Genomic DNA, 57,208 nt, shown 5'->3' with positions numbered 1-57,208 from the left:
CTTCAAGATGACGGGGGCGGCGCCAGCCCCCGTGCCGGCCGCCGCCCCCGTCATCTTGAAGGAAGCGACGCCGGACGCGGCCCTGCAATTGCTGGCCCTGCTGCAACGCGAAGCGCGCTTGATCGACTTCACCCAGGAAAACCTGGGCAGCCATGCCGATGCCGACATCGGCGCGGCCGCCCGCGTCGTGCATGAAGGCTGCGCCAAGGTCATGCGCGAATACTTCACCATCGACGCCGTGCGCCAGGAAGCCGAGGGCAGCCGCATCGTGCTGCAGGAAGGTTTTGATTCCGCGCAAGTACGCCTGACGGGCAACGTCGTCGGCTCGGCGCCGTTCACGGGCACCCTGAGCCACCGCGGCTGGCGCGCCTCAAGCGTGCGCCTGCCGAAACTGAGCGAGCAACACGACGCCGCCATCCTGGCGCCAGCCGAGGTGGAACTGTGAGCGATCAAGCCAACAACACCCCGCGCTACGCCATCGGCATCGACCTGGGCACCACCCACAGCGCCCTGTCATATGTGAACCTGGTCGAGAGCGACGGCGAAAAGTCCAGCCACGGCGTGCTGAAAGTGCCGCAGCTGTCGGCACCGGGCACCGTCGAGGAATTGTCGCTGCTGCCGTCCTTCGTCTACCTGCCGCACGCCGACGAAGTGGCGGCGGGCGACCTGGCCCTGCCCTGGGTCACCGAGGAAGCCGAAGCGCCGTTCGTCGTGGGCGAAATGGCCCGCAGCCGCGGCGCCACCACGCCGATCCGTCTGGTGTCGAGCGCGAAAAGCTGGCTGTGCCACCCGGGCGTGGACCGCCGCGCGGCGATCCTGCCGAACGACGCGCCGGCCGAAGTGGCGCGCATCTCGCCGATCACGGCCGCCACGCGCTACCTGACGCACTTGCGCCAGGCCTGGGACAACGCCCACCCGCAAGCCCCGTTCGCCGCGCAGGAAATCACGGTGACGATACCCGCCTCGTTCGACCCGGCCGCGCGCGAGCTGACGATGGAAGCGGCGCAGGCGGCCGGCTACACCTCATTGACCCTGCTGGAAGAGCCGCAGGCGGCCCTGTACAGCTGGATCCAGACCAGCGAAGGACGCTGGCGCAAGGAAGTCAAGCCGGGCGACATCATCCTGGTCGTCGACGTGGGCGGCGGCACCAGCGACTTTTCGCTGATCGCCGTGCTGGAGCGCGACGGCGTGCTGGAACCGCACCGCGTGGCCGTCGGCGAACACATCCTGCTCGGCGGCGACAATATGGACCTGGCCCTGGCCCACCTGGTGGCGCGCAAGCTGGCCGCCAATGGCACCCAGCTGGACGCCTGGCAGATGCGCGCACTCACTTATGGCTGCCGCAGCGCCAAGGAAAGCCTGCTGGCCGACAGCGGCCTCGATGTGGCACCGATCGTCGTGCCCAGCCGCGGCTCGAAACTGATCGGCGGCTCCATCCGCACGGAACTGACGCGCGCGGAAGTGTCCACTTTCATCCTCGACGGCTTCTTCCCGCAGGTGGAAGCGTCGAGCCGCCCTGCCGTGCGTACGCGCGCCGGCCTGACGCAACTGGGCTTGCCATATGCGCAGGACGCAGCCATCACGCGCCACCTGGCCGCCTTCCTGGGCCGCCAAGTGGCGGCGACCAGCGAACTGGAAGGTTTCGCGGGCCGCCAGGCGGAAGGCGCCAGCTTTTTGCACCCGACGGCCGTGCTGTTCAACGGCGGCGTCTTCAAGTCCGACTTGCTGGTGCAGCGCATCATGGCCACCGTCAACGACTGGCTGTACATGGAAGGCGCGGAGCCGGCGCGCATGCTGGCCGGGGCCGACCTGGACCTGGCCGTGGCGCGTGGCGCGGCCTACTACAGCTACGTGCGGCGCGGCCATGGCGTGCGCATCCGCGGCGGCACGGCCAGCGCCTTTTATGTCGCCATCGAATCGGCCATGCCCGCCATCCCCGGCATGGAACCGCCGATCCAGGCCCTGTGCGTGGCGCCGTTCGGCATGGAAGAAGGCAGCGAACTGGAACTGCCGGGCCAGCAATTCGGCCTCGTCGTGGGCGAACCCGTGCATTTCCGCTTCTTCGCCTCGTCCACGCGCCGCAACGACCAGATCGGCGATTTGCTCGACTTCTGGGGTCCCGATGAATTGCAGGAGCTGAGCGAAATCCAGGCGACGCTGTCCGCCGAAGGCCGTCAGGCCGGCGACGTCGTGCAAGTCAAGCTGCACGCCAGAGTGACGGAAGCGGGCACCCTGGAGCTGCTGGCCGTTTCCCCTGACGGCGCCGAGCGCTGGAAGGTGGAGTTCGACGTGCGCGGCACGCCGCAGCAATAAGCGCCATGGGCAGCACTGCGGGCAAGCCGGCCTACCTGGTCGGCATCGACCTGGGCACCACCAACACGGTGGTGGCGTATGCGGCGGCTGGCGATGCGCAGGCAGGAATAAACCTGTTCGCCATCGAGCAGCTGGTCGCGCCCGGCGAAGTGGGCGCACGCCCCCTGCTGCCCTCCTTGCGCTACCACCCCGCCGCCGGCGAACTGGCGGCGGGCGACTTGCCGCTGCCGTGGCCGCAACAGGAGGTGGAGCATGCCGTGCTGGGCGCCTTCGCGCGCCAGCTCGGCGCCCAGGTGCCGGGCCGGCTGGTCACCAGCGCAAAGAGCTGGCTGTCGCATGCAAACGTGGACCGCCAGGCGCCGATTTTGCCATGGGGCGCCGATGCCGACGTGGCCAAGGTGTCGCCCGTGGCGGCCAGTGCCAGCTACCTCGCCTACGTGCGCGCCGCGTGGAATCACCGCTTCCCGCACGCTCCCCTCGAAGAGCAGGAACTGGTGCTGACCATCCCCGCCTCGTTCGACGAGGGTGCGCGCGCACTCACATTGGCAGCGGCGCGCATGGCGGGCCTGCCCGCGCTGCGCCTGGTGGAAGAGCCGCAAGCGGCCTTTTATGACTTCCTGCAGCGCCGGCGCGCCACCCTGCGCGAAGACTTGTCCAATACGCGCCGCATTCTGGTGTGCGACGTGGGCGGCGGCACCACCGATTTCAGCCTGATCGACGTGGCCTTCGATGACGACGGCACACCGCAGCTCACGCGCAGCAGCGTGGGCAACCACCTGATCCTCGGCGGCGACAATATGGACCTGGCGCTGGCCCACCTGGTGGAAAAGCGCATGGCGGCGGGTGTCGAAGGCGGCATGAAACTGTCTGCCGCACGCTTGTCACAACTGATGGAGCGCTGCCGCGCCGCCAAGGAGCTGCTGCTGTCGAACGACGCGCCCGACAGCGTCACCGTGACCCTGCTGGGCGCGGGTTCGCGTTTGATTGGAGGCAGCCGTTCCGCCGACGTCACGCGCGAGGAAGTGGCGGCCATGGTGGTCGACGGCTTCTTTCCGAAGGTGGAACTGGGCGACACGGCAAAAAAAGGCCGTGCCGGCATCGTCGAATTCGGCCTGCCGTATGCGCAGGACGCGGCCATCACGCGCCACCTGGCCAGCTTTTTGCAGCAGCACCAAGGGCCACTGCCCGATACCCTGCTGCTCAATGGCGGCGTGTTCCGCGCCGACGCGCTGGCGCGCCGCCTGGCCGAGACCCTGGCGCACTGGCGCGGTCAGCCCCTCACCATCCTGCATAACGATAATCCCGACGTGGCCGTGGCCCGTGGCGCCGTCGCCTACGCGCTGGCCCGGCGCGGCCAGGCGCCGCGCATTGGCGGCGGCTCGCCGCGCAGCTATTTCCTCGTGCTGGGCGAGGCGGGCAAGGACCATCGCGCCGTCTGCATTCTGCCTCGCGGCAGCGCCAGCGGCGAGGAAATCCGCCTGACGGAGCGCCTGTTCGCGCTGCGCCTGGGCCGGCCCGTGCGCTTCCACCTGGCCACATCCCTCTTTGAGTCGGGCACGCCGCCCAAGCTGGGCGAGATCGTCGACCTGAACGCCGGAGAATACTTGCGCCTGCCGCCGCTGGCCAGCGTGCTGCACGCCAGCGACGGCAATGACAAGCGCGAGATCACCGTGCAGCTGGCCACCGTGATGACGGAAGTGGGCACCCTGGAAGTGCACTGCGTGGCCGAAGCCGATGCCGGCCAGCGCTGGCTGCTGGAATTCCAGTTGCGTGGCGAGGAGGAAATGCAGGCCGACACGTCCAGCGTGCCGCCACGCGTGAAGGAAGCGGTCGAGAAGATCGAGCGCATCTTCGGCGGCAAGGCGCAAAAGGTCGAGACCAAGGAAGTGCGCCAGCTGCGCCAGCACCTGGAACGGGGACTGGGCGGGCGCGAAAGCTGGGATACGCCCCTGCTGCGCCAGCTGTTCGACGCCCTCCTGCTGCGCGCCCGTGGCCGGCGCCGCTCCGCCGAGCATGAACGGGGGTGGCTGAACCTGGCCGGCTACTGTTTGCGGCCCGGCTATGGCGATGCGCTCGACCCGTGGCGTATCGAGCAGCTGTGGGCCCTGTTCGACGCAGGCATCCAGCATCACAAGGACAACCAGGTGTGCGCCGAATGGTGGACCCTGTGGCGCCGCGTCGCCGGCGGCTTGAGCGCGGAGCAGCAGCTGCGCCTGCTCGACGACTTCGCCTTCAACCTGCAAGCCGATGCGGCCCAGCGCGGCAGCCGCCCCGTCACCCTGGTCAACGGCAGCGACGACGACATGCTGCGCCTGGGCGCATCGCTCGAGCGCATTCCCGGCGCCTACAAGGCGGAAGTGGGCGCCTGGCTGCTGAAACGCCTGCAAAAGGCGGGCAAGAAGGAAGAAACGGCGGACACGAACACGCTATGGGCGCTGGCCAGGGTCGGCGCGCGCCAGCCCTTCCACGGCAGCGCGCACGAAGTGGTCGACAGCGCCACCGTGGCAGACTGGCTGGCCGTGCTGCTGGCGCAGGACTGGAAAAAAGTGGAACCGGCGGCGTTTGCCGCCGCCCACCTGGCGCGCATGACGGGCGACCGCTCACGCGACATCGCCGACGACCTGCGGGCCACCATCCTCGCCCGCCTGAAAGCCGTGGGCGCGCCGCCCCTGTGGCAAACGATGGTCAGCGAAGTGACACAGCTGGATGAAACAGCTACCCGGCGCATGCTGGGCGAAGCGCTGCCGCCGGGCTTGAAGCTGATCGGCTGAAACCATGGGTCACGTAGGTCGGATTAGCGTAGCGTAATCCGACAATACCACTATCATCCAAAAATAGGGCAATGGCGCGGCAGTGCGCTTGCCGACAGAATGCCGCGTCCTTGAGCGGCAACGGCACGTCGGATTACGCCCGCTGGGCTAATCCGACCTGCTCGCTTTCCCTCCAGGCTCCTCCTCGCTGCGCGAGCCGCGATATCTCGGCAAGCCATCGTCGAGCTTCACCCACTCCAGCTGCGTGCCCGTATAGATATGGCTGTGCGGAGGCAGCTGTTCGGGATTGTCCAGGCTGCAGGTAGTCACGTCGACTTCATCGGGATAGGCACTGTCTTCAAAGGTCAGCTGCGTGCCGCAGCGGGGACAAAAGCTGCGCGTGCCATGGACGCTGGACGCATACGACATCGCTTGCCCCTGCAGCCAGCGGAAGTTTGTCCGTGGCACGCTGAACCAGGCGACAAACGGCGCGCCAGACGCGCGGCGGCACACGGAACAGTGGCAGGCGCTTTGATGAAAGCTGTCCGCGCCGGCGTCATAGCGGACCTCGCCGCACAAACATCCTCCCGTCAGCATGGCATCCTCCTGCAATATGAAAAAGGCGCCCAGTTTAGCGCCGCCGCGGCGCCACGGTTTGCGCTAGATCACGGCGACGATCAACAGCAGCAGCGCCAGCGGCGCCTGCACCAGCACGATGCCGGGATGCGTGCGGCGCAGCTGGCCCCACACGGACAGGCCCGGCACTTCCTCGTGCGGGTGGTGGGCTTCGTCGCGCAGCGACATCGCGTGCAGGAACATGCCGGCGATCAGGGGCCCGGGATTGACCCACCAGCCCTGCTCGAGCAAGCCGCGCGACAGGTAGATGGCCAGCGCGCCGATGGCGAACGGCGAAGCCCACACCAGCGCCAGCATCAGGCGGATGCCATAGAATTCCGCCAGGGTGCCCACGCGGTGCAGGCGGCTGAAATCGTGGTCTTCCATGCGCTTGTCGATGGCCAGCTCGGCGCGGCCGTACAGGGTCCACAGGCCGCCGAACAGGCAGCCCAGCAGCACGCCGATGACGATGTCGGCCGCGAACACCACGTATTTATTCACGTCGGCCGTGCCGATGCCCAGCGACGTGTGGGCGGCCGCGTGCAGGTGCAGGCCGGCCTGCTCGCCTTCGGCCGTCGTATAGCGGTCGCGCACGTCATAGGTGCTGCCGATATACACGACGTTCTTGCGTAGTGCATTCGCCGCCACGCCGGCCTGCCCATCGATCAGTTGTACGCGCGTGCGCGTAGGGTTCAGGAAGGCCGGCGCCACGGCGGCCGGGTGAAACGGCGCGGTGACGGCGTTCTGTTCCGCCGCCGCCTTGGCGTCGCCGTGGATGACAGGTTCGAACGCCCAGCGCGCCAATTCCTTTTCGCTGCCCGTGCGCCGCGCCAGCTGACACACGCGGCCGGCCAGTGCCAGTCCCTCCTTTTGCTCGGACAGGACGGCCGGCATGGGCTGCTTCTGCTCCTGCTCGTCGGCGCCATGCGCCAGCTCGAAGGCCACTGCCGCCAGCACGGGACTTTTCAGTTCGATACGCGTGACGGCGCCCATGCGCTCGCGGATACGCGGGCTGGCGAAGTGGATGCCGGCCGCGCAGCGCGCGCGTATCCACGCCAGGTTCGCATTCTGGTCCGATTGTTCGGGCAGGATCAGCACCAGTTTCCGGCCCTCGGCGGCCAGCCGGTCGAGCAGGCTGTCGAGCGGCCGCTCTCCATCCTTGTGCTGTTCATACACGGCCGGCGCCAGATCCAGGTCAATGGCCAGCACCTTGCTGCCGCGCGCTGCGGCGCTGGCGATCAATTGTTCCAGGCGTGAGCGTTCCAGCGGTTCGCGCTCCTCGAAGACCTGTTCGAATGCGGGCTGGTCGATTTCGATGATGCCGGGCCGGTAGGCGGCGCCCGGGTCCTTGCCCCGGTTCAGCAGTTGCCCCTGTTCCGCGCTGGCGCGCAGCATGGCCGCATCGAGCCATTCGAGCACGTGAAAACCTTCCAGCACCAGCATCAGCGCGGCGATCAGACTGGCGCCGATCACGTGATGCAGCAGGTGCGTGCCCGTCAGCTTGAAAGCCGAGCCCAGCTGGGCGACCGGCCACAGCAAGCGCCGCCACAACGGGGGGCGCGGTTGGTCCGGCTGGCTGCTTTCCACGGTGCGTTCCCCTTGCGTGCGCTGCATAAATTATCATTCAAGCAATAAATGATGACGAAAGGATAGTATATTGCAGTTGTGCCCGTTCAGCCGCACGGCTGGCAGCTTACTTCGGCTTGGCCAGCAGCAGCTTGCCCAGCGCTTCGAAGGCCGGCGTGGTGGTCGGGTCGTTGGCCGCATTGGCCGCCGTCGGCGTCGAGGCGAAACGCACAATCACCATTTCCGCCTTCGGATCGACATAGATGCGCTGGCCGTACACGCCGCGTGCCATGTAGGCGCCATGGTCGTTATGCGTGACCCACCACATGTCGCGGTAGCTCCAGCCCTTGAGCAGATCGTAGCCGCCCTTGGCGAACAGCTGCTTGTCGCCGCCGCGGCGGATATCGTCGACGGCCGCCTTCGGCAAAATCTGCTGGCCGTTGTAGCGGCCATCGTTGCGCAGCATTTCGCCGAAGCGCGCCAAATCGCGCAAGCCCGCATTCAGGCCGCCGCCGGCAAACGGCGTGCCCGTCGAATCGACCGTCATGTAGGCATCCTGCTCGGCGCCCAGCTTTTGCCAGACATGTTCGGACAGGTAGTCGTTGACGTTCTGCCCCGTGACACGGGCGATGATCCAGCCCAGCACGTCGGAGTTGACCGTGCGGTAGCCGAACGCCTCGCCATGCCGGCCCTCGTGCCGCACCGTCTGCAGGTACTCGAAATAGCTGCGCGGCCCCGTGTAATCCTTGGGCTTGGGCAGCGGGCTGCCGGCCGCCGCGTGCTGCCACACTTCCGCTTTCGGGTCCGCGTAATCTTCGCTGAATTGCAGGCCGGTGGTCATGTCGAGCACCTGGCGCACGGTGGCGTCGCCAAACGCGGACTTGGCCAGTTCCGGCACATACTCGGCCACTTTCTTTTCCGGATCGAGCTTGCCTTCGGCCACCAGCGCCGCGCCGATGGTGCCCATGACGGACTTCGTCACGGACATGGCGCCGTGCTGGCCGCTTTCCTTCAACACGCCAAGATAACGCTCATACACGATGCGGCCCCGGTGCAGCACCACGATGCCGTCCGTGTAGTTGGCGCCCAGCGACTGTTTCCAGGTCATCGTTTCCTGCGCCCCCAGCGGGGTAAAGCGCAGGCTGTCGATATCCTCGCGCAGCGCGCGTTGCAAGGGCACGGGCGCTTTCAAGCCGCGCGAGACGTCCACCGTCGGCATCAACTGGCGAAAGTGCGACATGCTCCAGCGCAGCTGCGGGAAATTGAAATAGCTGCCATCGTCGAAGCGGATGATCTTGTCGGCAGGCGGCGGCGCGCCCACCATCCACTGCAAGGCGGCCGGATCGCTGGCGGCGGCCGACAGCGGCGCGGCAGCCACCTTGGCCGTCTCGGCCGCATGGACGCCAGCGGACAGCGCCAGGCAGGCGGCGGCCAGGGCCAGGCGTTTGATGTGTGGCAGTGTCGTCATGCGTATTCTCCTGTCATGGCTGGCGCCCGCAGCGGCGCTCGCTTCATGCGATGGATGCTAACAGAGAAACTTTTTATCTTGTCCAGCAGCATCCTATTGTGCGGTGCCAGGCGTTGAGACGAACGTCTCACGGCAGCCCATGCTGCAGCGCAGGATGCGCCGCCCGGCGCTTCGTGCTAAAACCGGAGGAGACAAGCGAAAAACCACCTACACAGCAGATACCGAGACACCGGAGAGCGCCATGCCCTACGTCCGCCAGACCAGCCATATCGAGCGCGTGCGCGACCTGATCGCCGGCCGCGTCGTCAATCCTGGCGCCGATACGGCCAGGCTGGCGTCGTCGTACCGGCGCTCGCTGGACGATTACCGGCTCGATCCCGCGTCCACCACGGGGCCGCGCATCCTGACGGGCGCCGAACTGCGCGCCATCCAGCAGTCCGAGGAAAATTTTCTGCGCTCCACGGGCCAGTGCCTGCCGCGCCTGCACGCCATGGTGCGCGAAGCGGGCTACTGCGTCATCCTCGCCAACGCGCGCGGCGTGACGATCGACTACGCGGTCGACACGGACCAACGCAAGGAATTCAAGAAGGCGGGCCTGTACCCGGGCTCGTGCTGGTCGGAGGAGGAAGAAGGCACGTGCGGCATCGCCTCCGTGCTGCTCGACCAGGAAGCGATCACCGTGCACAAGACCGACCACTTCCGCGCCGCCTTCACGGGCCTGACCTGCAGCGCCGCACCGATCTTTTCGCCGCACGGCGACTTGATCGGCGTGCTCGATGCCTCGGCCTTGAATTCGCCCGATGCGCGCGACAGCCAGCGCCTGGTCAAACAGCTGGTGCGCCAGGGCGCGACCCTGATCGAAGACGGCTTTTTTCTCACCTCCTATGGCCATTGCTGCATCCTGCTGGCGCACCGCAACCGCCACTTCGTGGAAGTGCAGCCGGAAATGCTGCTCGCCATCGACGAGCATGGCGGCATCGTTGCCGCCAACCGCTGCGCGCGCGACGTCATCGGGGGCCTGGACGCCCTTCCCCGCCCCGTCGCCGAGGTGCTGGAAGTGCGCGCCGAACGGCTGTTCGATGCGCGTAGGGGACACAATCTGCTGTCACTGCGCCTGGCCGGCAGCAGCACCTGGCTGCACGCCCGCGTGCGCGCGCCGCTGCGCCAGGCCAGCGCGCGGGTACGCATCAAGAACGCGGCCCCCGTGACGCAGGACGCGCCGGCCTGCACGCCGCCGGAACTGGCCGAGCGCACGCGCATCGTCAACGCCATGAATGCCGCCAAGTGGCGCCCGTTGCAGGCGGCCGCCATGCTGGGCATCTCGCGCGCCACCCTGTACCGGCGCCTCAAGCAGCTGCACATCGTGCCGCCGCATCGCCAGTAAGGCATCCGGCAAGCTGAGATTTCCGTCTCATATTCCGCCATGCTGCGCTGCGGGATGCGGGTTCAAAACGCCAGTGTTACAACATCGTCAGCGGCAACACAGCCGCATCCCATCATAAAGTCAGCAGACTTGGAGGAGACACGATGCAAACCGAAATCAACCCGCACGACCTGGCCGTGGCCGGCATCCTGGAGCAGCTCGAAGGCTGTCTTCGCGCCAGCGACGGCACGGGCGCCGCACAGCTGTTCGAACAGGACGGCTACTGGCGCGACCTGGTGCTGTTTACCTGGAACCTGAAAACCCTGGAAGGCCGCGGGCAGATCGCCGCCATGCTGGCCGCCCAGCTGGGCGCCGTGCAGCCGGTTGCCATCCGCATCGCCGACGGCGAGCATGCGGTGGAAGCAGGCGGCGTGCTGCAAAGCTGGATCACGGTGGAAACGAACGTGGCGCGCGGCGTGGGCTTCATCCGCATCCGCGACGGCAAGATCTGGACCCTGCTCACCACCATGAGCGAATTGAAGGGTTTTGAGGAAGCCAAGGGCGGCCGGCGGCCCATGGGCGCCGAACACGGGGCGCGCACCAACCGCAGCAGCTGGCTGGAGCACCGCGAACAGGAAGCGGCCGAACTGGGCTACGCGCGCCAGCCCTACTGCGTCATCATCGGCGGCGGCCAGGGAGGCATCGCGCTGGGCGCGCGGCTGCGCCAGCTCAATGTCCCCACCATCATCATCGAGAAAAACGCCCGTCCCGGCGACAGCTGGCGCAAGCGCTACAAATCGCTGTGCCTGCACGACCCCGTCTGGTACGACCACATGCCGTACATCCCGTTTCCCGACAACTGGCCCGTCTTCACACCGAAGGACAAGGTCGGCGACTGGCTGGAGATGTACACCAAGGTGATGGAACTGAACTACTGGGGCTCGACGTCATGCGAATCGGCCAGCTTCAACGAAGCCAGCGGCGAGTGGACGGTGCAGGTGCTGCGCGACGGCCAGCCCGTCACCCTGAAGCCGAAGCAGCTGGTGCTGGCGACGGGCATGTCGGGCAAGGCGAACATGCCGAAGTTCAAGGGTATGGACGTGTTCCAGGGCGAGCAGCAGCACTCGTCGCAGCATCCGGGACCGGACGCATATGCCGGCAAGAAGGTGGTGGTCATCGGCGCGAACAATTCCGCGCACGATATCTGCGCCGCCCTGTGGGAAGCGGGCGTGGACGTGACCATGGTGCAGCGCTCGTCGACGCACATCGTCAAGTCCGATTCCTTGATGGACCTGGCGCTGGGCGACCTGTATTCGGAAAGGGCACTGGCGGCCGGCATGACGACGGCCAAGGCGGACCTGACGTTCGCCTCGATTCCGTACAAGATCCTGGCCGACTTCCAGAAGCCCGTCTTCAAGGCCATCCGCGAACGCGACGCGGACTTTTATGCGCGCCTGGAAGAACGCGGCTTCATGCTCGATTTCGGCGACGACGATTCGGGCCTGTTCATGAAATACCTGCGCCGCGGCTCCGGCTACTACATCGACGTGGGCGCCTCCGAACTGGTCGCCGAGGGCAAGATCAAGCTGAAAAGCGGCGTCGGCGTGCAGGAATTGAAAACCCATTCCATCGTGCTGTCCGACGGCACGGAGCTGCCCGCCGACCTCGTGGTGTACGCCACCGGCTACGGCTCCATGAACGGCTGGGCGGCCGACCTGATCTCGCCCGAGGTGGCGAATAAAGTGGGCAAGGTGTGGGGCCTCGGTTCGGCCACGACGAAGGACCCGGGCCCGTGGGAGGGCGAGCAGCGCAATATGTGGAAACCCACGCAGCAGCAATCGCTGTGGTTCCACGGCGGTAACCTGCACCAGTCGCGCCACTATTCCCAGTACCTGTCGCTGCAGCTGAAGGCGCGCATGGAAGGGTTGAACACACCCGTGTATGGGCAGCAGGAAGTGCATCACCTGGCGTGATTGTAGCCAGCAACCCGTGTAGGTCGGATTAGCACGGGAAGCGCGTAATCCGGCACCTTGTTGGCGGCTCATGTCGGATTACGCGCGGCCTTGCCACGCTAATCCGACCTACCGCCACTCAAAAAAAATGGCGGCGGACCGAAGTCCGCCGCCATTTTTTACGTCATGCAGCCAACGATTACTGCTTGATGGCTTCGATCGCAAACGTCAGGGTCACATCATCGCTGACGGCCGGCGCATATTTGCCGGCGTTGAATTCCGAGCGCTTGATCTTGGCCGTGGCGTTGGCGCCGCACGCGTCTTTTTTTTGCAGCATCGGGTGCGGTGCGCAGGTGAACGAGGTGACGGTCAGGGTGACTGGCTTGGTCACGCCTTTCAGGGTCAGGTTGCCTTCCACGGAGGCCAGCTTGTCGCCGTCGAAATTGAACTTGGTCGATTTGTACGTGGCGACGGGATACTTGGCCGTGTCGAGGAAGTCTTCGCCCTGGATGTGCGAGTTGAACAGGGTCGAACCCGTATCGACGGACTTGGTGTCGATCAGCACTTCGACGGCGCCCGTCCTGGCGGCGCGGTCCAGCGTGACCTTGCCGGTGGTGTTATTGAAACGGCTTTGCTGCGTCGAAAAGCCCATGTGGGTGTATTCGAAACGGGGGAAAGTATGGCTGCCATCGATGACATAGACTTCCGGAGCGGCAAAGGCGGACAGCGAGAAGCCGGCGGCGGCGATAAAAGCGAGCAGTTTTTTCATTGTAAATTCCTGTTTGGAGTGGAGGATGTCAAAACCGCAACCGGCGGCAGGCGGGAAGCGCTGCGGCTGATTGTCTGGCTTCAGTTGCAACAGATTATGCATGGCATGAAGATCGATGTAAAACGGAAAATATACCTAGTTAGCATCGAAAAAATCGATAATAACGGTAAGGATGTCCACGACAACGTCTTCTGTTGCCGATTATTGTCTGCATTGCCAAAAATATCCAGCGTTATCCGGCGCCTCAGACCAGGCCGCAAATGAGAATGATTCTTGTTATTGCCCTGCAGGATTGTTATCATTGCGGCCCCGGCAAGCCTGCAGGTTCGCCTTGATTCATCCATAATAGCGCAGCACATACGGCAGAAAAACATGACGGCCACCCGCCACGATACGCACACCTTGAACGCACAGCCCATCGTTTCCCCGCCCCGCAGCCAGGGCCTGACAGCCGGCGCCCTCGCCTGATGGGCGAGCCGCACGCCCAGGCTTCCCTGCGCGAAGCGCACGGCGCGCGCCTTCGCCGCTGGGCCTGGACCGCTGCCGGCGCCCTGATGGTGCTGCTGGGGATCATCGGCGCCATGCTGCCCGTCATGCCGACGACGATTTTCCTGATCCTCGCCCTGGCCTGCTTCAGCCGCGCCTCGCCGCGCCTCGAGCACTGGCTGCTGCACCATCCGCGCTTCGGCCCGCCGCTGCGCCAGTGGCGCGACCACCGCGCCGTCTCGCGGCGCGGCAAGGCCATGGCTTGCCTGGGCATGGCCATCGGCTTCGTCGCCATGTGCCTCGGCCATCCGCCGTGGTGGGTCATCGCCATGGTGGGCGCCATGGAGCTCGCCGTCCTCATCTACCTGTTGCGCCGTCCCGAAGGTCCTGCGGCCAGCGGAGCAGAATCTGCCCGTGAAGAGGACAATCGCAGGCAGTAAACGGCCCTGCCTGCGGCGAGAAAACGGCAACTGAGCCGAACCGCACATAAAATCACCGCGATGCCTGCACAGGGCGCGTCGAACTTTTCACCAAGATGTGGCTACGCCACGCCAGTCCACGCGATTAAATTCGGCAAGAACGCCGCTTTCCCGCTTTTTTCACTTGAAAACAGTCGCATAGACATTATTTGCATATTCAAAGCAAGATTCTGTCGTAGGAGTAATAACACGATCGGAGGTATACTACGCAACCGACGTAACAGGCTGGGCGATTTGGCCCCTGCAAGCAAGCCTGTGACGGTCCAATAAAAAAGGAAACACTGCATGACCACACCACACCGTACGCCGGTGATTCGCATCGATGGCGCGAACAAGACCTTCGCGCTGCCCAAGGGCGAACAATTCCACGCGGTCAAATCGGTCACGCTGGAAGTCTATCCCGGTGATATTTTCGGCCTGATCGGCAAGAGCGGCGCCGGCAAATCGACCCTGCTGCGCCTGATTAACCTGCTCGAGCGCCCCGACAGCGGCACCATTACCGTGGCCGGGCGCGAACTGACCCGCCTGGGCAAGAGCGAGCTGCGCGACGCGCGCCAGAATATCGGCATGATTTTCCAGCAATTCAATCTGCTGCAAAACGCCAGCGTCTTCGACAACGTCGCCTTCCCCCTGAAAATCCATGGCACGACCAAGGGCGAGCAGATCGCCGCCAGAGTCGAGGAATGCCTGGCGCTGGTCGGCCTGTCCGACAAGCTGCACAGCTATCCGGCGCAATTGTCCGGCGGGCAGAAGCAGCGCGTGGCCATCGCCCGCGCTCTGGCCAGCCACCCCGACGTGCTGCTGTGCGACGAGCCGACGTCCGCGCTGGACGCGGAAACGACGCGCGCCCTGCTCGACACCCTGCGCGACATCAATGCGCGCCTCGGCGTGACCATCGTCATCGTCAGCCACGAGCTGTCGGTGCTGGGCGCCATCTGCAACCGCGTGGCCGTCGTGGAAAACGGCGCCATCGCCGAACAATTCGACTTGAGCGACACGGCCACCCCGCGCAAGACGGCGCTGGGACGCGAGCTGGCGTATTACGGCACCGAGGCGTTTGAAGCCACCGCATGGAAGGATGCAACACATGTTTGAAGAATCGATCAATAACGTCGTCAACCTGCTGCCGGAAATCTGGGTGGCGCTGGGCCAGACCATGACCATGCTGGGCATCGGCTTGACCGCCGCCATCCTGATCGGCGGCCCGCTGGGCATTTTGCTGTTCCTCGTCTCGGAAGGCCAGTCGCTGGAAAACCGTCCGCTGTCGACGATCCTCGGCTGGCTGGTCAATACCGTGCGCAGCTTCCCCTTCATCATTTTGCTCGTCGCCCTGACGCCGTTTACGCGCATCATCGCGGGCACCTCGATCGGCCCGCTGGCGGCCAGCGTGCCGCTGTCGTTCGCCGCCATTCCCTACCTGGCGCGCCTGGTGGAACAGAACCTGCGCGAAGTGCCGCGCGGCGTGATCGAAGCGGCGCACGCCATGGGCGCGTCGGAAATGCAGATCATCTTCCGCGTGCTGCTGGTCGAAGCGCGCTCCGGCCTCGTGCTGGCGCTGACCGTGTTGTCGATCAGCTTCCTGTCGTATTCGGCCGTGGCCGGCGTGGTGGGCGGCGGCGGTATCGGCGACCTGGCCATCCGTTACGGCTACTACCGCTTCGAGACGGACATCATGGTCGCCACCGTGGCCATCCTGATCGTGCTGGTGCAAACCATCCAGTTCACCGGCACGCGCATCGCCAAGCGCCTCGACAAACGTTAATTCATATTCAGAAACAAGGACCTGCATGAACCACCTTCGCCGTAATTTGCTCCTGGCCGCCGCCAGCCTGGCCTTCGCCACCGCCGCCCACGCCAAGGACCCGAAAGAACTCGTCATCGGCACCAGCTCCGGCCCGTATTCCGACCAGCTGAAGCTGGGCATCAAGCCTATCCTGGAAAAACAGGGCTACAAGGTCAAGATCGTCGAATTCAACGACTACGTGCAGCCGAACTACGCGCTGGCCGAAGGCTCGCTGGACGCCAACGTGTTCCAGCACATCGTCTACCTGACCAAGTTCGCCACCGATAACAAGCTGCCATTGAGCTCCTTGATCACCGTGCCGACCATGCCGATCGGCCTGTACGGCGGCAAGCAAAAGACGCTGGCCGACGTGAAGAACGGCGCCACCATCACCATGCCGAACGACCCGACCAACCAGGCGCGCGCGCTGGTGATGCTGGCCAAGATGGGCTGGATCAAGCTCAAACCGAACGTCGATCCGCTGCGCGCGTCCGAACGCGACGTGCTGGAGAACCCGAAGAAGCTGAAACTGGTGCCGCTGGAAGCGGCGCAGCTGCCACGTTCGCTGGCAGACGCCGACTACGCCTTTGTGAACGGTAACTTCGCCCTGGCCGCCGGCATGAAGCTGACGTCGGCCCTCAGCGTGGAAAAGATCTCGGACAGCTATATCAACCTGGTCGCCATCCGCACGGCCGACAAGGCCAAGCCATGGGTGAAGGACCTGGAAGCGGCCTACCGCTCGCGCGCCTTCCTCGACGCGACGAACAAATACCTGGCCGGCTACGAAAAGACGGACTACCAGCTGGCGCTGGAAAAGACGCTGAAAAAATAAACAGCGTGCACCAAACGTAAAAAGGACGGCCAAGGCCGTCCTTTTTTATTGTCTGTCCGCGCCTTGCGGGCGCTGTCATGCCTTGCTTAGAAGCGGTAGCCGACGCCTACGCCGATCAGGATAGGATCGACTTTGACTTCGCTGATCTTGGCGCCGCCGGCCAGTACGTCGCTGCGGATCTGTACTTTCTTGATGTCGAAGTTCAGCGACCAGTTTTTGTCCAGTTTGTAATCGACACCGGCTTGCAGCGAGTAGCCCCAGCTGTCATGCTCCAGGCGGCCTGCGCCGTTCAGCAATTTCACGTCCGAGATATTCGTGTAGTTCACGCCGGCACCCACGTATGGGCTGAACTGTTTTTCAGGCATGAAGTGGTATTGCAGCGACAGGGTCGGCGGCAAATGCTTGAAAGTACCGATCTTCGTGCCGGACAAGGTAACGTCATGCTTTTGCGGATACGTCAGGATCAGCTCGGCAGCGATGTTAGGCGTGAAGAAATACGAAATATCGATTTCAGGAATCGTCTTGCTGCTGACGTGAATAAGGTCGGATGCGCCGACGCCACCAACAGGAGCAGATTTGTTGGCCGGATCGATGTGCACGGCGCGGGCACGGACCAGCCATGGGCTTTCCTGTGCCATTGCGTTGCCGGCGAAGGCGCCGATGGCGGCCAGGACGATTGCTGCTGCAGTTGCGGACTTTTTCATTCTAGTTCCCTCTTTTTGTCGTTAAGTAACGCTGCGAAGTCTAAGAGTGCAGTGCAACAAAAACTTTGATCCACATCAAATAGTGCTAGATGGCATCACTAGACGGATTTTTTCCTTTGCCCAGGTCAAGAAAATGCGGCAATGCAGCGTGAACGCTTGCATGCCGCCCATTTCAGCGGCCAGCCAGCCGCACAATGCCGGGACAAATTGCGCGCCGCGCAATGGTTACTTGCGCCGATGTCACTGGATTGCCGCCTGCCCCTGCAGCATACTATTTCCAGTGCACACATGAGAATGGTAATGATTATCATTTGCGATATAATGGCTTACCTCGCTCAGCGACTACAAAAAGGAATGGGAGACATGGATATATTGAGGGAACTGCGTGAATCGGGCTTGAAAGTGACCATCCCCCGCTTGCGGATTCTGCAGCTGTTCCAGGAAGGCACGATCAAGCACCTGAGTGCGGACGATGTCTACAAACTCTTGCTGGCTGAAAAGATCGACGTGGGCCTGGCCACCATCTACCGCGTGCTCATGCAGTTTGCCGAGGCCGGCATTCTGTTTCGCCGGCACTTCGAATCGGGCCACGCCGTGTTCGAACTCAATGAAGGCCAGCACCACGACCACCTGGTCTGCACGGGTTGCGGCAAGGTCGATGAATTTGTCGACGAAGGCATCGAACTGCGCCAGAACGAGATCGCCGCCGAACGGGGCTTCGTGCTGCACGAGCACGCGCTGTCGCTGTACGGCACCTGCGCCGAATGCACGGCGAAGAAAGTCCCGCCGCGCAAAGCCTCCTGAGGCAGCGCGGAAGGTAGCGCCTGGCAAGCCACCTGCGCTACACTGCATGCGCCACAGCTCAACAAGGGACAAGCATGTACATCGGAGAAATCGCCCGCCTGGCGGGCACCTCGCCCAAGGCCTTGCGCCACTATGAAGCGCTGGGCTTGCTGGGCGACGTGCGCCGTTCCGGCGCCTATCGCGTCTACACGCAGCAAGACCTGGCGCAGGTCAAACTGATACGCCAGGCGCAGGTCCTGGGCTTCCGCCTGGCCGAACTGCTGCCCGTCCTGGCCGGCGACGATACGGACTGGGCTGCCCTGTCACGGCACATCGACGCCAAGCGCGCGCAGGTGCGGCAGGATATCGCCCGCCTGCGCCAGCTCGACGCGCAGCTGGCCGACATCGATACGGAAATCCGCGACTGCCTGGCGCGCCAGCAACTGCAGGCAGCCTGACACTGCGCGCTTGACTCTGCCCCCAGGGGCAGGCTTTAGCATGCAAGCTCTTCTTTAACGGAAAGCCTGCAGCATGAGCAAAATTACACCGAAGCGCATTTTAATTCTCCTCGGCCACCCGTCCAGCGACAGTTTCTGCGCCGCCCTGGCCGAGGCCTACGCCGCCACGGCCCGCAGCGCAGGCCATACCGTGCGCGAACTGCGCCTGGGCCAGCTGGACTTCGACCAGAACCTGCATGAAGGCTACCGCCAGGTGCAGCCGCTGGAGCCAGACTTGCTGGCCGCGCAGGAAGCCATCAGCTGGGCCGAACACCTGGTGTTCGCCTACCCGATCTGGTGGGGCGGCGCGCCGGCCCTGCTGAAAGGCTTTGTCGACCGCATCTTCCTGCCCGGCTTTGCCTTCAAATACCGCCCGGGCAAGGCCTTTCCCGCCCAGCTGCTGAAGGGCCGCACGGCGCAGCTGCTGGTGGCGATGGACACGCCGCCCTGGTACTTCCGCTGGGTCTACCACATGCCCGGCATTCACCAGCTGCGCAAGACGACCCTGGAATTTTGCGGCGTCAAGCCCGTCAAGGTGGCCTGCTTCGGCCCCATGATCGACTCCACCGGCACGCAGCGCGCGCACTGGCTGGAGCAGGCACAGGCGCTGGCCAGGCGTCTGTAAGCCCGGCAACGGATTGCCATGCAGCCATCTTGCATACGGTTTTGACAAGCCGGTAATCAAGCCGTCATATTCAGCGGCTACCATGATGATATTGCCTGTTTGTCAGTCGCCTTGCTCTCGCGACAACAAAGGTCCGATCGTCATGTAAAGGTAGCCGCTGTGGAGTTCAACGCTTCTCGATTGCATCTTCCCCGTTATCGCACGTCCGTGGCGCTTGATCTGTGCGTTCCCACGGAATCGGTGCAGGCCGACGCCAGCAACTTCGCCGTGCTGGAATTGTTCACGGAACGGCGTGACATGATGAGCCTGCCCGTCACGGAACAGCAAAAGCCGATCGGCTTGATCAGCCGCAATATCTTCATGTCGCAGATGTCCAAGCCCTTTTATCACGAGGTGTACGGCAAGAAGAGCTGCATCGCCTTCATGGACAAGGAACCGCTGATCGTCGATGGCGCCATGAGCATCGAAGACCTCACCTTCCGCGCCGTGGAAGCGGGAGAGAAGGCGCTGGCCGACGGCTTCATCATCACCGAGGATGGCGCGCTGGCCGGCGTGGGCTTCGGCCTGCAGCTGATGAACGTGGTGGCCACCATGCAGGCGGAAAAGAACCGGCAGATCATGCACAGCATCGATTACGCCAGCGTGATCCAGCGCGCGCTGCTGCGCACCTCCGATGCGGAATTGCGCGCCACCCTGCCCGACGCGCACCTGGAATGGCAGCCGCGCGACGTCGTCGGCGGCGACTTCTACTTTTTCGAACGCCACGAAGGGGGCTGGTTCGCCGCCATCGCCGACTGCACGGGCCACGGCGTGCCCGGCGCCTTCATGACCCTGATCGCCTCGTCGGCCCTGAGCCAGTCCTTGCGCGAACGGGGGCCGCGCGATCCGGCCGCCCTGATCGGCGCCGTCAGCCGCGCCATCAAGACCCTGCTGGGCCAGGACGGCGCCGACAGCGGCGCGGCCACCGGCCACGCCGGCTCGAACGACGGCATGGATTGCGCCTTTTTATGCTACGACACGGCCAGCGCCAGCCTGCGTTTCGCGGGGGCGAAACTGGCGCTCTACGTGGTGGCGCCGGGAGAAGAAACCGTGCGCGCCATCGATGGCGCGCGCATGGGCGTGGGCTATGTCGACACGCCGGCCGGCTACTGCTGGCACAACGAGACGCTCGCCCTTCCCGTCGGCAGCCTGCTGTTTCTCACCACCGACGGCTTGCTCGACCAGATCGGCGGCGCGCGCGACATCGCCTACGGCAAGCGGCGCATGCGCGAGCAGTTGCTGGCGCGACGCGACGCACCGGCCGGCGACGTGGCGGCGGCCCTGCTGCAGGACAGCGCCGCCTGGCAGGGAAAACAGCCGCGCCGCGACGACCTGACTTTTTTCTGTTTCCGCCTGTAGTTTTGGCGCCATCGCGCCACCTTATCAACAAGAAACCGGGTCACCGGCTAGCCAGGAGCACGCACGTGCTGTACGAAGAATTCAACGAGTTTTGGGATGTGGCCCGCAAGCGCAACATCATCTTTTTTTACGTGGGCTATTTCTCGCAGCACGTGGTGAGCGCCATTTCCGAAACCATCAAGGCGCGCCTCGATACGGCCGGCGCGGCCGGGCCCACGCGGCGGCGCATCTTTTCCTCATTCATCGAGATGTCGCAAAACATCATGCATTATTCGGCCGACAGCCTGACGCCCGACGCGCAGCTGGACCAGCAGATGCGGCGCGGCTCGTTTTGCATCGGCACGCGCGGCGACAGCTTTTTTCTGCTGTGCGCCAACCCCGTCTCGACCGACAACGTGGCGCAGATCCGCGCCCGCCTGGAGCCGCTGCACACGATGACGATGGAAGAAATCCGCCTCGCCTACAAGAAGGCCCTGCGCGAGGAAGCGCCATCGGACAGCAAGGGCGCGGGCCTGGGTTTTCTCACCATGGCGCGCGACGCCAGCGAGCCGCTGGAATTCGAATTCGTCCAGGACCCACAGGAACCTGGCCACACCATCTTCTGCATCAAAGCCATCATTTGAAAGAGCCGACTCAGGAAAGCATATGCAATTACCGTCACCACTGTTCATCGCCGCGACCCCGAGTTCGCCCGAAATCGACTTCCGTTTCGAGCAGCACGCCCTGTCGATCAAGGGCGAGTCGTATCCGGAAAACGCGGCCGCCTTCTATGGCCCGCTGATCGCCGCCGTGCGCGTCTATCTGGAAGGCTGCCGCGAAGCTGCCATCACCGTCAACGTCTCGCTGGCCTACTTCAACAGCTCCAGCACGAAGATGCTGTTTACCCTGTTCGACACCCTGAACCAGGCGGCCGTGGACGGCAACCAGGTGCGCCTGAACTGGTATCACGACGAGGACGACGACACCATCCTGGAATTCGGCCAGGAGCTGCAGCAGGACTTTACGGCCCTCGACTTCCACGACCATCCCGTGCAGGGCAGCTAGGGCATGCGCGCCGCCATCTCCGAGTCCGGCCTGGAACCCGACCTGTTCACCGTGGAAGCGGCAGCGCTGGCCGCCGCGCGCCGCATGCACGCCGACGCCAACGCCTCGGGCGCGGAACAACGGCGCGTGCTCGGTGAACTGATCAATCACTACGAAAGGCTGATGCGCGAGACGCGCCGCCTGATCGGCCGCAGCGACCGCGCCGAGCGCGACATGCATCTGCTGAACCGCCAGCTGCAAACCCTGGCCGGCCAGCTCGAATACCGCGCCACGCACGACCCGCTGACGGGGGCCCTGAACCGCGGCGCCGTGATCGACCACGCTTCGCGCTGCCTGGCGCAGGGCGACATGGCGCTGATCGTGCTCGATATCGACCTGTTCAAGCAGGTCAACGACGACTTCGGCCACCCGGCCGGCGACGGCGTGATCCAGGCCGTGGTCGACTGTTTAAAAGGGTTGTTGGGACAGGAAACGGCCATCGGCCGGGTCGGCGGCGAAGAGTTTTCCGTGGTCTGGCCCACCTCCTCGCGCGACGAGGCGGCGCAAGTGGCGCAGCGCATCTGCGAGACGGTCGGCCGCCAGCGCCATGCGGCGCCCATCACGCGCGCCATCACCATCAGCGTGGGCCTGAGCTGGAACCGCGCCGGCACGCCGTTCGAAACGGCGTACAGCCATGCGGACCAGGCCCTGTACCAGGCCAAGCGCGAAGGACGCAACTGCGTGCGCCAGTGGCTGGAAAGTTAAGTCGATGCGCTGAATCAGCGCAGCTGTTCGCGCGCCATGCTGCCGTCGCGGCGCATGGCCGCTGCCGCGCGCTGCATGACCGCCACCTGCGCCTCGGGCACCTTGAGGTTGCAGGCCAGGTAAGTCTGCACGCGGTTGAAAGTCAGCAGGGGCACCACCTTGCCCTCCCACTCCTTGCCGACGAAAGGCTTGCTGCCCACCGCCAGGCCCACGGCCCAAAGGTCGATGCGCCCGAGCAGCAGCTTTTGCGGATTGATCCACTCCTGCGTGACAGGCGCCACGTTCATGCCGTGCTGGCGCAGGTAGTCATCGCGCGCGTCGCCCAGCACGGTGCCGATCACCAGGCCGCGCGCATCGGCCAGGGTGCGCAGCGCCAAATGCCGCTCGGCCAGGCCATACAGTATCCATTCCGCTTCGTTGAGGGGGCCGATCCAGCGAAACTGCGCTTCGCGCTCTTGCGTGCGCGTGGTGGAAAAGATGCAGGTATCAGGCTCGCGCAGCGCCTGCGCATACGCGCGTTTCCACGGCAGGAGTTCCATCGTATAGCCGATGCCGGCGCGCGCCATGATGTCGCGCACCTTCAGCGTTTCGCGTCCCACGACGACATTGCCTTCCATCATGCTCGACGGCGGCAAATGCTCGCCGACGATGCGCAGGCCCGCCGCCCCGGCCGCCGCCGGCAGCAACAGCGCCGCCAGCAGCCATGCCATGCTTGCTTGTTTCATGCTTGCCTTCTTCTACCACAGGGGATACGCAGCCCTGCACCTGCAGGATGGTACCATCGGCCCCCGCCGGCCATGGCCAAAGGTTGTCAGTTAAACCATTATTTTTCCGTAACGTGGCTCAGGGCCAACGCCGGGATCATCATGCGAGGGGAGGATGGCGAGAAAAACAAGTGGCGGAAAACAGTAGGAGTCGAACCTACGGGAGAACGTCTGACGCCCTCCACCGGGTTTGAAGCCCGGCCACATCACCGGATGAGTATGCTTTCCGCGGTGCCTGAGCTAGCTGTTGGGGCTACGGTGTGGGACCACAACGCCTGCGGGCGCAATAGATGCCCATTGCCAACACGGCGAGTATAACCGACGCGGTCGAAGAATTCCAAGACCTGGATCGCCCGCTTGCGGCCCAAGCCGCTGGCGTCGCGGAAAGTGGCCGCGCCCACAGCGCCGGAACCGGGCGCCAGACTTTCGTCCAGCTCCGCTTTTCCGGCCAGGGTGCGCACCAGTTGCGCCAGCTCGGCCAGCGCCGCCTGGTGATAGAACAGGTCATGCACGACCTGGCTGATCTGCCCTGCCTTGGCAAGCTTGCGCAACAGCCGGCGCGTTTCGTCCTCGGCCAGGCCGAAACCGCGCGCCAGGTCGCGCGTCCACGGCGGATCGGCACGCCCCTGCTCCAGCGCGGCCAGCAAGGGCTCGGCCATGGCCTGCTCCTGCGGCGTCAGTTCCACGCTGTGCGTCGGCAAGTGCAGGCTGGCGCCGCGCGCCAGGATGCCGCCCTGCGCCAGCAAGCCTTCGACCAGATGGCTCCACAAGGCGTCTTCCATCTCCGCGTCGACGATGCGCTTCAGCCGCCACAGTTCCGGCCCTGCCTCGTCGGGCGCGCGCGCGTGGAAGGCCGCCAGTGCGGTGAGCACCCGCTCTTGCAGCGCCAGCAACGCGGGCGGCGCCACCAGCAGTGCATCGCCGCCGCGCAGGGCGATGCGCCGCGTGTCGGGCGGCAGCGCCAGGGCATGCGCCGGCAGCAGGGACAGGCGCACCAGCAGCGACTCGCGCAGCCCCAGCGGGCTTTGCGCCAGCAGCGCCGCATAGTCGCCGTGCGCGACAAACACCGCCAGCGCATCGAGCCACGCCAGCCTGGCCGGGCTGCGGCGCTTGCGCGCCGGGCCGAACGGATCGAGCACCATGCCGCCGCCCACCGTCTGCGTCGCCTGCGCATTGCGCACGACGAAGCGGTCACCCGGCACGCCGTGCATGGGAGCCTCGAACACCAGTTGCACCCTGCCCGTCTGTCCCGGCGACAGGGTTTCGCCATCGAGCATGACGGCGCGCGCCAGCTGGTGCGCCGCACCCAGGTGCACGTGCAGCGGCGACCAGGCTTTCAGCTGCACGCCGGCATCGGGCAGCAGGGTCAGTTCCACGTCCAGGCGCTCGGAACACTGCGCCAGCTCGGGCGCGACGATCCAGTTGCCCCTTTCGATGCGCTCGCGGTCGATGCCGGCGAGGTTCAGCGCCAGACGCTGCCCCGCCATGCCCGTCTCGGCCGCGCGGTTCTGCGCATGGATGCTGCGCACGCGCGCAGGCGCGCCGCCGGGTGCCAGCTGCAGCATGTCGCCCACCTGCGCGCGTCCCGCCAGCGCCGTGCCGGTGACGATGGTGCCCTGCCCCGACAGGGTGAACACGCGGTCCACGCCCAGGCGGAACAGCCGGCGCTCGTCACGTTGCGGCAAGCTGCGCGCCACCTGCGTCAGGTGCGCCAGCAAGGCGGCCACGCCCGCATCGTTGTCGCGATGGGCGGCGGTGGGGAAGACCGGGCTGCCCGCCAGCGGCGTGCCGGCCAGCAGCGCCTCGATGTCCGCTTCCACCTGCGCCACGCGGGCGCTGTCGGCGCGGTCGATCTTGGTCAATGCCACGGCGCCGCGCGTCACACCCAGCAATTGCAGGATGGCCAGGTGCTCGTGCGTCTGCGGCATGACGCCGTCGTCGGCCGCCACCACGAGCAGGGCGAAGTCGATGCCCGTCACGCCGGACGCCATGGTGCGGATGAATTTTTCGTGGCCTGGCACGTCGATCACGCCCAGCACCGTGCCGTCGGCCAGCGGCAGATAGGCGTAACCGAGTTCAATCGAGATGCCGCGCGCCTGCTCTTCCTTGAGGCGGTCCGTGTGCACACCGGTCAATGCGCGCGTGAGTGTCGTCTTGCCATGGTCGATATGGCCTGCGGTGCCGACGATCATGCGGACAACTCGGCGAGCTGCGCGATGAAAGCCGTCTCGTGCGCCTCTTCCAGGCAGCGCAAATCGAGCCACAACGTGTCCTGGCCGATGCGGCCAATGACGGGGCGCGGCAAGGCGCGCAAACGCTGTTCCAGCACGCCCAGCGGATTGCTCAGGCGCGAACCGGGGGCGCTGCGGACGGCCAGGCCAAAGCTGGGCAACTGGTCGACGGGCAAGGCGCCGCTGCCGATCTGGCTTGTCATCGCTTCGGCCGTGACCACATAGGCGGCACCGAGTACGCTTTGCAGCAGCGGCAGCAGGGTTTGCGCCTGCGCGCACATGGCGCAAGCGGGACGCGTCAGCAGGCGCAAGGTGGTCAGGCGTTCGGCCAGCAAATCGGGTGCGCGGTACAGCTGCAGCACGGGGGCCAGGGCCGCCAGGGTGAGTTTGCCCACGCGCAGCGCGCGTTTCAGGGGATTGCGCTTGATCTTCGCGATCAGGTCGGCGCGCCCGACGATGACGCCGCATTGCGGGCCGCCCAGCAATTTGTCGCCGCTGAAGGTCACCAGGTCGGCGCCCGCCTCGATGGTTTCGCGCACCGTCGTTTCATGCGGCAGCCCGTATTGCGCCAGGTCGACGAGGGTACCGCTGCCCAGGTCCACGGCCGTCGGCACGCCGTGTTGTGCCGCCAGCGGCACCAGTTCGTCGAGCTCCACGCTTTTCGTGAAACCGGTGATCGCGTAATTGCTGCAATGAACCTTCATCAGCAGGCTTGTCTGCGCGTTGATCGCGTCCGCATAATCGGCCAGGTGCGTGCGGTTGGTGCTTCCCACTTCGCGCAGCACGGCGCCCGCGCGCGTCATCACGTCGGGAATGCGGAAGGCGCCGCCGATTTCCACCAGCTCGCCGCGCGAGACGACGACCTCTTTATTCTGCGCCAGGGTATTGAGCATCAGCAGCACGGCGGCCGCGTTGTTGTTGACGATGGTGGCCGCTTCGGCCCCCGTCAGTTCGCGCAGCAGTTCCTCGACCAGGTCGTCGCGGTCGCCGCGCTTGCCCGTTTCCAGGTCAAATTCCAGGTTCATCGGCCACTGCAGCGCTTCCACCACGGCTTGCACGGCGGCGTCGGGCAGCAAGGCGCGGCCCAGGTTCGTGTGCAGCACAGTGCCCGTCAGGTTGAACACGGCGCGCAGCCGCGGGTACGCTTGCGATTGCAGCCGTTCGTCCACTTGCGCGACGATGGCGGCGATCGACGCGCCCTCTTCGCCGAAGTTACCAAAACCCGCCCCGGCCAGCATGGCCGTGCGCAGTTCGGCCAGCACGGCGCGCGCGCAGGCCAGGGTCTGCACGCGGCCGTAATGCGCAATCAGGGCCAGGCAAGCCGCGTCGCCCAGGATGCGGTCCACCGATGGCAGGCGCACGGTCTGCCCCGTCGTCATGCTGGCTGGCCCTCGCCGCTTTCGCTCTTCCCCAGCCACAGCAGCGGATTGCCGCTGGCGCGCTGGTAGCCCGCTTCGCCCACCAGCAGGTCGAGCATCAGGCTGGCCAGGTCGTCGGCCAGCGGTTCGACGTTGTAATCGTGTTCCTGGTTGAAGACTTTTCGATAGGTATGGCAATCGTCGCAGGTTTCCGCGCGCGCCACCTTTTTCGGGTCATTCGCCTTGTTCGGCAATTTGTCGTCCTTCGCCGTCACGGGGTCGAACGGGGCGGCATCGGCCGCATCGAGGCCCTGGTAGGCGATCTTGCCATTCTGTTCGCAGGTCGAGCATTTCACGCGCACCATATGCCATTCGCTTTCGCAGATGCCGCAATGCAGGTAGCGGTAGCCCTGTGACTGGCCGCCGATGCGGATCACGCTGGCGACCGGGTGCGAACCGCAGACGGGGCACAAGGTGCCCGTTTCCAGGTCCGGCACGCGCGCGGCGCGCAGTTCGCTGGCCGATACCGACCACAGGATTTGCAGGGCGGCCGCGACGAATGGCGCGTGCATGGGATTGAGGTTGTCGCCGTTTTCATCGAGCACGGCATCGGCGCAGGCGTCCAGCGCTGTCGCGTCGAGCGCGCGCAGCTGGGCCAGCACCTGCGTCAGGCCGCCGGACAGGGCCGGCTGGCGTGCCGCCGTGGCGGCCAGTTCATCGAGCAGGCTGGCAAAGATGTCGCGCCAGACGGGCGGACGGGCGCCGCTGACGGGCAGCACGGGCATACGGTGGGCGATCGCGCGGCGCAGCGCATCGGGGTCGGCGGCAGGCACGGCGCCGGGTGCCAGTTTTCCCACCACGGCGGCCTGCGCATCGGCCAGCGCGGCCATCAGCACCAGGTAGCCCTGCATGCCCGCGTCGACGGGGATGCCCTTGATATTGCCCTGCGCCAGTTCGCGCAAGCGCTGTGCACGCGCCGTAAACAGGCTGACTGGCTGCGGCAGCAGCAGGCGCGGAATCGCGTTGTGGTCCAGGCCTTCGATTTCGCCTGGCTGAAGAATACGTTGTACCAATGGAGTTCCAATAAAAAAGGATACTGTAAAAGCATTTTAATCGATACGGTCTTCGCAAGCCGCAAAGTAAAAAGGTCAGTCCCTTCGGGATCGGGATGCGTTCCATTGGAACGCATCCCCCCGTCGGGTCTGACCCCAGCAGTTGCAGTTGGGTTTAATTACGAAGAGCCTTAGTCCTTCGTATTACGCATCACCGCCTCAAACCACTTCGGATGGTGCTTGCGCGCCCAGCCGTAGGTGACGGTGCCGCGCACCATGGCGCCGATCGAGCCCTTGACCCACAAGGCCGCATAGATGTGCACGATGATGGCGCAGATGATGCCAAACGCGCAACCGGCATGCAGCAAAGCGGCAAAGCGCACGATGTCGATCGGGAAGTAGAACGCGAAGTACGCGCGCCAGATCACGATGCCCGACAACAGCAAGCCCACCATGCAGAACAGCAGCACGAAGAACAGGATCTTCTGGCCAGCATTGTATTTGCCGATCTTCGGAAGCTTGTCTTCGCGGTTGTTGAGCACGTCGTCCATCTGTTTCAGCCACTGCTTGTCGCCGTCCTCGAACTTGTTGTGGTGCCAGAAGCGCACCACGAGGATGGCGAACGAGACGAACATCACCAGGCCGGCAAACGGATGCAAAATGCGCGTCCATTGCCCGCCGCCGAACAGGTTCGCCAGCCACGCCATCGAGGGATGGAACATGGCCAGGCCGGACAGGGCCAGCATGACGAAGGTGATGGCCGTGACCCAGTGATTCGTGCGCTCATTGGGGTTGTAGCGCTCGATCAAGGGATTGCCATCCTTGTCGCGCAGCTTGCCATCGTGAAGGTCACTATGCTTCATGCTGTTCCTCCCGGATGCGCTTGGCCTCTTCCAGCGCCTCGTGCTCTTCGTCCTTGCTCACTTCGTTCGGGCCGACACGCGTGTAATGGAAGAAGCCTGCCAGTGCCGTGGCGGCCATGCCGGCCACCGCCAGCGGCTTGGACCAGCCCTTCCAGAAGCCCACCATCGGGCTGATGCGCGGGCGTTCCGGCAAGTTCGAATACAGCTTCGGCTTGTCGGCATGGTGCAGCACGTACATCACGTGCGTGCCGCCCACGCCCAGCGGATCGTACAGGCCCGCATTCTCGAAACCGCGCGACTTCAGGTCGACGATGCGCTCTTCCGCATGCACCTTCATGTCTTCCTTGGTGCCGAAGACGATGGCGCCCGTCGGGCAGGTTTTCACGCAGGCCGGTTCCTGGCCCACGGCCACGCGGTCCGAGCACAAGGTGCACTTGTAGGCGCGGTCGTCCTTTTTCGAAATGCGGGGCACGTCGAAAGGACAGCCGGCCACGCAGTAGCCGCAGCCGATGCAGTTTTCCTGGTGGAAATCCACGATGCCGTTCGTGTATTGCACGATGGCGCCCGGCGCCGGACAGGCTTTCAAACAGCCCGGGTCCTCGCAGTGCATGCAGCCATCCTTGCGGATCAGCCACTCGAGGTTGCCGTCGTTGTTTTCGTGTTCGGCAAAACGCATCACCGTCCACGATTGCGGCGTCAGGTCCGTCGGATTGTCATAGGTGCCATGGTTTTCGCCGACTTCGTCACGCAAGTCGTTCCATTCCATGCACGCCGTCTGGCAAGCCTTGCAGCCGATGCATTTCGACACATCGATCAGCTTGGCCACGGTGCCCGTCACCGGGCTACGCCCTTGCGGCGGCGTTACCGTGGTCGCCGACAGGCGCCGGATATCTAAGGATTGCAGTGCCATTATTGAGCTCCCATCATGCTTTTTCCACCTTCACGAGGAAGGACTTGAATTCCGGCGTTTGCGAATTCGCATCCCCCACGCCCGGCGTCAGGGTATTGATCAGATACCCCGGCTTGGCCACGCCCGTAAAGCCCCAGTGCAGCGGCAGGCCCACGGTATGCACCGGCTTGCCTTCGATCATCAAAGCCTTGATGCGCTTGGTGACGACGGCCTTGGCGATGATGTGCCCGCGCTTGGAACTGACGCGCACTTCGCCGCCAGCCACGACGCCGATGCTCTTGGCCAGCTCTTCGCCGATTTCAACGAATTGCTGCGGCTGGATGATGGCGTTCAGGCGCGCATGCTTGGTCCAGTAATGGAAATGCTCGGTCAAACGGTAGCTGGTCGCCACATGCGGATATTCCTCATGCGTGCCGAACATTTTCCGGTCATCGGCGAACACGCGCGCGGCCGGATTGCTGGTCGCCTGCGGGTTTTTCGGATGCATGGGGTTGTAGCCCAGCGGATTTTCGAACGGCTCGTAATGCTCGGGGAACGGCCCTTCGGCCATGGCGCCGCGCGCAAAGAAGCGCGCCACGCCCTCGCCCAGCATGATGAACGGACCCATGCCGTTTTCCGGCGGTTCGTCGGCCTTGAAGTCGGGAATGTCGGCCCCGCTCCAGTTCGTGCCATTCCATTCGATCAACTTGCGGGTCGGATCGAAGGCCTTGCCCTTCAAGTCGCACGAGGCGCGGTTGTACAGCACGCGGCGGTTCGCCGGCCACGCCCAGGCCCAGCCCAGAGTCTGGCCGATGCCGGTCGGGTCGCTGTTGTCGCGCCGTCCCATCTGGTTGCCCGCCTGCGTCCAGCTGCCGGCGAAGATCCAGCAACCGCTGGTGGTCGTGCCATCGTCGCGCAATTGCGCAAACGAGGCCAGCTGCTCGCCCTTTTTCACCAGCAGCTTGGTCGGATCTTTCGGATCGTACAAGTCGGCCAGCGCCTTGCCGTTGAATTCGCGGGCGATTTCTTCCGGCTGCGGGTTATGCGGCTGCGCATAATTCCACGTCAGGTTGACGATAGGATCGGGGAACTTGCCGCCCTCTTTCTTGTACATGCTGCGCATGCGCAAGAACAGGCCCGACATGATCTCCAGGTCGCTGCGCGCCTGGCCCGGCGGTTCGGCTGCCTGCCAGTGCCACTGCAGCACGCGCGAGGAACTGACCAGCGAACCGCGTTCTTCGGCGAAGCAACTGGTCGGCAAGCGGAACACTTCCGTCATGATCTTGGTGGGATCGACTTCGTGGTATTGCCCGTGGGCCTTCCAGAATTCGCCCGTTTCCACGGCCAGCGGGTCCATGATGACGAGGAACTTCAGCTTCGACAGCGCTTCCGTGACCTTCTGCTTGTTCGGCGCGGATGCCAGCACATTGAAACCCTGGCAGATATAGCCCGTCATCTTGCCTTGGTGCATGTTCTCGATGGCTTGCATCAAGTCATACGGCTTGTCGAGTTTCGGCAGGTAGTCGAAGGCGTAGTTGTTCTCGGCCGTGGCGAAGTCGCCCCACCACGTCTTCATGAAGCTGACGTGGAATTTGCGGTAATTGCTCCAATAGCTGAGCTGGTTCGGCCGCAGCGGCTTGGTGGCGCGCGCGGCGATGTAGGCGTCGAAATCCTGCTCGCCCTCGTTCGGCAAAGTCATGTAGCCTGGCAACAGGTTCGACATCAGGCCCAGGTCGGTCAAGCCCTGGATGTTCGAGTGGCCGCGCAAGGCGTTCATGCCGCCGCCCGCGATGCCCATGTTGCCCAGCAACAGCTGCACCATGGCGCCCGTGCGGATGGTTTGCGCACCCGTCGAGTGGTGCGTCCAGCCCAGCGCGTACAGGATGGTACCGGCGCGCCCAGGCACGGCGGTCGAAGCCAATGCTTCCGCCACCTTGTGGAACTTGTCGGCCGACACGCCGCACGTCCGCTCGACCATCTCGGTCGTGTAACGCGCGTAGTGCTTCTTCATCATCTGGTAGACGCAGCGCGGGTGTTCCAGGGTCGGGTCGACCTTGGCGTAGCCGTCGTCGCCGATCTCGTAATCCCAGGTGGCCTTGTTGGTGTACTTGCCTTTTTCCTTGTCGAAACCCGAGAACAGGCCGTCCTCGAACGCATAGTCTTCGCGCACGATGAAAGGCATGTCCGTGTAGTTGCGCACGTACTCATGCTGGATCTTGTCGTTCGTCAGCAGATAATTGATGATCGCGCCGAGGAAGACGATGTCCGTGCCGGTACGCGTGGCGCAGTAGTAATCTGCCACGGATGCGGTACGGGTAAAACGCGGATCGACAACGATCAGCTTGGCCTTGTTATGTGCCTTCGCTTCCGTTACCCATTTGAATCCGCAAGGATGTGCTTCTGCTGCATTGCCGCCCATGACCAGGATCACGTCGGCATTCTTGATATCGACCCAATGATTCGTCATCGCGCCACGGCCAAACGTCGGGGCAAGACCTGCCACCGTCGGTCCGTGTCATACACGCGCCTGATTATCAAAGGTCAGCATCCCCATGCTGCGCACTGTCTTGTGGGTCAGATACCCGACCTCGTTGCTGCCGGCGGACGCGGCAAGCATGCCGGTGGAGAGCCAGCGGTTGACGGTCTTGCCGTCGGCATTCTTTTCGATCAGGTTGGCATCGCGGTCATCCTTCATCAGGCGCGCGATCTTGTCGAGCGCCACATCCCAGGAGATCGGTTGCCATTCCGTGCCGCCCGGTGCGCGGTATTCGGGCACTTTCAGGCGGTTCGGGCTGTGGATGAAGTCGACCAGGCTTGCGCCTTTCGGGCACAGCGTGCCGCGGTTCACCGGGTGATCGGCATCGCCTTCCACGTGGATGATGCTGGAGACGGCGTTTTTCGCGCCATCGCCCAGGCCATACAGCAGAACGCCGCAGCCAACGGAACAGTAAGGACAGGTATTGCGGGTCTCGGTCGTGCGAGCCAGCTTGTATTGCCGTACCTCTGCCAACGCCTGCCCCGGCGCGAAACCGAGCAAGGCGAGGCTGGAGCCAGCAATCGTGGCGCCAGTGACCCGAAGGAACTGGCGCCTGGATATCTGAACCATATCAGACCTCTATGATGTGAGTAAATAAAAAGTCATACGGCGTCATGACAGTGTCATATCCATAAGATATAAGCACCATGCCTGTGCCGTATGAGGCGTATTTTACCCCTCAAAGGCAATCAAGGCTCAGTCCGCCGGAAAAAATTGCACATAGTCAACATTATTTTATCGGTACCGAATAGTTCCTCTAAACAATACCAGCCTACCCATGCAGCGCCCGCCATGAAAAAAAACCCGCTCACGTGAGCGGGTTTTTTTATGGATGGGACCGAACTTGCAAGCTAATTTACAGGCTGTAGCGCAAGGTCAACGCCACGTTGCGCGGCGCGCCCGGCAAGCTCAGGTTCGGGCTGGAACCATGGCCTGACACGATGTAGCGCGTATCGCCGATATTGTTGATGTTCAGCTGCACTTCATAGCGGCCCGTGCGATAGGCAGCCATGGCGTCGGCCGTCACGTAGCCCGGCAGCACGACCGTGTTGCCCGGATTGGCGAAGCGGCTGCCGACGGCATTCGCACCGCCGCCCACCGTGAAGCCATGGCCCAGGTCTTTCGTCAGCCACAGATTAGCCGTGTTGCGCGCCGTCAAAGTGGCGCGCTTGCCCTTGATGGCCACCGAACTGGCCGTCGTCGTGCCCGGCGCATTCACGCTGCGGTCGACGGCGATGGAATCGGTGATGGTGGCGTCCAGGTAAGCATAACCGGCCATCATTTTCCAGCCGTCATGCAAGTCCGCGTTGAAGGTCAGTTCCAAACCATCCGTGCGCTGCGTGCCGACGGGCACGATGCGGTTCGTGATCGGGTCGCTGGTCTTGATGTTGTCGCGTTCCAGACGGAACAGCGACACGGTGGCGTTGGCACGACCGCCCCACAGGTCATACTTGGCGCCCACTTCCGTGTTGCGCGTGGTTTCCGGCGCCAGGTCGGCATTGTTGGCGGCCAGGGCGAAGTTCTCGCCGCTGGGCTGGAACGAGCGGCTCCACGACGCGTAGTACGATTGCGCCGCGCCCGGTTGCCAGACGAGGCCGGCGCGGGGGCTGTAGGCCGAATCCGTGCGCGACAGATTGGCCGTCGTCACGCCAAGCGCATTGGCCAGGCGCGACTGCTGCTTGTAGCGGTCATAGCGCAAGCCGGCCAGCGCCTTCCACTCGTCGCTGAAGCTGATGGCGTCCTGCACGTAGGCGGCGGCCGTGTCGTAGGTGCCGAAGGTATCGCTGCGCGCGCCCAGCTTGCTGCGGTTGACCACAGGCAGGACGGGATGGAAGATCGAGACATTCGTCGCCACCACGGTCGAGGCCCAGCTCGACGCATCCTTGTTTTGCTTGCCGAACTCGGCGCCGTACAGCACTTCGTGGCGCAGGCCACCCGTGACCAGCTTTTGCGTCAGTTCCGTCTGGTTGAACCAGCCGCTCTCGTCGCGGTTGAGCTTGGCATGACCGAGGCTCATCGTGCCTTTGACCTCGTTGACGTTGCCGGAAATATTCGTGTTGTTGCGGTCCAGATGGTAATCGTAATAGCGGAAGGCATTGCGCAGCGACAAGGTATCGCTGAACTTGTGCGTCAGGGTGGCGGCCGTGGAGACCACGCGCGACTGGCTGAAGTCCGCATCGCGGGCATTCGCGGCGCCATAATAAGTGCCCGCATCGACGGCGACGGGGCGGCCCTGGTAGGACGGGATGCCGAAGTCCGTCAGGCGGCGGTCTTCGAGGTAGTCGCCCTGCAGCAGCAGTTTCGTCGCGTTTGAGAGGCGGATGGCCACGGATGGCGCCAGCGCCGTGCGGTTGATGAATTGCTGGTCGCGGTAGCTGTCCGACAATTCGCGCGCGCCCGTGAAGCGCCAGTCCACCGTCTCGCCGACACGGCCCACGTCGACTTCGCCGCGGCGCCCTGCCGTATTGGTCAGGCTCAGGGCCACGTCCGTGATATCGATGCCGGGCTTCTTGGTGATGCGGTTCACCAGGCCGCCCGAAGAACCGCGGCCGTACAGCACGGCGGCCGGTCCCTTGATCACTTCCAGGCGCTCGACGTTCGACAGGTCGCGGAAATACAGCGCGTCATCGCGGAAGCCGTCGACGAACTGGTCGCCGATGGCCGTGAAGCCGCGGATGAACACCTGGTCGCGCTGGCCGTCGCCCGTGGACAGGCCCACGCCGGGGATGTTCTTCATGATGTCCTGGATCGACATGGCGTTCTGGTCGCGGATGACGGCGGCCGGCACCACGTTGATCGTTTGCGGCACGTCGCGCAGGGCCATTTCCGTCTTGGTGCCGCTGGCGGAGGTGGCGGCGACATAGCCGTCCTTGTCCTTGGATGCCGTCACTGTGACGGCAGGCAAGCTTTCCTGCGCCCAGGCCGCTAATGGCGTGGCGCCCAAGGTCAAGGCGCCCAGTACGGCGATGGTGATCGGTTTACATCCTGGCTTGCGACGTTGCTGCATACAATTCCCTGGTCGATGTTTTAATACGAATGATTATCATTAGTATTTTATCAGGCGAACATGCATAAAGTAAGCGTTTCTGTAAGTGATAGTACTTATGGACTAGGTACTTGATGTAAAAACACAACAGGAAATCAATATCAAAAAATAATTAAAATTGCCGTAAAAAACTATTTCTCTGTGTCAATGCTATACTTGCGGCTTGCTGGGCAACGGTCAGCCTGACCGGCATGCCCCCTGTTTCACCTCCAACGCCACGCTCAGCGCGGCGCGCCGCACAGCCATCACGCGGCACCCGAAGACCCCGATCCCCTGCGCCTCGCGGCGCCTGTCCGCCCCTGCTGGCGGCGGCGATCATGACTATTAAACTGTTAGGAATTACATGAAAAACCTGAACATCGGCAGCCGCCTTGGCGTCGGCTTTGCTGTCGTATTGCTGTTGCTTGCCGCCTTGACCATCACCGCCCTCGTGCGCATGCAAACGGCCAGCGACCTGACTTACCGCCTGATCAATACCAGCATCAAGAACCAGCGCATGGTGGCCGAATGGTCGAAGATCATTGAACTCAACAGCGTGCGCGGCGTCGCCTCGTTCGAAATCACCGATCCTGTCGTGCGCGCCAAGATCGAGGACGACTTGAAAGTCGATGCGGAGCGTTCCAGCAAGCTGCAAGACGACATCGTCGCGTCCTTGCTCAACCCTGCCGTGATCGAGCAATTCAAGGTCGTGCGCAAGGTGCGCACCGATTACGTGACGACGCGCGCGCGCGCCTTCAAGATGAAGGCCGACGGCGACATGGCAGGCGCCAAGGTCGTGTTCGACAAGGAAGTCGCGCCCATCACCGTGGCCTATCTGGCCGAAGTGAAGCGCTTCGCCAACATGCAGATCAAGGCGGCCGACGGCGTCGGCGCCAGCATCATCGAAGCCTACAGCAGCACGCGCATCTTCCTGATCACCATGGGCGTGCTGGCCGTGCTGATGGGCATCGGTTTTGCGTGGTGGATCACGCGCTCGATCACCGGCCCCATCCGCGACGCCGTAAAAGTGGCGGAAACCGTGGCAGCAGGCGACCTGAGCAGCACCATCACGGCGCAAGGCCGCGATGAAACGGCCCAGCTGATGCACGCGCTGAAAACCATGAACGACAGCCTCGTCGGTATCGTGGGCCAGGTGCGCAGCGGCACCGACACCATCGCCACGGCATCGGCGGAAATCGCCGCCGGCAACCAGGACCTGTCCTCGCGCACGGAACAGCAAGCCAGTTCGCTGGAAGAAACGGCGTCATCGATGGAAGAACTGACGTCGACCGTGAAACAGAATGCCGACAACGCGCGCCAGGCGAATAAGCTGGCCGGCGACGCGGCCGGCATCGCCAGCCGCGGCGGCGCCGTGGTGGCCGAAGTGGTCGCCACCATGGGCGAGATCAATACCTCGTCGAAGAAAATCGTCGACATCATCTCCGTCATCGACGGCATCGCCTTCCAGACCAACATCCTGGCCTTGAACGCGGCCGTGGAAGCGGCGCGCGCCGGCGAACAGGGACGCGGCTTCGCCGTCGTGGCAACCGAGGTGCGCAACCTGGCGCAGCGCTCGGCAGCGGCGGCGAAAGAGATCAAGGGCCTGATCGACGATTCCGTGCAAAAAGTCGACGTGGGCACGGACCTGGTCGACAAGGCCGGCAAGACGATGGAAGAAATCGTGCAAAGCATCGGCTTCGTCACGTCCATCATGAGCGAAATCAGCAACGCCAGCGAAGAGCAGAGCGCGGGCATCGAGCAAGTCAACCAGGCCATTTCCGAAATGGACCAGGTGACCCAGCAAAATGCGGCCCTGGTGGAAGAAGCGTCGGCCGCGGCCGAAGCCATGCAGGAACAGGCGAGCGAACTGGCGCAGGTGGTCAGCGTGTTCCGCCTCGATGCGAACGCGGCGGCGACCGACCGTTTCAGCGCCAAGGCGGCGCAGCGCAGCGCGCCGGCAACCCCGGCAGCGCCAGTCCGCAAGGCCTCCATCCCTGCCCTGCGCCTGCCCGCGACGCGCGCCAGCAGCAAGGCGAGCGCACCTGCCGAAGGCGAGTGGGAAGAGTTTTAAATCTGCTGCAGCAAGCCGCGCGCCATCAAGCCGCGCGCGCTTGCGCTGTGGCGATCAGTGCCGCCAGCTCGCGCGGCGCGGATTGCCCCAGAAATTCCAGGGCCAGCGCCTCCGGATCGATGGCGGCATCCATCGGCAAGCCATGCTCGAAACCGCCCACCATAGTGCGGCAGAAATGCGGCGATTCGGCCCGCGTTTCCACATACCAGCAACCCGCATGACCCTGCACGAAGTATTCGCCGATAAAGTAGCCGAGCATGGTTTTCACCCATTGCCAGCTCTCGTCGCGGATGACGATGGTGCGCATGGCCGCATCGATGTACGGCAGGTACTCGGCCGCATTGGTCAGCACTTCGTGCGCGGGCTGGATGCCCAGGCGCTCGACAAAATTCACCAGCGACGCGCCCAGCGCGTCATAGTAGGCATCAAAAGCCGTTTGGCTTTGCTGCAATAATTGTTCTTGTTCGTACGACAGCATTCACACTCCACAGACATTCAACAATTCCGACCATCCCGAGAAATCGGGCGGAGCAGACTTCCCCCTATTTTACGCCACGCTCACATCGACGCCCGCGCGCTGCAGCAAGGCCTGGTTGCGGGCGGACAGATGCGTCACCTGCAGGTGCTTGCCCGCCTTGTCGTAGCGCTCGTACAAGGCTTCGATGGCCGCGACGGCCGAGTGGTCGGCCATGTGCAGATGCCGGCAATCGAGGATGACGCGGACCGGATCGGCGGCCGGCCGGAACAGTTCCAGGAAATGCGTGGTCGAGGCGAAAAACAGGGTGCCGTGCGGCAGGTACACGCGCACGCCGGAGCTGCCATCATCGATGTCGGCGCGCATGTCGCGCGCATGTTGCCAGGCAAAATTCAAGGCGGCAATCACGATGCCGCACAGCACGGCCATCGCCAGGTCCGTGAACACGGTAATCACCGTCACGGCGACGATCACCAGCGCATCCTGCAACGGCACCTTGCCCAGCACGCGCAAGGAACCCCAGGCAAACGTCTGCTGCGCCACGACGAACATCACGCCGACCAGCGCAGCCAGCGGGATGCGCTCGATCAGCGGCGACAGGAACAGGATGAACAATAAAATCATCACGCCGGCCGTCACGCCCGACAGGCGCGAGCGGCCGCCCGAGCTCAGGTTGATCATCGTCTGCCCGATCATGGCGCAGCCGCCCATGCCGCCAAACAGCCCCGACACGACGTTCGAAGCGCCGAGCGCGATGCATTCGCGGTTCGGCTGGCCCCGCGTTTCAGTCATCTCATCGGTGAGATTAAAGGTGAGCAAGGTTTCCAGCAAGCCCACCATGGCCATCAGCGCCGCATACGGGAAGATGATGTGCAAGGTCGCCATATCCAGCGGCACGGCGGGCCAATGCAGGGCCGGCAAGCCACCGGCGATGTGCGCGAGGTCGCCCAGGGTGCGCGTGGGCAGGTGCAGGAAATGGCTGAGCACGCCCACGCCCAGGATGGCCACCAGCGCGGGCGGCACGGCTTTTGTCAGGCGCGGCAACACGTAGACGATGGCCATGGTAAGCAGCACCAGCGCGCCCATCACATACAAGGGCGTGCCTTGCAGCCAGGTTTCGCCCTGCGGCGTGGCCTGGCGAAAGTGTTCGAGCTGGGACATGGCGATGACGATGGCCAGGCCATTCACAAAGCCCAGCATCACGGGATGGGGCACCATGCGGATCAGCTTACCCAGGCGCAAGAGGCCGAACAGCGCCATGATGATGCCGCTCAGCACCACGGTCGCCAGCAGGTATTGCACGCCATGCTGGGCCACCAGCGCCACGATGACGACGGCCATGGAACCGGCCGCGCCCGAAATCATGCCGGGACGCCCGCCAAAGATGGCCGCCAATGCGCAGATGATGAAAGCGCCATACAGGCCCATCAGGGGATTCAACTGTGCCACCAGGGCAAAGGCGATGCATTCGGGCACCAGGGCGAACGAGGTGGTCAGGCCCGCCAGGATGTTTTTTTGTATGTTCGAGAACCACTCTTCCCGAAAACTTGCGTTGATCATTGATTCACGTCCAGGGTCGGAACAGGGAAATGCGCGTCCAATGGACAGCCATCGGGCGCAGCCATGCAGGCAGGCTTCGCGGGGAAGCCGCGACTAGGTTTAACGGAGAGGAAAATCGTCAGCGACTACATGGGGGTGGCGAAAAGGAAAAGATTCATCAGCGCACCATAGGGTGCGGCTGAGCCTGCAGACATTATACAAGATGCGGCCGGGCCGGATGGGCGGGACAGCGGCACCCAGACGCGGGCAGGAAAATAATGTTTCCAGCAGCTGTATTTGCAAAATAAAAATAATTTAAATGGAATATTTTTAAATAATACTGCTGTTTCAATTGGATAGTATCTATGCAATTTTCTCCATTATTCTACACAGCAGCGGTGGAGACTGCTTACCACATTAAAAAACGGGGCGTATCCGAAAAGCCAGACGAGTAGGAAAACCGAGGAGGAATCATGACCGACGCGCAATTATATGCCAGCAATATTACAATCAACATTCTCGTTGTAATAGACACCGATCTGATTATGGCTCAGCATCCGCGTCAGACCGCCCCTGATCAGAGCAAGCCCGTGGGCCTGGCGCATACCAGCCAGTACATGATTGCCACCGACCCGCGCGGCATCAATAGCGGACAAGGCTCTGCCGACCTGAGTTTCAGGGCCAACGTGGGCGACTATGTCTCGTTCACCGGCGCCTCCATCTATGACAACGCCGATTCGGCCGTCATTGTGTATGGCATCAATTACTGGAATGGCGACAAGGTCTTCAATACCTTTGTCTCCAATACCATTACCCGCAGAAATGCGGTCATGCCGAATTCGGATTCCTCGAATGGTTTGCCGGCAATACAGCAACCGCGCAATTTTTCTAATTTCACGGCGCAGGTATCCAAATCCGGCACGGAAAATTTCTATGTCTATATTGCCGTATATAGCCTGAATGACGATGGCCAGACGCAAAGCCTGTATGGTTATTTTTATTGGGATCCACAGATTACTGTCGGTTAGTCATTTCCCGGAAATCAAATAAACTGAAGCCCTGTATTTAATTGCAGCCGACGCCGTTCAGCCGCATAGGCAAAAAAAAGCCCACCGAAGTGGGCTTTTTTATCTGCGCGTCAATCACTGCGCTGCATCTGGAGGCGAGGACGGGAATCGAACCCGTCTAAACGGCTTTGCAGGCCGCTGCATAACCTCTTTGCTACCTCGCCAGAGGAACTGCTTGGATGCGCCTTGCGGCCCACCTTGAAAACTGGAGCGGGAGAAGAGTCTCGAACTCTCGACCTCAACCTTGGCAAGGTTGCGCTCTACCAACTGAGCTACTCCCGCATTGGAGCTTGTTTACCGCTTAATCACGCCGCATGACTGCGTTGCGGCGGATAAAAAAAGGAAGCCAGCTTAGCTTCCCTTTAGAATTCTGGAGCGGGAGAAGAGTCTCGAACTCTCGACCTCAACCTTGGCAAGGTTGCGCTCTACCAACTGAGCTACTCCCGCATTGGAGCTTCTATTTTCTGCTACTGCCATTCTTGCTGTACTGCTTCAGCTTTCGCTGGAGCGGGAGAAGAGTCTCGAACTCTCGACCTCAACCTTGGCAAGGTTGCGCTCTACCAACTGAGCTACTCCCGCATACGAACCGCTATTTTACTGCTTTTTGCTACCGTTTACCAGTGCTGCTTTACTGCTGATCCAGTGTTCACTGGAGCGGGAGAAGAGTCTCGAACTCTCGACCTCAACCTTGGCAAGGTTGCGCTCTACCAACTGAGCTACTCCCGCAGTGGACAACATTGTATCAGAAGCTCTAGTACATCGCCAGTACTACTTTTTACTGCATTTGCTGTTTTTACCTATGACACGATCCAGAAAACTGGAGCGGGAGAAGAGTCTCGAACTCTCGACCTCAACCTTGGCAAGGTTGCGCTCTACCAACTGAGCTACTCCCGCGTCATCAACAACAGGCCAGCATTATAGAGGGATTACAGGGGCTGTCAACGGGCAATATCTGGTGTTTTGCAAAATATTCCGCATAAAGCAGCCAATGCAGTCTTAAGGTCCTCCGAATAGCGTAGCGAGCAAGCGCAATATCGTGTCGAGTAGCGAAGCTGTACGAAGGTACAGCGAGCAACGGAGACGCGAGAGTGCGCTGCGCAGTAGCTAGGCGGAGCGGCCTTAATGCAGATTTCCGGCCTTTTCCTTGATCAGCGGCCATGCCAGGCGCAAGTAATAGAACATCGACCACACCGTCAGCACGCAGGCGATCCACAGCAGCTTCTCGCCCCACACATGGGTGTCGATCGCGCCGAAGATCACTTCGTGGTACAGCAGCAAGGGAATGGCCGTCATCTGCGCGGCCGTCTTGATCTTGCCGATCGAGCTGACGGCCACCGATTTCGACGCGCCGATCTGCGCCATCCATTCGCGCAAGGCGGAAATCGTGATTTCACGGCCGATGATGATGAAGGCCAGCACGGCATTGACCCGGTCCAGCTGCACCAGCACCAGCAAGGCGCCCGCCACCATCAGCTTGTCGGCGACCGGGTCGAGGAAGGCGCCGAAGGCCGACGTCTGGTTCCAGCGCCGCGCGAGGAAACCATCGAACCAGTCGGTCACGGCCGCAACGATGAAGACCAGGGTGGCAACCAGGTTCTGGTCGCCATGCAGCAGCATCGACGGCGGCAGGTAAAACACGCCGACGACGAGCGGGATCAGGGCCACGCGCAGCCAGGTCAAAAGGATGGGAATATTAAAAGGCATAAGAGAGCAATCGGCCGACGGGTAAATTGAACATGAAGAAAGCGTGAAGAAAGCGCCACTAGTCTACATGGCCCGGCAACATTAGCCTAGTCCGGTTGCCGCAGCGCCGGACCAGGCCCCATCCATTAATGCAGCTGCTTGTAGATCTCTTCCGCCAGTTGCGTGGAAATCCCCTCCACCGACATCAGATCCTCGACGCTGGCGTCGACCACGCCGCGCAAGCCGCCAAAGCGCGACAGCAGTTTCTGGCGGCGCTTGGCGCCGATTCCTTCGATTTCTTCCAGGCGCGACGTCTGGCGCGTCTTGGCCCGCTTGGCGCGCATACCGGTAATGGCAAAGCGGTGCGCCTCGTCGCGGATTTGCGCGATCAGCATCAGGGCCGCCGATTCCTTGCCCAGTTCCTGCGCCGCGCGGCCATCGACGAACAGCAAGGTTTCCAGGCCCACCTTGCGCCCTTCCCCCTTGGCCACGCCGACAATCAAGCTGATATCGAGTCCCAGCTCGGCGAACACCTGGCGCGCCATTTCGATCTGGCCCTTGCCGCCGTCGATCAGCACCACGTCAGGCATCACGCCGTCGCCATTGGCCACCTTCTCGTAGCGGCGCATCAAGACCTGGCGCATGGCCGCGTAATCGTCGCCGGGCGTGATATCGTTGATGTTGTAGCGCCGGTATTCGCCGTTCTGCATGGCGTGGTGGTGGAACACCACGCACGAGGCCTGCGTCGCTTCGCCCTGCGTGTGGCTGATGTCGAAACATTCCACGCGCAGGCTGTCCAGGTCTTCCGTTTCCAGGCGCAGCGCCTCGGCCAGCGCGCGCGTGCGCGACTGCTGCGAGCCCTGCTCGGACAACAGGCGCGCCAGCGAAATCCCGGCGCCCTTCTGCGCCATTTCCAGCCACTGGCGGCGCTGACCCTGCGGCTGGAAGATCAGGTTGATGCGGTGGCCGCACTGCTCCATCAACGCCACCATCAGGGCCGGCTGGTCGAACTCGATATTCAGGATCAAGGTGCCGGGAATGAATTTTTCCGTGTAGTGCTGGGCCAGGAAGGCGGCCAGCACTTCCACCTCGATCGGCTCTTCGGCAATCGCCGCCGCATCGCTGAGCTGGCTGGGGAAATAGGCGCGGTCGCCCAAGTGGCGCCCGCCCCGTACCATGGCCAGGTTGACGCAGGCGCGCCCGCCCTGCACCAGCACGGCGATGATGTCGACGTCGGCGTCGCCCGTCGTTTCCATGCTCTGCTGGTGCAGCACGCGCGACAGCGAGGCGATCTGGTTGCGCACCACCACGGCTTGCTCGAATTTCAGTTCGGCGGCAAACGCGTGCATCTTCTTTTCCAGGTCGGCCATCACTTCGCTCTGGCGCCCGCGCAGGAAGCGCGCCGCGTTTTCCACGTCGTTTTTATAATCTTCCTTGCTGATCAGGTCCACGCACGGCGCGCTGCAGCGGCCGATCTGGTGCAGCAGGCAGGGCCGCGTGCGGTTGGCGTACACGCTGTCCTCGCAGGTGCGGATCAAGAACACCTTTTGCAGGATCTGCATCGATTCCTTGACGGCCCAGGAACTGGGGAACGGCCCGAAATACTGGTTTTTCTTGTCCACCGCGCCCCGGTAATACACCATGCGCGGCGCATCGCCATTCGTGATTTTCAGATACGGATACGATTTATCATCGCGGAACAGGATGTTGTAGCGCGGCTGCAGCGCCTTGATCAGGTTGTTTTCCAGGATCAGGGCTTCCGCCTCGCTGTGCGTGACCGTCGTTTCCAGGCGCGCGATGCGCTCGACCATCATGGCGATGCGGGGGCTGGCCAGGTTTTTCTGGAAATAGCTGGACACGCGCTTTTTCAGGTCGCGCGCCTTGCCGACGTACAGCACCTTGTCGGCGGCGTCGAAATAGCGGTACACGCCGGGCAGGTTCGGCAGCTTGGCGACGGTGGCCAGCACCTGCGCGCGCGGGTCGGGCGGCGTTTCCGTGGAATTGAGGTCGGGTATTGCTTCGGTCATTGCTGGCTCTTAAATGGGGTCAGACCCGCCGGGGGAATACGTCCCAGTGGGACGCATTCCGATCGAAAAGACTGACCCCAGCAGTCGTCTGCATTACGGCGCTTGCTCCACAATCACAAACGCCACGGCATACTCTTCTTCATCGCTGATCGTCACTTGCGCGCTCAGGCGATTCTTTTCCATGAAGTCGGCCAGCACGCCGCTGCAGACGATCATCGGCTTGCCGCTGGGATGGTTCAGCATCTGCGCGGCGGGCCAGGTCATCGGCATGCGCAAGCCCAGGCCGATGGCCTTGGAAAACGCCTCTTTGGCCGCGAAGCGCGTGGCCAGGAAGCGCACGCCGCGCACGGCATTCTTGGCGCTGCGGGCACGGAATTTTTCCAGCTCCTGCGGCCCCAATATCTTTTTCGCGAAACGCTCGCCGTGGCGCGCCAGGGCCGCCTCGATGCGGGGAATCTTGCAGATATCGGTACCGATGCCGTAAATCATGCCGAGCTCCCTTGTCAGGCCCTGTGGCCCAGGCGCGTGGCCACCATGATGGCCTTCATTTCGCGCACGGCATTTTCCCAGCCGACAAACACGGCATGCGCGACGATGGCGTGGCCGATGTTCAGTTCGGCAATATCGGGAATGGCGGCGATCGCTTGCACGTTGGTGTAATGCAAGCCGTGGCCCGCGTTGACCTTCAAGCCGCGGCCCACGCCGAACAGCACGCCGGCCTTGATGCGTTCCAGTTCAGCCAGCTGCTCGGCGCCTTGCGTATCGGCGTAACGCCCCGTGTGCAGCTCGATCACGGGCGCACCCAGTTCGGCGGCGGCGGCGATCTGTTGCTCATCGGCATCGATGAACAGGCTCACGCGGATGCCCTCGCCTTGCAGCTGCTGCACGGCCGCCTGCACTTCCTTGAAATAGCGCACCACGTCCAGGCCCCCTTCCGTCGTCACTTCCGTGCGTTTTTCCGGCACCAGGCACACGTCGGCCGGGCGGATGCCGCAGGCGAAGTCGATCATTTCCTGCGTCACGGCCGCTTCCAGGTTCATACGCGTGAGCAACTGCGGCGCGATGGCGATCACGTCCGCATCCTTGATGTGGCGGCGGTCTTCGCGCAGGTGCAGGGTGATGGCGTCGGCGCCCGCCTGTTCGGCCAGCAATGCCGCGCGGATCGGGTCCGGATACGCGGTGCCGCGCGCATTACGCAAGGTGGCCACGTGGTCAATGTTGACGCCCAGGTCGATGACGGGGCCGGAAGGCTGCAAAAAGCTCATAGTGATGGTATCCGTAAAGTGCTGTAGCGCAACCGCTACAACTGCATTAAATCGATCAGTATCTGGCGCGTGTTCAAGGTGGCGCCCCCCAGTTGATGGGCCAGCAAAAAGCGCATCAGCAGCTTGCTTTGCGCCTGCGTGGCCACGTCAAGGTAATCTTCGCGCTCCATGTCGAGCAGGGTCTTGCCCGTGATCTTGGGCCAGGCGTCGGCGGCGCGCGCCGGGCGCGGTCCCCGTTCCGGGTCGACCACGTACACCTGCCCCGCTTCGACGGCCTGGCGCGTGCCCGTGCAGCGCGTCAGGTCGGCCGCCACGCCCGTTTCCTTGAGCAGCGCGCGCTCGAACTTGCGCAGCACGATGGGCGGCGGCTCATTGTGCGCCAGTTGATTCAAGGTGGCAACGTAGTGGTCGAACAGGACGGGATGCGGATCGTCGCGCGCCAGCAATTTCACCAGCAATTCGTTCAAATAGAAACCGCACAGCAGGGCCGTCTTTTCCAGCGGCAGCATGCCGCCCACCCATTCCGCGCCCGTCAGGATGCGCAGCTCGGACTTGCCCGTCCAGCCCGCCTGCAGGGGCTGGAACGTCTGCAGCACGCCGCGCAACTGCGAATGGGGCCGCTTGGCGCCCTTGGCGACGAGCGCGATGCGGCCGTATTCGCGTGTGAACACGTCGACGATAAGGCTGGTCTCTTTATGCGGATAGCTGTGCAGCACGAAGGCTGGCTGGCCCGTGATGCGGCCGTCGCGCGCGGGCGGACGGCTGCGCCGGGGTGCTGCGGAAGGTGCGGCCGGCGGCGCGATGGCCGCCGGCGCGGGGACAACGGGTGAGGCTGGCGCAGGATCGTGCAGCGCTGGCGTGGTGGTGCTCATGCGTGTGGTGTCGCCCCCGGGTTGCGGATTACTCGTAGCCGTAGGCGCGCAAGCCGGCCTCGTTGTCGGCCCAGCCCGACTTGACCTTGACCCAGATTTCCAGGTACACGGGGCCGCCGAACAGTTTTTCCATATCCAGGCGGGCCTGGGTGGAGACTTCCTTCAGGCGCGCGCCCTTGTTGCCGATGATCATGGATTTATGCGTATCGCGCTCGACCAGGATGGCGGCGAACACGCGGCGCAAATCGCCTTCCTGCTCGAATTTCTCGATCAGCACGGTGCTCGTGTACGGCAGTTCGTCGCCGACGAAGCGGAACAGTTTTTCGCGCACGATTTCCGAGGCGAGGAATTTCTCGCTGCGGTCCGTGATGTCGTCCGGGCCAAAGATGGGCTGGTTTTCCGGCAAGAAGCGCTTGATCTCGTTCTGCAGGCCTTCCAGCTGGAAGTGCAGCTTGGCGGACACAGGAACGATGGCGGCGAAGTCGCGCATGGCGGCGATCTTTTGCGCGAACGGCAGCAGCACGGCCTTGTCCTTGACCCTGTCCGATTTATTGATGACGAGGATGCACGGCACTTCCTTCGGCAGCAGGTCCATCACTTGCTGGTCGGCCGGGCCGAACGTGCCCGCCTCGATCACGTACAGGATGACGTCCGACGAAATCAGCGTGTTCGTGACGGTCTTGTTCAGCGTCTTGTTCAGCGCGTTCGAGTGGCGCGTCTGGAAGCCGGGCGTGTCGACGTAGATGAATTGCGCGTCCGGCACCGTCTGGATGCCCGTGATGCGGTGGCGCGTGGTTTGCGCCTTGCGCGAAGTGATGCTGACCTTCGCGCCGATCAGCACGTTCATCAGGGTCGATTTGCCCACGTTGGGGCGGCCCACGATGGCGATATAGCCACAGCGGAAGTTGTCGGGCATTTTGGTGGCTGTCATGCTAGTGTCGATTCTGTTTAGTGTGAGCGGCGATCGCCGGGGCAGCCGGGGCTGACGCGTCGTCGCTCTGGATGGTGGCAATGCCGGCCAGCTTGAGCTGGGCGGCGCGCGGTTTGGGCTTGCGGCTGGCGGCAGGCGACTTCAACAGCGCCTGCTCGGCCACGTCCAGCGCCAGTTTGGCGGCGGCTTGCTCACCGGCGCGGCGGCTTCCGCCACGGCCGTAAACCTGGATGTTCAATTTCGGCACCAGGCATTCGATCTCGAATTCCTGGCTGTGGGCGGCGCCATGGGTAGCCACCACGTTGTACTGTGGCAGCGAAATTTTCTTGCTCTGCAAAAACTCCTGCAGCAGGGTCTTGGCATCCTTGCCCAGCGTTTGCGGATCGACCGAGTCGAGGATGGGAATGTAGAAGGCGCGGATCACCGTGCTGGCGGCGTCAAAACCCGTGTCGAGGAAGATGGCGCCCAGCAAGGCTTCCAGCGTGTCGGCGAGGATCGACGGACGGCGAAAGCCGCCCGATTTGAGCTCGCCTTCGCCCAGGCGCAAAAATTGCGACAATTCCAGCTTTTGCGCGATTTCATACAGCGACTGCTGCTTGACCAGGTTGGCACGCAGGCGCGACAGGTCGCCCTCGTCGATAGTCTTGAAACGTTCGTACAGGATGGAAGCGACCACGCAGTTGAGGATGGAGTCGCCGAGGAATTCCAGCCGCTCGTTATGCAAACTGCTGTGGCTACGGTGCGTCAAGGCTTGCTGCAACAGGCCAGCATCCTGGAACGTATAGCCTAAACGGGTTTGCAATAGCTGAAGATTCATTGTTGTTTCTGTGTCATCTGAGTAATTCGGCTGGCCGCCGCGCGGGGAGTCGGCGCGGCAGCCATGGTTGGTCCATTACAGACCAGGCCGGCTTAGTGTATGCCGCCCACGCGTTTCGGATTGCTGAAGTTCATCCACACCAGGAAAGCCTTGCCGACGATGTTTTCGTTCGGCACGAAACCCCAGTAGCGGCTGTCCGCGCTATTGTCGCGGTTATCGCCCATCATGAAGTAGTTGCCTTGTGGCACCACACACGTGAAGCCGTCTTCGTTGTAGTTGCACGCCTCCTTGTGCGGGAAATCCTTCACTTCGCGCAAGTTCAACGTGGGAGCGGGCTCGTCGTTGAGGATGCGGTGGCTCACGCCCGTCAGGTTTTCTTCCAGCTGCTTGTGGTAGACCGTGCTTTCGTCATCGAGGTAGTCGTCCAGCGGGGTGTACGCCACTTCCTTGCCGTTGACCGTCAAGCGCTTGTTTTCATAGGTGATTTTATCACCGGGCACCCCGATCACGCGCTTGATATAGTCTTGCGACATATCTTTCGGATACTTGAACACCATCACGTCGCCGCGCTGCGGATCATTGACTTCAATGATGCGCTTGTTGACGATCGGCAAACGAATGCCATAGGTGAACTTGTTTACCAGGATCAAATCGCCGACCAGCAAGGTCGGCACCATCGAGCTCGACGGGATCTTGAACGGCTCGTACAGGAACGAACGCAGGCAGAACACGAGGGCGATGACGGGAAAGAAGCTGCCCGAATACTCGACCCAGGTCGGCTGGCGCAACAGATCTGCCTCGATGGCGGCGCGGCGGCTGCTGCTACTACCATCGGACTTGATACCTTCAGCCAACGACTTCGCTTGACGCTCATCGAACTCGGCCAAGGCACGGTCGGCCGCCTGGCGGCGCTGCTTGGACAGATAAAATACATCCAGGCACCAGACCAGGCCCGTCAACACCATCAGCACGAACAGGATTAAAGCGAAATTTCCTAAAATCACTTGCAGGTTCATTGATTAACCATCCACTTGTAAAATTGCCAGGAATGCCTCTTGCGGGATCTCCACGGAACCCACTTGCTTCATGCGTTTCTTACCCGCCTTTTGTTTTTCCAGCAATTTTTTCTTGCGGCTGATGTCGCCGCCGTAGCACTTGGCCAGGACGTTCTTGCGCAAGGCTTTTACGTTCTCGCGCGAAATGATGTTCGCGCCGATGGTCGCCTGGATGGCCACGTCGAACATCTGGCGCGGAATCAGTTCGCGCATCTTGGCAGCCACCTGACGGCCACGGTACTGGCTGTTCGAACGGTGAACGATGATGGCCAGCGCATCGACTTTTTCGCTGTTGATCAGCATGTCGACCTTGACCACGTCGGCCGCGCGGTATTCCTTGAACTCGTAATCCATCGAGGCATAGCCGCGCGAGGTCGATTTCAAGCGGTCGAAGAAGTCCAGCACGATCTCGGCCATCGGCATTTCATACACGAGCTTGACCTGGCGGCCGTGGTAGCTCATGTCCATCTGGATGCCGCGCTTGCCGATACACAGGGTGATCACGGAGCCCACGTATTCCTGCGGCATGTACAGATTGACGGTGACGATAGGCTCGCGCACTTCCTCGATGCGCGACGGATCGGGCATCTTCGACGGATTGTCAACGTTGATCATGGTGCCGTCGCGCTGGATCACTTCGTACACCACGGTTGGCGCCGTGGTGATCAGGTCCATGTCGAATTCGCGTTCGAGGCGCTCCTGCACGATTTCCATGTGCAGCAAGCCCAGGAAGCCGCAGCGGAAGCCGAAGCCCAGCGCCTGCGACACTTCCGGCTCGTACATCAGGGCCGCATCGTTCAGTTTCAGCTTTTCCAGCGAGTCGCGCAGCGCGTCGTACTGGTTCGCTTCCACGGGGAACAGGCCGGCGAACACTTGCGGCTGCACTTCCTTGAAGCCAGGCAATGGCGCGGCGGCAGGACGGTTGGCCAGAGTGACGGTATCGCCCACTTTCGCCGCTTTCAATTCCTTGATGCCGGCAATGATGAAGCCCACCTGGCCTGCCGACAACTGCGGCAAGGATTGCGAACGGGGCGAGAACACGCCGATGTCTTCCACCAGCTGCACCGAATCGGTGGCCATCAGGCGGATCTTGTCTTTCGGTTTCAGGGTACCGTTGATCACGCGCACCAGCATGACCACGCCCACATAGGCGTCATACCAGGAGTCGACGATCAGCGCCTGCAGCGGCGCATCGGGGTCGCCCTTCGGTGGCGGCACCTTGACGATCAGCTGCTCGAGCACGTCCAGCACGCCGAAGCCCGTCTTGGCCGAGCAATGCACGGCGTCGGCCGCGTCGATGCCGATCACGTCTTCGATCTCGGCAATCGCGCTCGGTGGATCCGCGTTCGGCAAATCGATCTTGTTCAGGACGGGCACCACTTCCACGCCCAGGTCCAGCGCCGTGTAGCAGTTGGCGACCGTTTGCGCTTCCACGCCTTGCGATGCGTCCACTACCAGCAGAGCGCCTTCGCACGCCGACAGCGAGCGCGACACTTCATAGCTGAAGTCGACGTGGCCGGGCGTATCGATCAGGTTCAGGTTGTAGATCTGGCCATCGCGCGCCTTGTAGTGCAGGGCCGCCGTTTGCGCCTTGATGGTAATGCCGCGCTCGCGCTCCAGATCCATCGAATCGAGCACCTGCGCCTCCATCTCGCGGTCGGACAAGCCGCCGCACAATTGAATGATGCGGTCAGCCAGGGTCGATTTACCGTGGTCAATATGGGCGATGATGGAGAAGTTGCGTATGTTGTTCATTAACTAATATAAGTGCGAAGTTGACGACACTGCTTTAACAGGAATCAGGGGGATCATGTCCGGGCCAAACAGGGCCAAAACCAGGCGCCCCACTCATGATGAAAAAAGCGCTCCGAGCAGGACATCTGCATGCCCAGGCGAGCGCTTTTGAAGCGACAGAAGCTGCTGCCTCGGACAGTAGCTTTTTCGACCTCCCCATTTTACCGGATTTCAGAGTAGAAAGCCCGTCTTATGAGGCCGGCACCGGGGCAAGCCGATCTTTTCGGCTGTTTTCAGCACCAGAATGGTGCAATGCAGTGTCAATATTGATAGTTAAACTACATCAGGCAGCGCCGCACGGCCGCCGCATCGAGAAAATAATGACAGAGCTCGGGCTGCGCCAGGTCGCCGAACAGCACCGGGACCAACTCGTCGAAACGGGCCAGCAGCGAGGCGTCGGGCGAGGCGTCGATGTCGATCACGTCCACGGTGAACGGTTTTTCAGGCGGCTGCAGCAGGAGCAAGGCGTCGAGCATGTCCTGGCAAAGGTGACAATAACTGCGGGAATAGAGCGTGAAGTGCATGGAAAAGAGAAAAAGGCATCCCGGCCACAGCCGGGATGCAGGTGAATCAGAACCTTACTTCGCCGACGGGCGCAGCGAAACGAATTGCGCTACGTCGCCGCGGCGCACCAGCACCGCCGACGTCTTTTTCGGATCGAGCTTGGCCACGAGGGCGTTGAACTGCTTGGCGTCTTTCACGGCAACGTTATTCAGCTGCAAGATCACGTCGCCAGGCTGCAGGCCGGCCAGAGCCGCCACGCCATCGGCCTCGTCAACCTGCACGCCGGCGTCGATCTTCAATTCCTGTTTCTTCGCGGCCGGCACGTCGCTGACCTTCAGCCCCAGTGCATTGACGGCTTGCGCTTCCGGCTCCCTGGCGCCCTTCTTCGCCGTTTTCTCGCTTTCCAGCTCGACGACGGTGACGGGAATGTCCTGCTGTGCTCCCTTGCGCCAGACGGTGAGCGTGGACTTGCCGTTGACGGGAGCGCCGCCCACCAGACGCGGCAGGTCTGACGAACGCTCGATCGGCGCGCCGTTGAATTTCAGGATGATGTCACCCGGCTTGATGCCCGCCTTGTCAGCCGGACCGCCCGGCTCCACCATCGACACTTGCGCGCCCTTGGCATTCGGCAAGCCCAGCGATCCCGCCACGTCCTTGCTCACTTCGCCGATCTGCACACCGATGCGGCCGCGCACGACCTTGCCCGTCTTTTTCAGCTGCTCGCCCACGCGCATGGCTTCATCGATGGGCACGGCAAACGAAATGCCGTTGTAGGCGCCGGACAGGGTGGCGATCTGCGAATTGATGCCGATCACTTCGCCGCGCATATTGATCAGGGGACCGCCCGAGTTGCCGGGATTGACGGCAACGTCGCTCTGGATCAACGGCAGGTAGTCGCCCGTGTCGCGCGACTTCGCGGAAATAATGCCGGCCGTCACCGTGTTTTCCAGGTTGAACGGCGAGCCGATGGCGATCACCCATTCGCCCACGCGGATCTTGTTCGAATCGCCGATAGTCAGGCGCGGCAGGTTGCCGCCCTCGATTTTCAGCAGGGCCACGTCGGTGCGCGCATCGACGCCGATCACCTTGGCCTTGAATTCGCGCTTGTCCGTCAGCGTGACGTAGACCTCGTCGGCGCCATCGACCACGTGGGCATTGCTCAGCACGTAGCCATCGGCCGAGATGATGAAGCCGGAACCGACACCGCGTTGCACTTCCTGTTCCTGCGGCACGGCGCGGCGGCCGCCACGCGGCGCCTGCTGGCGCGGCGTCGGCATGGCGCCGCCGAAGAAGCGGCGCAGGAATTCCTGCATTTCCTGCTCATCCTGACTGCCGGCGCCGGCGCCGCCCATTCTCAGGCGTTCGGTGGTGCGGATATTCACCACGGCCGGGCCCACGGCGTCGACCAGGTCCGAGAAATCAGGCAGTTTCACTGCCGGCACGGCGGCCTGCGCCTGTGGCGCCAGGCCCAGCATGGTGGGAGCCAGAAACACGCCAGCGGTACCGAACAATAAGGCGGAAAGCGTCTTTACTGAAAACGACTTGCTGGCGGCACACATGTTTTTTTTCATGGAAAGGATCTCTTCGAATATATAAACGGATCAAAACGCGAATCAGGCGATTGCCTGCGTGCACGATTGGCCGTCATGACGGCGTCCCCGGGGCAAACCCATCCGGTAGCGCGCATGGCAGCAACAATATATCGCAAAAGCAAGATATTGCCTGCACACAGTGTCAATCGTACCGAAGGCCAGTGTCAAGAGGGCGACAGGAACGTTAAGCCTGGCATAAGATGGCGAAACGTCCTAGCGCTGCGCCAGCGGCCCCGCCTCCAGCGGTTCGGCTGCGCCCGGCGGCACGATGGCGGCGGACAGAGGCAGCAGCGGTTCCGCATGGGCAGGCGCAGGCTCGGCGGCCAGGCGGCTGGCCAGACGTGCATCGAACTGGGCGCTCAGTGCATGGCCGCACTGCTCCGAGCGCAGCACGTCACCGATATGGCGATAGGCATTCCAGGCTTGCCGCCCCTCATCCGTGTCGAGGGCGGCAAAAGCCAGTTCGAGTTCGCTCGCCGCCAGCTCGCCATCGGCCAGGGCGGAAATAGTCTCGTGCAATCGTGTGTGCGTATCCATGATGGGTCCTGCCATTTCAAGAGGATCGGTGCGAAAACCGGGCGCAGCCATGCCAACCTCATACTCTTCAGATTACCAGCGCTTGTCAATTGGCATGTCCAGCAACGGTTTCAATTTTTCCGCAATCACTTCGCGCGCGCGAAAAATCCGGCTGCGCACGGTGCCGATGGGGCACGCCATGATCTCCGATATTTCTTCATAGCTCAGGCCCTCGATCTCGCGCAGCACGATGGCCGTGCGCAATTCGATGGGCAGCACATCCATGGCCGCATTGACGGTGGCCGCAATCTGCTTGCTCGCCAGCACCGATTCGGGTGTATTGTTGTCACGCAATTTATTGCCGTCATCGAAGGACTCGGCCTGCTCGGCGTCCGCATCGCTGGACGTGGCGGCGCGCCTGCCCTGCGTGACGAGATAATTCTTGGCCGTATTGATGCCGATGCGGTACAGCCAGGTATAAAAAGCGGCATCGCCGCGAAAATGGCGCAGCGCCCGGTATGCCTTGATAAAGGTTTCCTGCACCACATCTTCGGCCTCCGCCGGGTCGTGCACCAGGCGCGACACGAGGCGCATCAAGCGGCGCTGGTATTTCGATACCAGCACATCGAATGCCCGTTTGTCGCCAGCCTGCACCCGCTCGACCAGTAACTGATCATACTCGCGCTCTGTCCTCACGCCCGATGTCCCTGTAGTCATGCAGCGTGGGCGCCTGTATGGATATAGAGTTGGCCCGCTGCAAGAAGTTCAGTGTTCGCCCCACTTTTATTCGCCCCCACGCCGCGCCGCAATGGCCCGGCACGCCACGGCCAGCGGGCGGAAGGCGGGGCAGCCGCTGCCGCGCTGCACCAGCACCTGCGTGTGCCGCCCCGCGGCATCGGCAAGGCACAGCACCAGCAGCGACGGCCACAGGGTCGAGCCCGGCAACAGGCGCAGCCCTGACGGCTGTGACGGCCCCGGGCCGGGCGGCGCCGCCACCCCGCCGGCATCCGCCCCTGGCGCTCCTCCATGCTCCAGATATACCGCCAGCCGCAATTGGCCAACCGGCGAAATATCAAGCGTCTGCGGCTTTCTGCGCCTGCGCAGCAAAGCGAGCAACAACACGCCGCCAGCCGTGCTCAGCAACGCGCCGGGCCAGCCCAGCGCATAGCCGCCCACCAGTTGGCCAGGCACCGCCGCAGCGCGCCACGCACCGCTCAGGGGCCAGGCGGCAAGCAAGGCGCACAGTCCCAGCGCCGCTTGCAACAGACGCAAACAGACAGGCGTGCGAATGACAGCCGCTACTGCGATTGACATACTTCATGGGAAAAAAAAAGGCGCGCCGGCAACATGCCGGGCAAATTCAGGCGCCAACGAACGTTGGCGCCGAATCAGCGCTCACTACGATTTGACCGTAGCGAGCGCTTGAAAGTTCCTGCTTATTTCGCTTTACCGAAAATCAGTGTGCCATTCGTGCCGCCGAAGCCGAACGAATTCTTCACTGCATAATCGATCTTCATATCCCGCGCCGTGTTGGCACAGAAATCGAGATCGCAAGCCGGATCCTGGTTGAAGATGTTGATGGTCGGTGGCGACACCTGATGGTGCAATGCCAGGACCGTAAACACCGCTTCCAGACCGCCCGCGCCACCCAGCAAATGGCCCGTCATCGACTTGGTCGAGTTGACAACCAGATTCTTGGCGTGCTCGCCGAAGGTGCGTTTGATGCCCATCACTTCCGCCACGTCGCCTTGCGGGGTCGACGTGCCGTGCGCGTTCAGGTACTGAATCTGATCCGCGTTCAAGCCGGCGTTGTTGAGGGCCGCGATCACCGATTTGCTGCCGCCGCTACCATCTTCCAGCGGCGAGGTCATGTGATAAGCATCTGCGCTCATCCCGAAACCATGCACTTCGGCATAGATCTTGGCACCACGGGCCACCGCGTGCTCGTAGTCTTCCAGCACCATGACGCCAGCGCCCTCGCCCAGCACGAAGCCGTCGCGATCGGTATCCCACGGACGCGATGCCGTTGCCGGATCGTCGTTGCGGGTCGACAAGGCGCGCGCCGAGGCGAAACCGCCCAGGCCCAGCGGCGACACGGTCGATTCAGCGCCACCGGCGATCATGACGTCGGCATCGCCGTACTCGATCATGCGCGCTGCGGCACCGATGCTGTGCAAACCGGTGGTACACGCCGTCACGATCGCCAGGTTCGGGCCCTTCAGACCATATTTGATCGAAAGGTTGCCAGAGATCATGTTAATGATCGAGGCAGGCACGAAAAATGGCGAGATACGGCGCGGACCGCGCTTTTCGTACTCGGACTTGGTTTCCTCGATCAGCGGCAAGCCGCCGATACCGGAACCGATGATCACGCCGATGCGCTCGGCGTTTTCCTCGGTCACTTCCAGGCCGGAGTCCTGCATCGCCTGGATGCCGGCAGCCATGCCGTAATGGATAAAGGTATCCATGTGGCGGGCTTCCTTACCGGAGATGTACTCTTCGATATTGAAGCCTTTGACTTCACCGGCAAAATGCGTGGTGAATGGCTGTGCATCAAACTTGGTAATCGTGGCAATGCCGGATTTACCTTCAATGATTGCGCCCCACGCCTCGGCAATAGTATTGCCGACAGGTGAAACGCAGCCCAGGCCGGTGACAACAACACGACGGTTTTTAGAACGGCTCAAGCGATTCTCCTGAAGTCGGTCAGACAGGCTTAGGCCTTGACGTGTGCGGTGGCGTAGTCGATCGCCTGTTGCACGGTGGTGATTTTTTCAGCTTGTTCGTCAGGGATTTCCATTTCGAATTCGTCTTCCAGGGCCATGACCAGTTCCACGGTGTCCAGGGAATCGGCGCCGAGATCGTCGACGAAGGAGGATTCGATTTTGATGTCTGCTTCTGCAACGCCCAGTTGCTCAGCGACGATTTTCTTAACGCGTTGTTCGATATCCGACATGTTATGGCTCCAAAGTGTGTGTTACGGAAAGTGCGCGCATTTTATCAGGTTTGCGCGTCCGAATACTAATTTCGGTGTCTGCTGCTAATTCGACCGAAGCTGCTGCTAAAAGATGCGATTATAGACAAAAACGGCCATTGAATGATGCCACAAACGCCCGCCCCGTCTAGCTTTCACATCAATTCATGTACATACCGCCGTTCACGTGCAGGGTGGTGCCCGTGATGTAGGCCGCTTGCGGCGAGGCCAAAAAGGCCACCGCCGCCGCCACGTCTTCCGGTTTACCCAGGCGGGACAGGGGAATTTGCGTCAACAGGGCCGCGTGCTGCTCTTCGCTCAGGGCCTTGGTCATGTCGGTATCGATGAAGCCAGGGGCGATGCAGTTCACGGTAATGTTGCGGCTGCCGATTTCGCGCGCCAGGGCGCGGCTCATGCCTTCCACGCCGGCCTTGGCCGCCGCGTAATTCATTTGCCCCGGATTGCCCGACGAAGCCACCACCGACGTGATATTAATGATACGCCCAGTTTTGGCTTTCATCATCCCGCGCAGTACGGCGCGCGACAGGCGGCCGACGGCCGACAGGTTCGTGGAAATCACGCTGTCCCACTCTTCATCCTTCATGCGCATGGCCAGCTGGTCTTGCGTAATGCCCGCATTGTTGACGAGGATCGACAGGCTGCCGTAGGCTTTCTGCACTTCATCGACAACGGCTGCGCAGCGCGCCGCATCGGTCACGTTCAGGACCAGACCCTTGCCCGTGACGCCTTCGGCGGCCAGGTAATCGGTGATCGCTTGCGCACCGCTTTCCGAGGTGGCGGTGCCAACCACGGTAGCACCCTGTTTGCCCAGTTCGGTGGCAATGGCGCGGCCGATGCCGCGCGAGGCGCCCGTGACCAGCACGACTTGATTTGCTAAATTCATGAGTATCCTTAAAAGCAAGCGCGGCAGGCAGGCTGCCGCGATCTGATGTTTATTTGAGCTGCGTCAAAATGCGTTCCAGCGAAGCCTGATCGACGATGGCGTCGCCCACCAGCACGGGATCGATGCGCTTGGCCAGGCCCATCAGGACCTTGCCCGGACCGCATTCGATCACTTGCGTGATGCCGTCTGCCGCCACTTTTTGCATGGTTTCCACCCAGCGCACGGGACTGGCT

The 57,208-nt window shown here is 62.8% G+C and carries 51 protein-coding genes and 7 tRNA genes (1 of these 58 cut by a window edge); 18 read left to right on the top strand and 40 right to left on the bottom strand.

Annotated features, from left to right (window positions below):
- From CSQ95_RS23235 to CSQ95_RS23225, 3 genes are all read left to right on the top strand, one after another.
- Positions 1–445 (top strand): DUF2760 domain-containing protein (locus tag CSQ95_RS23235; protein WP_099411236.1); only part of this gene is annotated, 445 nt, incomplete at its 5' end.
- The gene (locus CSQ95_RS23230) at positions 442–2,313 is read left to right on the top strand and encodes an Hsp70 family protein (RefSeq protein WP_099411225.1); all 1,872 of its coding nucleotides are present in this window, start codon (positions 442–444) and stop codon (positions 2,311–2,313) included. The genes CSQ95_RS23235 and CSQ95_RS23230, both read left to right, overlap by 4 nt.
- Positions 2,314–2,318: 5 nt before the next feature.
- Positions 2,319–5,084, top strand: coding sequence for an Hsp70 family protein (locus CSQ95_RS23225; RefSeq protein WP_099411224.1), 2,766 nt, complete (start codon positions 2,319–2,321; stop codon positions 5,082–5,084).
- A gap of 147 nt (positions 5,085–5,231) precedes the next feature.
- Here CSQ95_RS23225 and CSQ95_RS23220 read toward each other — a convergent pair whose 3' ends face one another.
- The 3 genes from CSQ95_RS23220 to CSQ95_RS23210 all read right to left on the bottom strand — a co-directional run bounded on the left by CSQ95_RS23220 (position 5,232) and on the right by CSQ95_RS23210 (position 8,712).
- Positions 5,232–5,660 carry a GFA family protein gene (locus CSQ95_RS23220; RefSeq protein WP_099411223.1) on the bottom strand — a complete coding sequence of 143 codons (429 nt, stop codon included), beginning with the start codon at positions 5,658–5,660 and terminating at the stop codon, positions 5,232–5,234.
- Between the two features lie 63 nt (positions 5,661–5,723).
- The gene (locus CSQ95_RS23215; RefSeq protein WP_099411222.1) at positions 5,724–7,292 is read right to left on the bottom strand and encodes a CHASE2 domain-containing protein; all 1,569 of its coding nucleotides are present in this window, start codon (positions 7,290–7,292) and stop codon (positions 5,724–5,726) included.
- Between the two features lie 79 nt (positions 7,293–7,371).
- On the bottom strand, positions 7,372–8,712 hold the full coding sequence (locus tag CSQ95_RS23210; protein WP_099411221.1) for a serine hydrolase: 1,341 nt from the start codon (positions 8,710–8,712) through the stop codon (positions 7,372–7,374).
- A gap of 241 nt (positions 8,713–8,953) precedes the next feature.
- On the opposite strand from CSQ95_RS23210, the gene CSQ95_RS23205 reads away from it, so the two are divergent.
- A complete protein-coding gene (locus CSQ95_RS23205; RefSeq protein ID WP_099411220.1) occupies positions 8,954–10,096 on the top strand; it encodes a sigma-54-dependent Fis family transcriptional regulator in 1,143 nt (380 codons plus the stop codon).
- A 143-nt stretch (positions 10,097–10,239) separates the two neighbouring features.
- Positions 10,240–12,048 (top strand): NAD(P)/FAD-dependent oxidoreductase, encoded by a 1,809-nt coding sequence (locus CSQ95_RS23200; protein WP_099411219.1) that lies wholly within the window; start codon positions 10,240–10,242, stop codon positions 12,046–12,048.
- Between the two features lie 178 nt (positions 12,049–12,226).
- Here the strand turns inward: CSQ95_RS23200 and CSQ95_RS23195 are convergent, their stop codons facing one another.
- Positions 12,227–12,796: a YceI family protein gene (locus CSQ95_RS23195; RefSeq protein WP_099411235.1), complete on the bottom strand. Its 570-nt coding sequence runs from the start codon at positions 12,794–12,796 to the stop codon at positions 12,227–12,229.
- A 467-nt stretch (positions 12,797–13,263) separates the two neighbouring features.
- Here CSQ95_RS23195 and CSQ95_RS23185 point away from each other — a divergent pair, with 467 nt between their 5' ends.
- From CSQ95_RS23185 to CSQ95_RS23170, 4 genes are all read left to right on the top strand, one after another.
- A complete protein-coding gene (locus CSQ95_RS23185; RefSeq protein WP_099411217.1) occupies positions 13,264–13,722 on the top strand; it encodes a YbaN family protein in 459 nt (152 codons plus the stop codon).
- Positions 13,723–14,046: 324 nt separating this feature from the next.
- Positions 14,047–14,856 carry a methionine ABC transporter ATP-binding protein gene (locus CSQ95_RS23180; RefSeq protein ID WP_070222288.1) on the top strand — a complete coding sequence of 270 codons (810 nt, stop codon included), beginning with the start codon at positions 14,047–14,049 and terminating at the stop codon, positions 14,854–14,856.
- On the top strand, positions 14,849–15,523 hold the full coding sequence (locus CSQ95_RS23175) for a methionine ABC transporter permease (RefSeq protein ID WP_099411216.1): 675 nt from the start codon (positions 14,849–14,851) through the stop codon (positions 15,521–15,523). The genes CSQ95_RS23180 and CSQ95_RS23175 overlap by 8 nt, the downstream gene beginning before the upstream one ends.
- A gap of 25 nt (positions 15,524–15,548) precedes the next feature.
- A complete protein-coding gene (locus CSQ95_RS23170) occupies positions 15,549–16,376 on the top strand; it encodes a MetQ/NlpA family ABC transporter substrate-binding protein (protein WP_070222292.1) in 828 nt (275 codons plus the stop codon).
- 86 nt (positions 16,377–16,462) lie between these two features.
- On the opposite strand, the gene CSQ95_RS23165 is transcribed toward CSQ95_RS23170, so the two are convergent.
- On the bottom strand, positions 16,463–17,080 hold the full coding sequence (locus CSQ95_RS23165) for an OmpW family protein (RefSeq protein WP_070222294.1): 618 nt from the start codon (positions 17,078–17,080) through the stop codon (positions 16,463–16,465).
- Positions 17,081–17,443: 363 nt separating this feature from the next.
- Here CSQ95_RS23165 and fur point away from each other — a divergent pair, with 363 nt between their 5' ends.
- From fur to CSQ95_RS23130, 7 genes are all read left to right on the top strand, one after another.
- Positions 17,444–17,884 (top strand): ferric iron uptake transcriptional regulator, encoded by a 441-nt coding sequence (gene fur, locus CSQ95_RS23160; RefSeq protein WP_034756687.1) that lies wholly within the window; start codon positions 17,444–17,446, stop codon positions 17,882–17,884.
- A gap of 74 nt (positions 17,885–17,958) precedes the next feature.
- Complete coding sequence (locus tag CSQ95_RS23155) at positions 17,959–18,321, top strand: MerR family transcriptional regulator (protein WP_070222296.1); 363 nt, start codon at positions 17,959–17,961, stop codon at positions 18,319–18,321.
- A 73-nt stretch (positions 18,322–18,394) separates the two neighbouring features.
- On the top strand, positions 18,395–18,985 hold the full coding sequence (locus CSQ95_RS23150) for an NAD(P)H-dependent oxidoreductase (protein ID WP_180279141.1): 591 nt from the start codon (positions 18,395–18,397) through the stop codon (positions 18,983–18,985).
- 180 nt (positions 18,986–19,165) lie between these two features.
- Entirely contained in the window at positions 19,166–20,383 is a 1,218-nt protein-coding gene (locus CSQ95_RS23145; protein ID WP_218963639.1) for a SpoIIE family protein phosphatase, read from the top strand.
- A gap of 65 nt (positions 20,384–20,448) precedes the next feature.
- Positions 20,449–21,006, top strand: coding sequence for a SiaB family protein kinase (locus CSQ95_RS23140; RefSeq protein ID WP_070222302.1), 558 nt, complete (start codon positions 20,449–20,451; stop codon positions 21,004–21,006).
- A gap of 22 nt (positions 21,007–21,028) precedes the next feature.
- The gene (locus tag CSQ95_RS23135) at positions 21,029–21,427 is read left to right on the top strand and encodes a DUF1987 domain-containing protein (protein WP_099411215.1); all 399 of its coding nucleotides are present in this window, start codon (positions 21,029–21,031) and stop codon (positions 21,425–21,427) included.
- Between the two features lie 3 nt (positions 21,428–21,430).
- On the top strand, positions 21,431–22,171 hold the full coding sequence (locus CSQ95_RS23130) for a GGDEF domain-containing protein (protein WP_099411214.1): 741 nt from the start codon (positions 21,431–21,433) through the stop codon (positions 22,169–22,171).
- A 14-nt stretch (positions 22,172–22,185) separates the two neighbouring features.
- Here CSQ95_RS23130 and CSQ95_RS23125 read toward each other — a convergent pair whose 3' ends face one another.
- From CSQ95_RS23125 to CSQ95_RS23080, 9 genes are all read right to left on the bottom strand, one after another.
- Positions 22,186–22,896, bottom strand: coding sequence for an ABC transporter substrate-binding protein (locus CSQ95_RS23125; RefSeq protein WP_257218188.1), 711 nt, complete (start codon positions 22,894–22,896; stop codon positions 22,186–22,188).
- 171 nt (positions 22,897–23,067) lie between these two features.
- Positions 23,068–23,163: transfer RNA gene (locus CSQ95_RS23120), tRNA-Sec, on the bottom strand.
- A complete protein-coding gene (selB, locus tag CSQ95_RS23115; RefSeq protein ID WP_099411212.1) occupies positions 23,142–25,127 on the bottom strand; it encodes a selenocysteine-specific translation elongation factor in 1,986 nt (661 codons plus the stop codon). The genes CSQ95_RS23120 and selB overlap by 22 nt, the downstream gene beginning before the upstream one ends.
- On the bottom strand, positions 25,124–26,545 hold the full coding sequence (selA, locus tag CSQ95_RS23110; RefSeq protein WP_099411211.1) for an L-seryl-tRNA(Sec) selenium transferase: 1,422 nt from the start codon (positions 26,543–26,545) through the stop codon (positions 25,124–25,126). Before selA ends, selB begins: the two co-directional genes overlap by 4 nt.
- Positions 26,542–27,597: a formate dehydrogenase accessory protein FdhE gene (gene fdhE / locus CSQ95_RS23105; RefSeq protein ID WP_099411210.1), complete on the bottom strand. Its 1,056-nt coding sequence runs from the start codon at positions 27,595–27,597 to the stop codon at positions 26,542–26,544. Before fdhE ends, selA begins: the two co-directional genes overlap by 4 nt.
- A 170-nt stretch (positions 27,598–27,767) precedes the next feature.
- Entirely contained in the window at positions 27,768–28,439 is a 672-nt protein-coding gene (locus CSQ95_RS23100; protein ID WP_099411209.1) for a formate dehydrogenase subunit gamma, read from the bottom strand.
- On the bottom strand, positions 28,429–29,349 hold the full coding sequence (gene fdxH / locus CSQ95_RS23095) for a formate dehydrogenase subunit beta (protein WP_070313216.1): 921 nt from the start codon (positions 29,347–29,349) through the stop codon (positions 28,429–28,431). Before fdxH ends, CSQ95_RS23100 begins: the two co-directional genes overlap by 11 nt.
- A gap of 13 nt (positions 29,350–29,362) precedes the next feature.
- Positions 29,363–32,434, bottom strand: a complete 3,072-nt coding sequence (gene fdnG, locus CSQ95_RS23090) for a formate dehydrogenase-N subunit alpha (protein WP_143450056.1) — start codon at positions 32,432–32,434, stop codon at positions 29,363–29,365.
- 286 nt (positions 32,435–32,720) lie between these two features.
- Positions 32,721–34,871 (bottom strand): TonB-dependent siderophore receptor, encoded by a 2,151-nt coding sequence (locus CSQ95_RS23080; RefSeq protein ID WP_099411207.1) that lies wholly within the window; start codon positions 34,869–34,871, stop codon positions 32,721–32,723.
- A gap of 382 nt (positions 34,872–35,253) precedes the next feature.
- On the opposite strand from CSQ95_RS23080, the gene CSQ95_RS23075 reads away from it, so the two are divergent.
- Positions 35,254–36,960 (top strand): methyl-accepting chemotaxis protein, encoded by a 1,707-nt coding sequence (locus CSQ95_RS23075; protein WP_099411206.1) that lies wholly within the window; start codon positions 35,254–35,256, stop codon positions 36,958–36,960.
- 25 nt (positions 36,961–36,985) lie between these two features.
- Here CSQ95_RS23075 and CSQ95_RS23070 read toward each other — a convergent pair whose 3' ends face one another.
- Complete coding sequence (locus tag CSQ95_RS23070) at positions 36,986–37,438, bottom strand: hypothetical protein (protein WP_070222327.1); 453 nt, start codon at positions 37,436–37,438, stop codon at positions 36,986–36,988.
- A gap of 69 nt (positions 37,439–37,507) precedes the next feature.
- Complete coding sequence (locus CSQ95_RS23065; protein WP_099411205.1) at positions 37,508–38,995, bottom strand: SulP family inorganic anion transporter; 1,488 nt, start codon at positions 38,993–38,995, stop codon at positions 37,508–37,510.
- A 452-nt stretch (positions 38,996–39,447) separates the two neighbouring features.
- On the opposite strand from CSQ95_RS23065, the gene CSQ95_RS23060 reads away from it, so the two are divergent.
- Positions 39,448–40,002, top strand: a complete 555-nt coding sequence (locus CSQ95_RS23060) for an inclusion body family protein (RefSeq protein WP_070222332.1) — start codon at positions 39,448–39,450, stop codon at positions 40,000–40,002.
- A 129-nt stretch (positions 40,003–40,131) separates the two neighbouring features.
- Here the strand turns inward: CSQ95_RS23060 and CSQ95_RS23055 are convergent.
- The 24 genes from CSQ95_RS23055 to fabD form a co-directional block, all read right to left on the bottom strand.
- Positions 40,132–40,205, bottom strand: a tRNA-Cys gene (locus CSQ95_RS23055).
- 42 nt (positions 40,206–40,247) lie between these two features.
- Positions 40,248–40,323 (bottom strand) — tRNA-Gly (locus CSQ95_RS23050).
- Between the two features lie 89 nt (positions 40,324–40,412).
- Positions 40,413–40,488 (bottom strand) — tRNA-Gly (locus tag CSQ95_RS23045).
- A 56-nt stretch (positions 40,489–40,544) separates the two neighbouring features.
- A tRNA-Gly gene (locus CSQ95_RS23040) sits at positions 40,545–40,620 on the bottom strand.
- Positions 40,621–40,691: 71 nt separating this feature from the next.
- Positions 40,692–40,767, bottom strand: a tRNA-Gly gene (locus CSQ95_RS23035).
- Between the two features lie 92 nt (positions 40,768–40,859).
- Positions 40,860–40,935, bottom strand: a tRNA-Gly gene (locus CSQ95_RS23030).
- A gap of 225 nt (positions 40,936–41,160) precedes the next feature.
- Positions 41,161–41,745, bottom strand: a complete 585-nt coding sequence (pgsA, locus tag CSQ95_RS23025) for a CDP-diacylglycerol--glycerol-3-phosphate 3-phosphatidyltransferase (protein ID WP_034749601.1) — start codon at positions 41,743–41,745, stop codon at positions 41,161–41,163.
- 125 nt (positions 41,746–41,870) lie between these two features.
- A complete protein-coding gene (gene uvrC, locus CSQ95_RS23020; RefSeq protein WP_099411204.1) occupies positions 41,871–43,751 on the bottom strand; it encodes an excinuclease ABC subunit UvrC in 1,881 nt (626 codons plus the stop codon).
- 93 nt (positions 43,752–43,844) lie between these two features.
- On the bottom strand, positions 43,845–44,240 hold the full coding sequence (gene acpS / locus CSQ95_RS23015) for a holo-ACP synthase (RefSeq protein WP_099411203.1): 396 nt from the start codon (positions 44,238–44,240) through the stop codon (positions 43,845–43,847).
- A 14-nt stretch (positions 44,241–44,254) separates the two neighbouring features.
- Complete coding sequence (pdxJ, locus tag CSQ95_RS23010) at positions 44,255–45,016, bottom strand: pyridoxine 5'-phosphate synthase (RefSeq protein WP_099411202.1); 762 nt, start codon at positions 45,014–45,016, stop codon at positions 44,255–44,257.
- Between the two features lie 35 nt (positions 45,017–45,051).
- The gene (recO, locus tag CSQ95_RS23005) at positions 45,052–45,888 is read right to left on the bottom strand and encodes a DNA repair protein RecO (protein WP_070223858.1); all 837 of its coding nucleotides are present in this window, start codon (positions 45,886–45,888) and stop codon (positions 45,052–45,054) included.
- 28 nt (positions 45,889–45,916) lie between these two features.
- Complete coding sequence (gene era / locus CSQ95_RS23000; protein WP_034749612.1) at positions 45,917–46,819, bottom strand: GTPase Era; 903 nt, start codon at positions 46,817–46,819, stop codon at positions 45,917–45,919.
- Position 46,820: 1 nt separating this feature from the next.
- Entirely contained in the window at positions 46,821–47,636 is an 816-nt protein-coding gene (gene rnc, locus CSQ95_RS22995) for a ribonuclease III (RefSeq protein ID WP_099411201.1), read from the bottom strand.
- Positions 47,637–47,728: 92 nt separating this feature from the next.
- Entirely contained in the window at positions 47,729–48,652 is a 924-nt protein-coding gene (gene lepB, locus CSQ95_RS22990; RefSeq protein ID WP_099411200.1) for a signal peptidase I, read from the bottom strand.
- A gap of 3 nt (positions 48,653–48,655) precedes the next feature.
- On the bottom strand, positions 48,656–50,446 hold the full coding sequence (gene lepA / locus CSQ95_RS22985) for a translation elongation factor 4 (protein ID WP_070223864.1): 1,791 nt from the start codon (positions 50,444–50,446) through the stop codon (positions 48,656–48,658).
- Positions 50,447–50,763: 317 nt separating this feature from the next.
- A complete protein-coding gene (locus CSQ95_RS22980) occupies positions 50,764–51,009 on the bottom strand; it encodes a glutaredoxin family protein (protein ID WP_099411199.1) in 246 nt (81 codons plus the stop codon).
- 54 nt (positions 51,010–51,063) lie between these two features.
- Positions 51,064–52,560, bottom strand: coding sequence for a DegQ family serine endoprotease (locus CSQ95_RS22975; RefSeq protein WP_099411198.1), 1,497 nt, complete (start codon positions 52,558–52,560; stop codon positions 51,064–51,066).
- Between the two features lie 234 nt (positions 52,561–52,794).
- Positions 52,795–53,118: a sigma-E factor negative regulatory protein gene (locus CSQ95_RS22970; protein ID WP_099411197.1), complete on the bottom strand. Its 324-nt coding sequence runs from the start codon at positions 53,116–53,118 to the stop codon at positions 52,795–52,797.
- Between the two features lie 72 nt (positions 53,119–53,190).
- On the bottom strand, positions 53,191–53,814 hold the full coding sequence (gene rpoE / locus CSQ95_RS22965) for an RNA polymerase sigma factor RpoE (protein ID WP_180279140.1): 624 nt from the start codon (positions 53,812–53,814) through the stop codon (positions 53,191–53,193).
- A gap of 66 nt (positions 53,815–53,880) precedes the next feature.
- A complete protein-coding gene (locus CSQ95_RS22960; protein WP_143450055.1) occupies positions 53,881–54,411 on the bottom strand; it encodes a hypothetical protein in 531 nt (176 codons plus the stop codon).
- A 122-nt stretch (positions 54,412–54,533) separates the two neighbouring features.
- Positions 54,534–55,784, bottom strand: a complete 1,251-nt coding sequence (fabF, locus tag CSQ95_RS22955) for a beta-ketoacyl-ACP synthase II (RefSeq protein ID WP_070223875.1) — start codon at positions 55,782–55,784, stop codon at positions 54,534–54,536.
- A 29-nt stretch (positions 55,785–55,813) separates the two neighbouring features.
- Positions 55,814–56,053 (bottom strand): acyl carrier protein, encoded by a 240-nt coding sequence (gene acpP, locus CSQ95_RS22950; protein ID WP_008449912.1) that lies wholly within the window; start codon positions 56,051–56,053, stop codon positions 55,814–55,816.
- Positions 56,054–56,231: 178 nt separating this feature from the next.
- Positions 56,232–56,975 (bottom strand): 3-oxoacyl-ACP reductase FabG, encoded by a 744-nt coding sequence (gene fabG / locus CSQ95_RS22945; RefSeq protein ID WP_070223877.1) that lies wholly within the window; start codon positions 56,973–56,975, stop codon positions 56,232–56,234.
- Positions 56,976–57,024: 49 nt separating this feature from the next.
- A protein-coding gene (fabD, locus tag CSQ95_RS22940) for an ACP S-malonyltransferase (RefSeq protein ID WP_099411195.1) crosses the window boundary here: on the bottom strand, positions 57,025–57,208 show its end. The gene runs 758 nt beyond the window's last position; only the last 184 of its 942 coding nucleotides appear in the window; its start codon lies off the right edge, out of view; it ends in the stop codon at positions 57,025–57,027.

Origin of the sequence: Janthinobacterium sp. BJB304 (genome assembly GCF_002735765.1) — a bacterium.
In the GTDB taxonomy this organism is placed as follows: Bacteria; Pseudomonadota; Gammaproteobacteria; order Burkholderiales; family Burkholderiaceae_D; genus Janthinobacterium.
The sequence above is the reverse complement of the archived record's forward strand: the minus strand, read 5'-3'. Positions and strand labels throughout refer to the sequence as shown.

What these genes read in the sequence shown, in the direction of transcription:
- CSQ95_RS23225 (WP_099411224.1), top strand. Translation starts at nt 2,319, where the DNA reads ATGGGCAGCACTGCGGGCAAGCCGGCCTACCTGGTCGGCATCGACCTG.
- CSQ95_RS23220 (WP_099411223.1), bottom strand. Translation starts at nt 5,660, where the DNA reads ATGCTGACGGGAGGATGTTTGTGCGGCGAGGTCCGCTATGACGCCGGC.
- CSQ95_RS23215 (WP_099411222.1), bottom strand. Translation starts at nt 7,292, where the DNA reads ATGCAGCGCACGCAAGGGGAACGCACCGTGGAAAGCAGCCAGCCGGAC.
- CSQ95_RS23210 (WP_099411221.1), bottom strand. Translation starts at nt 8,712, where the DNA reads ATGACGACACTGCCACACATCAAACGCCTGGCCCTGGCCGCCGCCTGC.
- CSQ95_RS23205 (WP_099411220.1), top strand. Translation starts at nt 8,954, where the DNA reads ATGCCCTACGTCCGCCAGACCAGCCATATCGAGCGCGTGCGCGACCTG.
- CSQ95_RS23200 (WP_099411219.1), top strand. Translation starts at nt 10,240, where the DNA reads ATGCAAACCGAAATCAACCCGCACGACCTGGCCGTGGCCGGCATCCTG.
- CSQ95_RS23195 (WP_099411235.1), bottom strand. Translation starts at nt 12,796, where the DNA reads ATGAAAAAACTGCTCGCTTTTATCGCCGCCGCCGGCTTCTCGCTGTCC.
- CSQ95_RS23185 (WP_099411217.1), top strand. Translation starts at nt 13,264, where the DNA reads ATGGGCGAGCCGCACGCCCAGGCTTCCCTGCGCGAAGCGCACGGCGCG.
- CSQ95_RS23180 (WP_070222288.1), top strand. Translation starts at nt 14,047, where the DNA reads ATGACCACACCACACCGTACGCCGGTGATTCGCATCGATGGCGCGAAC.
- CSQ95_RS23175 (WP_099411216.1), top strand. Translation starts at nt 14,849, where the DNA reads ATGTTTGAAGAATCGATCAATAACGTCGTCAACCTGCTGCCGGAAATC.
- CSQ95_RS23170 (WP_070222292.1), top strand. Translation starts at nt 15,549, where the DNA reads ATGAACCACCTTCGCCGTAATTTGCTCCTGGCCGCCGCCAGCCTGGCC.
- CSQ95_RS23165 (WP_070222294.1), bottom strand. Translation starts at nt 17,080, where the DNA reads ATGAAAAAGTCCGCAACTGCAGCAGCAATCGTCCTGGCCGCCATCGGC.
- fur (WP_034756687.1), top strand. Translation starts at nt 17,444, where the DNA reads ATGGATATATTGAGGGAACTGCGTGAATCGGGCTTGAAAGTGACCATC.
- CSQ95_RS23155 (WP_070222296.1), top strand. Translation starts at nt 17,959, where the DNA reads ATGTACATCGGAGAAATCGCCCGCCTGGCGGGCACCTCGCCCAAGGCC.
- CSQ95_RS23150 (WP_180279141.1), top strand. Translation starts at nt 18,395, where the DNA reads ATGAGCAAAATTACACCGAAGCGCATTTTAATTCTCCTCGGCCACCCG.
- CSQ95_RS23135 (WP_099411215.1), top strand. Translation starts at nt 21,029, where the DNA reads ATGCAATTACCGTCACCACTGTTCATCGCCGCGACCCCGAGTTCGCCC.
- CSQ95_RS23130 (WP_099411214.1), top strand. Translation starts at nt 21,431, where the DNA reads ATGCGCGCCGCCATCTCCGAGTCCGGCCTGGAACCCGACCTGTTCACC.
- CSQ95_RS23125 (WP_257218188.1), bottom strand. Translation starts at nt 22,896, where the DNA reads ATGAAACAAGCAAGCATGGCATGGCTGCTGGCGGCGCTGTTGCTGCCG.
- selB (WP_099411212.1), bottom strand. Translation starts at nt 25,127, where the DNA reads ATGATCGTCGGCACCGCAGGCCATATCGACCATGGCAAGACGACACTC.
- selA (WP_099411211.1), bottom strand. Translation starts at nt 26,545, where the DNA reads ATGACGACGGGGCAGACCGTGCGCCTGCCATCGGTGGACCGCATCCTG.
- CSQ95_RS23100 (WP_099411209.1), bottom strand. Translation starts at nt 28,439, where the DNA reads ATGAAGCATAGTGACCTTCACGATGGCAAGCTGCGCGACAAGGATGGC.
- fdxH (WP_070313216.1), bottom strand. Translation starts at nt 29,349, where the DNA reads ATGGCACTGCAATCCTTAGATATCCGGCGCCTGTCGGCGACCACGGTA.
- CSQ95_RS23080 (WP_099411207.1), bottom strand. Translation starts at nt 34,871, where the DNA reads ATGCAGCAACGTCGCAAGCCAGGATGTAAACCGATCACCATCGCCGTA.
- CSQ95_RS23075 (WP_099411206.1), top strand. Translation starts at nt 35,254, where the DNA reads ATGAAAAACCTGAACATCGGCAGCCGCCTTGGCGTCGGCTTTGCTGTC.
- CSQ95_RS23070 (WP_070222327.1), bottom strand. Translation starts at nt 37,438, where the DNA reads ATGCTGTCGTACGAACAAGAACAATTATTGCAGCAAAGCCAAACGGCT.
- CSQ95_RS23065 (WP_099411205.1), bottom strand. Translation starts at nt 38,995, where the DNA reads ATGATCAACGCAAGTTTTCGGGAAGAGTGGTTCTCGAACATACAAAAA.
- CSQ95_RS23060 (WP_070222332.1), top strand. Translation starts at nt 39,448, where the DNA reads ATGACCGACGCGCAATTATATGCCAGCAATATTACAATCAACATTCTC.
- pgsA (WP_034749601.1), bottom strand. Translation starts at nt 41,745, where the DNA reads ATGCCTTTTAATATTCCCATCCTTTTGACCTGGCTGCGCGTGGCCCTG.
- uvrC (WP_099411204.1), bottom strand. Translation starts at nt 43,751, where the DNA reads ATGACCGAAGCAATACCCGACCTCAATTCCACGGAAACGCCGCCCGAC.
- acpS (WP_099411203.1), bottom strand. Translation starts at nt 44,240, where the DNA reads ATGATTTACGGCATCGGTACCGATATCTGCAAGATTCCCCGCATCGAG.
- pdxJ (WP_099411202.1), bottom strand. Translation starts at nt 45,016, where the DNA reads ATGAGCTTTTTGCAGCCTTCCGGCCCCGTCATCGACCTGGGCGTCAAC.
- recO (WP_070223858.1), bottom strand. Translation starts at nt 45,888, where the DNA reads ATGAGCACCACCACGCCAGCGCTGCACGATCCTGCGCCAGCCTCACCC.
- era (WP_034749612.1), bottom strand. Translation starts at nt 46,819, where the DNA reads ATGACAGCCACCAAAATGCCCGACAACTTCCGCTGTGGCTATATCGCC.
- rnc (WP_099411201.1), bottom strand. Translation starts at nt 47,636, where the DNA reads ATGAATCTTCAGCTATTGCAAACCCGTTTAGGCTATACGTTCCAGGAT.
- lepB (WP_099411200.1), bottom strand. Translation starts at nt 48,652, where the DNA reads ATGAACCTGCAAGTGATTTTAGGAAATTTCGCTTTAATCCTGTTCGTG.
- lepA (WP_070223864.1), bottom strand. Translation starts at nt 50,446, where the DNA reads ATGAACAACATACGCAACTTCTCCATCATCGCCCATATTGACCACGGT.
- CSQ95_RS22980 (WP_099411199.1), bottom strand. Translation starts at nt 51,009, where the DNA reads ATGCACTTCACGCTCTATTCCCGCAGTTATTGTCACCTTTGCCAGGAC.
- CSQ95_RS22975 (WP_099411198.1), bottom strand. Translation starts at nt 52,560, where the DNA reads ATGAAAAAAAACATGTGTGCCGCCAGCAAGTCGTTTTCAGTAAAGACG.
- CSQ95_RS22970 (WP_099411197.1), bottom strand. Translation starts at nt 53,118, where the DNA reads ATGGATACGCACACACGATTGCACGAGACTATTTCCGCCCTGGCCGAT.
- rpoE (WP_180279140.1), bottom strand. Translation starts at nt 53,814, where the DNA reads ATGACTACAGGGACATCGGGCGTGAGGACAGAGCGCGAGTATGATCAG.
- CSQ95_RS22960 (WP_143450055.1), bottom strand. Translation starts at nt 54,411, where the DNA reads ATGTCAATCGCAGTAGCGGCTGTCATTCGCACGCCTGTCTGTTTGCGT.
- acpP (WP_008449912.1), bottom strand. Translation starts at nt 56,053, where the DNA reads ATGTCGGATATCGAACAACGCGTTAAGAAAATCGTCGCTGAGCAACTG.
- fabG (WP_070223877.1), bottom strand. Translation starts at nt 56,975, where the DNA reads ATGAATTTAGCAAATCAAGTCGTGCTGGTCACGGGCGCCTCGCGCGGC.